45 protein-coding genes and 1 pseudogene are annotated in these 55,653 nt (G+C 41.4%); 23 read left to right on the top strand and 23 right to left on the bottom strand.

Annotation, left to right across the window (positions count from 1 at the left end):
* Positions 1 to 9 precede the first annotated feature (9 nt).
* The 9 genes from ACT3QP_RS05580 to ACT3QP_RS05540 form a co-directional block, all read right to left on the bottom strand.
* Positions 10 to 282, bottom strand: coding sequence for a replication initiation protein (locus ACT3QP_RS05580; RefSeq protein WP_444524769.1), 273 nt, complete (start codon positions 280 to 282; stop codon positions 10 to 12).
* Between the two features lie 267 nt (positions 283 to 549).
* Positions 550 to 930: a tetratricopeptide repeat protein gene (locus tag ACT3QP_RS05575; RefSeq protein WP_444524768.1), complete on the bottom strand. Its 381-nt coding sequence runs from the start codon at positions 928 to 930 to the stop codon at positions 550 to 552.
* A gap of 539 nt (positions 931 to 1,469) precedes the next feature.
* Positions 1,470 to 3,122: a BCCT family transporter gene (locus ACT3QP_RS05570; protein ID WP_444524767.1), complete on the bottom strand. Its 1,653-nt coding sequence runs from the start codon at positions 3,120 to 3,122 to the stop codon at positions 1,470 to 1,472.
* A 143-nt stretch (positions 3,123 to 3,265) separates the two neighbouring features.
* On the bottom strand, positions 3,266 to 4,507 hold the full coding sequence (locus ACT3QP_RS05565; RefSeq protein WP_444524766.1) for a PQQ-dependent sugar dehydrogenase: 1,242 nt from the start codon (positions 4,505 to 4,507) through the stop codon (positions 3,266 to 3,268).
* Between the two features lie 176 nt (positions 4,508 to 4,683).
* Complete coding sequence (gene clpB / locus ACT3QP_RS05560) at positions 4,684 to 7,281, bottom strand: ATP-dependent chaperone ClpB (protein WP_444524765.1); 2,598 nt, start codon at positions 7,279 to 7,281, stop codon at positions 4,684 to 4,686.
* A gap of 374 nt (positions 7,282 to 7,655) precedes the next feature.
* Positions 7,656 to 8,237 (bottom strand): L,D-transpeptidase family protein, encoded by a 582-nt coding sequence (locus tag ACT3QP_RS05555; protein ID WP_444524764.1) that lies wholly within the window; start codon positions 8,235 to 8,237, stop codon positions 7,656 to 7,658.
* A gap of 125 nt (positions 8,238 to 8,362) precedes the next feature.
* On the bottom strand, positions 8,363 to 9,154 hold the full coding sequence (locus ACT3QP_RS05550) for an SDR family NAD(P)-dependent oxidoreductase (RefSeq protein ID WP_444524763.1): 792 nt from the start codon (positions 9,152 to 9,154) through the stop codon (positions 8,363 to 8,365).
* Between the two features lie 108 nt (positions 9,155 to 9,262).
* A complete protein-coding gene (locus ACT3QP_RS05545; RefSeq protein WP_444524762.1) occupies positions 9,263 to 10,966 on the bottom strand; it encodes an AMP-binding protein in 1,704 nt (567 codons plus the stop codon).
* Positions 10,967 to 11,149: 183 nt separating this feature from the next.
* Positions 11,150 to 12,259 carry a DNA topoisomerase IB gene (locus ACT3QP_RS05540; RefSeq protein ID WP_444524761.1) on the bottom strand — a complete coding sequence of 370 codons (1,110 nt, stop codon included), beginning with the start codon at positions 12,257 to 12,259 and terminating at the stop codon, positions 11,150 to 11,152.
* Between the two features lie 181 nt (positions 12,260 to 12,440).
* Between ACT3QP_RS05540 and ACT3QP_RS05535 the strand changes: the two genes are divergently transcribed.
* Complete coding sequence (locus ACT3QP_RS05535) at positions 12,441 to 12,893, top strand: GNAT family N-acetyltransferase (protein ID WP_444524760.1); 453 nt, start codon at positions 12,441 to 12,443, stop codon at positions 12,891 to 12,893.
* A gap of 126 nt (positions 12,894 to 13,019) precedes the next feature.
* Here the strand turns inward: ACT3QP_RS05535 and ppnP are convergent, their stop codons facing one another.
* From ppnP to ACT3QP_RS05520, 3 genes are all read right to left on the bottom strand, one after another.
* Complete coding sequence (gene ppnP / locus ACT3QP_RS05530; RefSeq protein ID WP_444524759.1) at positions 13,020 to 13,304, bottom strand: pyrimidine/purine nucleoside phosphorylase; 285 nt, start codon at positions 13,302 to 13,304, stop codon at positions 13,020 to 13,022.
* Between the two features lie 36 nt (positions 13,305 to 13,340).
* A protein-coding gene (gene prfB, locus ACT3QP_RS05525) for a peptide chain release factor 2 (RefSeq protein WP_192520602.1) occupies positions 13,341 to 14,436 on the bottom strand; the annotation gives its coding sequence in 2 pieces (ribosomal slippage) (positions 13,341 to 14,363 and positions 14,365 to 14,436; 1,095 coding nt in all).
* 159 nt (positions 14,437 to 14,595) lie between these two features.
* Complete coding sequence (locus ACT3QP_RS05520) at positions 14,596 to 15,297, bottom strand: HAD family hydrolase (protein WP_444524758.1); 702 nt, start codon at positions 15,295 to 15,297, stop codon at positions 14,596 to 14,598.
* A gap of 234 nt (positions 15,298 to 15,531) precedes the next feature.
* Between ACT3QP_RS05520 and ACT3QP_RS05515 the strand changes: the two genes are divergently transcribed.
* Positions 15,532 to 15,996: a hypothetical protein gene (locus ACT3QP_RS05515; protein WP_444524757.1), complete on the top strand. Its 465-nt coding sequence runs from the start codon at positions 15,532 to 15,534 to the stop codon at positions 15,994 to 15,996.
* A gap of 248 nt (positions 15,997 to 16,244) precedes the next feature.
* Here the strand turns inward: ACT3QP_RS05515 and ACT3QP_RS05510 are convergent, their stop codons facing one another.
* Positions 16,245 to 16,784 carry a gamma carbonic anhydrase family protein gene (locus ACT3QP_RS05510; protein WP_444524756.1) on the bottom strand — a complete coding sequence of 180 codons (540 nt, stop codon included), beginning with the start codon at positions 16,782 to 16,784 and terminating at the stop codon, positions 16,245 to 16,247.
* Between the two features lie 724 nt (positions 16,785 to 17,508).
* Between ACT3QP_RS05510 and carA the strand changes: the two genes are divergently transcribed.
* The 6 genes from carA (at position 17,509) to ACT3QP_RS05480 (ending at position 26,207) form a co-directional block, all read left to right on the top strand.
* Positions 17,509 to 18,750 carry a glutamine-hydrolyzing carbamoyl-phosphate synthase small subunit gene (gene carA, locus ACT3QP_RS05505; RefSeq protein WP_444524755.1) on the top strand — a complete coding sequence of 414 codons (1,242 nt, stop codon included), beginning with the start codon at positions 17,509 to 17,511 and terminating at the stop codon, positions 18,748 to 18,750.
* A gap of 3 nt (positions 18,751 to 18,753) precedes the next feature.
* Positions 18,754 to 19,569, top strand: coding sequence for a hypothetical protein (locus ACT3QP_RS05500; RefSeq protein WP_444524754.1), 816 nt, complete (start codon positions 18,754 to 18,756; stop codon positions 19,567 to 19,569).
* Between the two features lie 483 nt (positions 19,570 to 20,052).
* Complete coding sequence (gene carB, locus ACT3QP_RS05495; RefSeq protein WP_444524753.1) at positions 20,053 to 23,322, top strand: carbamoyl-phosphate synthase large subunit; 3,270 nt, start codon at positions 20,053 to 20,055, stop codon at positions 23,320 to 23,322.
* Positions 23,323 to 23,660: 338 nt separating this feature from the next.
* Entirely contained in the window at positions 23,661 to 24,137 is a 477-nt protein-coding gene (gene greA, locus ACT3QP_RS05490; RefSeq protein WP_192520232.1) for a transcription elongation factor GreA, read from the top strand.
* A gap of 380 nt (positions 24,138 to 24,517) precedes the next feature.
* Positions 24,518 to 25,423: a hypothetical protein gene (locus ACT3QP_RS05485; RefSeq protein ID WP_444524752.1), complete on the top strand. Its 906-nt coding sequence runs from the start codon at positions 24,518 to 24,520 to the stop codon at positions 25,421 to 25,423.
* A 208-nt stretch (positions 25,424 to 25,631) separates the two neighbouring features.
* A complete protein-coding gene (locus ACT3QP_RS05480; protein WP_444524751.1) occupies positions 25,632 to 26,207 on the top strand; it encodes a hypothetical protein in 576 nt (191 codons plus the stop codon).
* On the opposite strand, the pseudogene ACT3QP_RS05475 reads toward ACT3QP_RS05480, so the two are convergent.
* From ACT3QP_RS05475 to ACT3QP_RS05460, 4 genes and pseudogenes are all read right to left on the bottom strand, one after another.
* Positions 26,202 to 26,384, bottom strand: a pseudogene (locus ACT3QP_RS05475) (transposase family protein); the annotation flags it as partial. The gene ACT3QP_RS05480 and the pseudogene ACT3QP_RS05475 sit on opposite strands and share 6 nt — an antisense overlap.
* 364 nt (positions 26,385 to 26,748) lie before the next feature.
* The gene (locus tag ACT3QP_RS05470; RefSeq protein WP_444524750.1) at positions 26,749 to 27,381 is read right to left on the bottom strand and encodes a hypothetical protein; all 633 of its coding nucleotides are present in this window, start codon (positions 27,379 to 27,381) and stop codon (positions 26,749 to 26,751) included.
* Positions 27,382 to 28,806: 1,425 nt separating this feature from the next.
* A complete protein-coding gene (locus ACT3QP_RS05465) occupies positions 28,807 to 29,274 on the bottom strand; it encodes a hypothetical protein (RefSeq protein ID WP_444524749.1) in 468 nt (155 codons plus the stop codon).
* 3 nt (positions 29,275 to 29,277) lie between these two features.
* Positions 29,278 to 29,685, bottom strand: coding sequence for a polymorphic toxin type 44 domain-containing protein (locus ACT3QP_RS05460; RefSeq protein WP_444524771.1), 408 nt, complete (start codon positions 29,683 to 29,685; stop codon positions 29,278 to 29,280).
* Between the two features lie 945 nt (positions 29,686 to 30,630).
* On the opposite strand from ACT3QP_RS05460, the gene ACT3QP_RS05455 reads away from it, so the two are divergent.
* The 3 genes from ACT3QP_RS05455 to ACT3QP_RS05445 all read left to right on the top strand — a co-directional run bounded on the left by ACT3QP_RS05455 (position 30,631) and on the right by ACT3QP_RS05445 (position 34,365).
* Positions 30,631 to 31,899, top strand: coding sequence for a putative DNA modification/repair radical SAM protein (locus ACT3QP_RS05455; protein WP_444524748.1), 1,269 nt, complete (start codon positions 30,631 to 30,633; stop codon positions 31,897 to 31,899).
* A gap of 129 nt (positions 31,900 to 32,028) precedes the next feature.
* Entirely contained in the window at positions 32,029 to 32,901 is an 873-nt protein-coding gene (locus ACT3QP_RS05450; RefSeq protein ID WP_444524747.1) for a TIGR03915 family putative DNA repair protein, read from the top strand.
* A gap of 156 nt (positions 32,902 to 33,057) precedes the next feature.
* Positions 33,058 to 34,365: a glycosyltransferase gene (locus ACT3QP_RS05445; RefSeq protein WP_444524746.1), complete on the top strand. Its 1,308-nt coding sequence runs from the start codon at positions 33,058 to 33,060 to the stop codon at positions 34,363 to 34,365.
* A gap of 161 nt (positions 34,366 to 34,526) precedes the next feature.
* Here ACT3QP_RS05445 and ACT3QP_RS05440 read toward each other — a convergent pair whose 3' ends face one another.
* Both ACT3QP_RS05440 and ACT3QP_RS05435 read right to left on the bottom strand, forming a co-directional pair.
* Complete coding sequence (locus ACT3QP_RS05440; protein WP_444524745.1) at positions 34,527 to 35,234, bottom strand: cupin domain-containing protein; 708 nt, start codon at positions 35,232 to 35,234, stop codon at positions 34,527 to 34,529.
* Entirely contained in the window at positions 35,212 to 35,949 is a 738-nt protein-coding gene (locus ACT3QP_RS05435) for a gamma-glutamyl-gamma-aminobutyrate hydrolase family protein (protein WP_444524744.1), read from the bottom strand. The genes ACT3QP_RS05440 and ACT3QP_RS05435 overlap by 23 nt, the downstream gene beginning before the upstream one ends.
* A gap of 343 nt (positions 35,950 to 36,292) precedes the next feature.
* Between ACT3QP_RS05435 and ACT3QP_RS05430 the strand changes: the two genes are divergently transcribed.
* The 6 genes from ACT3QP_RS05430 (at position 36,293) to ACT3QP_RS05405 (ending at position 44,330) form a co-directional block, all read left to right on the top strand.
* On the top strand, positions 36,293 to 37,636 hold the full coding sequence (locus tag ACT3QP_RS05430) for a glutamine synthetase family protein (protein ID WP_444524743.1): 1,344 nt from the start codon (positions 36,293 to 36,295) through the stop codon (positions 37,634 to 37,636).
* A 1-nt stretch (position 37,637) separates the two neighbouring features.
* Positions 37,638 to 38,969, top strand: a complete 1,332-nt coding sequence (locus ACT3QP_RS05425; RefSeq protein ID WP_444524742.1) for an NAD(P)/FAD-dependent oxidoreductase — start codon at positions 37,638 to 37,640, stop codon at positions 38,967 to 38,969.
* Positions 38,970 to 39,142: 173 nt separating this feature from the next.
* Positions 39,143 to 40,636 carry a Na+/H+ antiporter NhaC family protein gene (locus tag ACT3QP_RS05420; RefSeq protein WP_444524741.1) on the top strand — a complete coding sequence of 498 codons (1,494 nt, stop codon included), beginning with the start codon at positions 39,143 to 39,145 and terminating at the stop codon, positions 40,634 to 40,636.
* A 176-nt stretch (positions 40,637 to 40,812) separates the two neighbouring features.
* Positions 40,813 to 41,682, top strand: a complete 870-nt coding sequence (gene aguB / locus ACT3QP_RS05415; protein WP_444524740.1) for an N-carbamoylputrescine amidase — start codon at positions 40,813 to 40,815, stop codon at positions 41,680 to 41,682.
* A gap of 55 nt (positions 41,683 to 41,737) precedes the next feature.
* Positions 41,738 to 42,844, top strand: a complete 1,107-nt coding sequence (aguA, locus tag ACT3QP_RS05410) for an agmatine deiminase (protein ID WP_444524739.1) — start codon at positions 41,738 to 41,740, stop codon at positions 42,842 to 42,844.
* A 112-nt stretch (positions 42,845 to 42,956) separates the two neighbouring features.
* A complete protein-coding gene (locus ACT3QP_RS05405; RefSeq protein WP_444524738.1) occupies positions 42,957 to 44,330 on the top strand; it encodes an NAD-dependent succinate-semialdehyde dehydrogenase in 1,374 nt (457 codons plus the stop codon).
* 77 nt (positions 44,331 to 44,407) lie between these two features.
* Here ACT3QP_RS05405 and ACT3QP_RS05400 read toward each other — a convergent pair whose 3' ends face one another.
* From ACT3QP_RS05400 to ACT3QP_RS05390, 3 genes are all read right to left on the bottom strand, one after another.
* A complete protein-coding gene (locus ACT3QP_RS05400; RefSeq protein ID WP_444524737.1) occupies positions 44,408 to 45,850 on the bottom strand; it encodes an APC family permease in 1,443 nt (480 codons plus the stop codon).
* Positions 45,851 to 46,201: 351 nt separating this feature from the next.
* The gene (gabT, locus tag ACT3QP_RS05395) at positions 46,202 to 47,476 is read right to left on the bottom strand and encodes a 4-aminobutyrate--2-oxoglutarate transaminase (protein WP_444524736.1); all 1,275 of its coding nucleotides are present in this window, start codon (positions 47,474 to 47,476) and stop codon (positions 46,202 to 46,204) included.
* A gap of 269 nt (positions 47,477 to 47,745) precedes the next feature.
* Complete coding sequence (locus ACT3QP_RS05390; RefSeq protein ID WP_444524770.1) at positions 47,746 to 49,200, bottom strand: NAD-dependent succinate-semialdehyde dehydrogenase; 1,455 nt, start codon at positions 49,198 to 49,200, stop codon at positions 47,746 to 47,748.
* 255 nt (positions 49,201 to 49,455) lie between these two features.
* On the opposite strand from ACT3QP_RS05390, the gene ACT3QP_RS05385 reads away from it, so the two are divergent.
* Positions 49,456 to 50,220 (top strand): IclR family transcriptional regulator, encoded by a 765-nt coding sequence (locus ACT3QP_RS05385; RefSeq protein WP_444524735.1) that lies wholly within the window; start codon positions 49,456 to 49,458, stop codon positions 50,218 to 50,220.
* 29 nt (positions 50,221 to 50,249) lie between these two features.
* Here ACT3QP_RS05385 and ACT3QP_RS05380 read toward each other — a convergent pair whose 3' ends face one another.
* Positions 50,250 to 51,068: a hypothetical protein gene (locus ACT3QP_RS05380; RefSeq protein WP_444524734.1), complete on the bottom strand. Its 819-nt coding sequence runs from the start codon at positions 51,066 to 51,068 to the stop codon at positions 50,250 to 50,252.
* A gap of 142 nt (positions 51,069 to 51,210) precedes the next feature.
* Here ACT3QP_RS05380 and ACT3QP_RS05375 point away from each other — a divergent pair, with 142 nt between their 5' ends.
* The 5 genes from ACT3QP_RS05375 to ACT3QP_RS05355 all read left to right on the top strand — a co-directional run.
* On the top strand, positions 51,211 to 52,539 hold the full coding sequence (locus ACT3QP_RS05375; protein ID WP_444524733.1) for a WG repeat-containing protein: 1,329 nt from the start codon (positions 51,211 to 51,213) through the stop codon (positions 52,537 to 52,539).
* A 92-nt stretch (positions 52,540 to 52,631) separates the two neighbouring features.
* Complete coding sequence (locus ACT3QP_RS05370; RefSeq protein WP_444524732.1) at positions 52,632 to 53,264, top strand: hypothetical protein; 633 nt, start codon at positions 52,632 to 52,634, stop codon at positions 53,262 to 53,264.
* Between the two features lie 96 nt (positions 53,265 to 53,360).
* Positions 53,361 to 54,182 (top strand): WG repeat-containing protein, encoded by an 822-nt coding sequence (locus ACT3QP_RS05365; protein ID WP_444524731.1) that lies wholly within the window; start codon positions 53,361 to 53,363, stop codon positions 54,180 to 54,182.
* Between the two features lie 56 nt (positions 54,183 to 54,238).
* On the top strand, positions 54,239 to 55,246 hold the full coding sequence (locus ACT3QP_RS05360) for a WG repeat-containing protein (RefSeq protein ID WP_444524730.1): 1,008 nt from the start codon (positions 54,239 to 54,241) through the stop codon (positions 55,244 to 55,246).
* A gap of 132 nt (positions 55,247 to 55,378) precedes the next feature.
* The coding region (locus ACT3QP_RS05355) for an SH3 domain-containing protein (protein ID WP_444524729.1) at positions 55,379 to 55,653 on the top strand (275 nt) is incomplete at its 3' end.

The following is a 55,653-nucleotide window of genomic DNA, read 5'->3' as shown; positions in this document are numbered from 1 at the left end:
GGTCTGAGATCAACGAATTCTGCTAAATAACTCCGCTGCTTTTGTCCATACTTCGGTACGCCAATGCTCATGCATCGGGTTTTTGGTGATGCAGAAGTTGGTATAGCCGGTATCTGCTCTTGTCTCTCTGACAAGTCCTGCTTGTATCTTAGCGAGATAGTCTAAGGCTTTACGACTGCCATGCTCACTGGTGCAAACAGGCGTTTTTAGCTTATAGACAATGTGAGTGTGTCCGTTTGAAGGGTTTTGGCTTGGGACGAATGACAAGAATGCCCAAATCATCGGTGCAATAAGGCTTATGAGAGAGGTTTTCGTATATTTCAGGTAGTATTAACATCACGCACACTTGTGTTGGTGCGTTTGCTGATAGAAAATGACCGTTCGAATATGGTGGGTTTTATATCTGCTGACACAGATTAAAATTCATCTAACCCCTAGTGTTGGTAGCACTGGGGGTTAGTCGTTTCTAGCACTTGAGTTTACGCTTTCATCTTTGTTTCATCAATTAGCAAGTTCCTCGCAAAGCCGTGCTATTTGAGACTCAGCACTCTATCTTTGATTTAACATTCGATAACTATCACAACTAGCTTGTTCCCCATTATCACAAGCTATACCAAACCATTCTTTGGCAGTCGCTGTATTTTGACGAACACCTTTACCTTCGTAGTACATCATTCCAAGTCTAAATTGAGCAATTCTATGTTCTTGGTAGGCTGCTTTTTCAAACCACTGCGCAGCCTTGGAATAATCCTGACGTACACCTTCACCTGTTTCATACATCGAACCCAGAATAAAGTGAGCGAAGCCATTTCCTTGATTAGCCAATCGTTGAACTTGATTAAAGTCCAAAGCCATCGCTGAAACAGAAAACATAGCAGCGACTAAAAGGAGGGGTACTTTGCTAATAAATGGGATTTTGAACAGTGGCATAGCGGATCTCTATAGATAGATTTTCAGGACATACATTTGTGCGTTATTGCCATGATAGCAGAGATATTTTAGAGCAACCTACTAAGTGACTTTCCACCCCTATTTCCATTTACAATAATCCACCTTTATATCAGCAGGCATTTAATCTAAACGGCAGTTACACAGAATTCGGGATGGGCTCAGATATTTCATGTACCTCAGGGCTTTTTACGACTTATATCAACCCTCTAATTAGGGCGTGTTGAACATTCAAATGTTAGGACTGCTGATCGCTAAAATTGCACCAAACTAGGCGCAAACCGACGATAATATCGAGATCTTAGCTAGGCTTGCAACAACGTTTGGGGTGATTTTAGCATCAGCCCTTCGGGGCAGTACTCTTTTTTGCCAATATATGGCGAAATTGTTTCACCTAGAATGACTAGGCATCAAAAATTTCACTGCATATTGTCTAAAAAATAGTCACTGCCAGCACCACATTTGAATGTTCAACACGCCCTAATAATATCTTCTGCAAGAATTATCAATTATTTTGATGGTTAATCACCTTTTACAATCTTAGGTGGTCCTTTTAATAAGTGCTCGTCAGCAAACTCATCTGCCGAGTTATGATCTGCGGACTCTTCAGTAATAAAGTGCTGCTGCGCTCTATACAATATTAATCTATCTCGACTCAAACCACGCAGTAACGCATACATCATTGCAAATATAACCAAAGCAAATGGTAAACCTGCTACGATCGCAGCCGCTTGCAAGGCCTTTAAGCCACCCGCCGCAAGTAAAACAGCTGCAATGACACCTTCCGTACTCGCCCAAAATAAGCGTTGGATCTTTGGCGGATTGGTATCACCACCTGCTGTCAGCATATCAATCACAAAACTTGCTGAATCTGATGACGTCACAAACCAAAGTACAATCATCATGACAATCATAAAAGTAATGGGCTGCGCCAATGGATAGTACTCAACCAATTTAAAGATTGCACTACCAAAGTCCGTTTGTACTGCTTCGACCAACCCTGGACTCGCTAGCGCTGGATCGATAGCAGAAAGCAGCTCCATATGGATAGCAACGCCACCAAACGTTGAAAACCAAAAGAATAATATCATCATGGGAATGAGTAAAACCCCAAGAATAAACTCTCTAATCGTACGACCACGGCTAATACGAGCAATGAACACACCGACAAATGGTGCCCAACTTACCCACCATGCCCAATAGAATATCGTCCATGCTGACTGCCAGTTTTCTTGACCTTCATAAGACTCACCCCATAGACCTAGCGGCACAACCACTGAAAGATAATTACCGATGTTTTCTAGAAAGCTGTCAAAGATGAAAAGCGTTGGACCTAGTACAACCATAAAACCAAGCAAAATAGCCGTCAAACCAATATTCACATCGCTTAAACGCTTGATACCCTTGTCCAAGCCCATCATAACAGAGCAAGCTGCAAGCACCGTCACAAAAGCGATTAAAGCGATTTGTATCGTTAGACTATTAGGAACCCCAAATAATCGCTCCAGTCCTGAGTTGATCTGCATCACCCCAAGACCGAGTGAAGTCACCACACCAAACATCGTGCCAAATACCGCCAAGATATCAACGGCATGTCCCCATGGACCATAGATTTTTTTGCCTAATAAAGGGTAAAGCGTCGAGCGAATTGATAATGGTAATCCACGGCGAAAATGAAAATAAGCCAATGCTAATGCTACGATCGTATAAACCGCCCACGCATGTAGACCCCAATGCAAAAAAGTAATGTTCATCGCTTGCTTAGCGGCAGTGATAGTTTCAGCTTTGCCAAGAGGTGGTGCCATAAAGTGATATAGCGGCTCAGCCGTACCCCAATAGACCAGCCCGATACCAATACCAGCTGAAAACAGCATGCCAATCCATGAAAATAGACTGTATTGCGGCGCTTCAGTCTGAGCACCTAGACGAATATCACCATAACGACTCATGGCCAAATAAATACAAAGTACTAGAGCCACATTGACCAGAATAATGAAGAACCAACCAAACTTATCCGTAATAAAGTCTTGTAAAAAACTGAATAACGTTCCAGCCGTCTCGGTAAAGAATGCACCAAAAATAATGAATGCAATAATAAGTAGTGCAGAAACCATAAAAACAGGCTTACTTACCCGTGGAAAAGGGCCTAACCTGTCAACCTTAACATGATCCATTTGTCTATTAACCTTTACTTTTTAGAGCGGTAACCTTAACAAGTTAGCTAATAACTATCAAATTTATCCAATTACTTACACGTTCATCATTGACTGACACAAGTCTCAACGTGTCTGATTATTAGGGTCTAAGCCACGTCTTTTTACTGCGGTGACAATCGTAATAAGCCACTCTCTTTACCATCTTCTAACACCCAAACACTACCATCTACCGCCAGTACACTCCGAACACGCTCACCCATATCATATCGGTAACGTTCAAATGCCGTGTTGTCATCATTGATAGCAACGACAATCAGCGATTGGGAGGACAAACCGCTGATCAGCATACTGTTTTGCCATGCTGGAAAGTCATTATGCGTACCCGAAGAGTAGCTGCTCATCGATGAGGGTGATATAACCGGTGTCCATGTAATCTTAGGTGCCTCAAATTCAGGACGAGTACTATGATCAGGAATATCAGTACCTGAATAATTACGACCATTAGAGACAATCGGCCATCCATAGTTCTTACCTTTTTCAATCAAGTTAAATTCATCACCACCTCTTGGACCCATTTCATGCGCCCACAACTTACCATTGTCATCGAATACCATACCCAATATATTGCGATGACCTACTGTCCAAAACTGCTTAGCAATGGCGTTCTCATTATTCACAAATGGATTGTCTGTTGGGATAGAACCATCAGCATTTAGACGTATGACTTTACCTAAGTTGACACTCATATCTTGCGCTGGCGTTTTTTCTTGGCGCTCGCCTGAGCTGATGTATAGATACTGTCCATCAGGCGAGAACAAGAGACGATAACTGTAATGACCTTGTCCTTTTACTTTTGGAGACTGCTCCCAGATTGGCGTAATAGCTTGCAAACTTGGTGTGCTGGTATCTGCTCCTGTTAATCTTGCCTTAATAACTTTAGCACCAAATGTATTGCTATCAGCATCCGTCTCAACATAGCTCAAATATATATTATTAGTACGGGCAAAATCTGGTGCAATAATAATATCGCCTAAACCGCCCTGACCACCGTAAGCAACTTTTGGTACGCCAGTGACTGCTGTCTTGGCACCTGTTTCGGTATCGACCACAAATAACTCACCTGTCTTTTGTGTCACTAGTATTTTTTGTGGTTCGTTATCAACCTTAGGTAGGGCTGTCATCGCCCAAGGCTCATCAAAAGTTGCAACTGTTTCAGTGATAAATGTTGGTTTATCACTATTCGTGGACGAATGAGCATCTGAGGTTTTGGCATCTTTATACTCTGCCAACTCTTCATTGCTATTGACTGCTGTCTGATTGGAGCAAGCCGATGTGCTAAACAGCAACGCTGTCATGATTAACGGTAAGGTTAATGGCCTATTTTTCTGTTTTTTATTGCTCATCACCATGTCATCTCCCTTGTTTTATGTTTAACACTTAAACCAGTTATAACATAACCAAAGTATGAAAACGGTAACATAATTATAGCGCACAACAAAAAACCCCTTAATTGCCTATATAAAAAATAAGCAAGTAAGGGGTTGGGTTTTACTCAAAAAACAGTTTAGAGCACTTGGTATTAGCTCACTCTAAGCTTATCAAAAGTCAGTTTGTCATCTGCATCAACATCGACTTTAATGATATCTCCTGCAACAAAATCACCCGCTAATAGCTTCAATGATAATGGATTTTCGATCTCTTGTTGGATAGCACGTTTTAATGGACGTGCACCATACACAGGGTCATAACCGACTGCGACCAGCTTATTCATCGCATCTGCTGATAGCTCGATATCCATCTCACGCTCATGTAGACGTTGACGCAAGCGATCTAATTGAATCGCTGCAATACCTGCCATTTGCGACATACCTAGTGGATGGAATACCACGATTTCATCAATACGGTTAACGAACTCTGGACGGAAGTGCTGCCCGACAGAATCCATGACCTCGGCTTTGATATCATCATAGCTCTCGCCGACCATCTCTTGAATTTTATGCGAGCCCAAATTACTGGTCATAATGATCACAGTGTTTTTGAAATCCACCACCCGACCCTGTGAATCTGTCAAACGTCCATCGTCTAATACTTGCAATAAGATATTAAACACATCAGGATGTGCTTTTTCAACTTCGTCAAACAAAATCACACTATAAGGTTTACGGCGTACCGCTTCCGTCAGGGCACCACCTTCTTCATAACCCACGTATCCTGGAGGCGCACCTACCAAGCGACTGACACTGTGCTTCTCCATGTACTCACTCATGTCGATACGTATAATCGAATCTTCACTATCAAACAAGAAGTTCGCCAATGATTTGGTCAACTCAGTTTTACCAACACCAGTAGGTCCAAGGAATAAGAACGATCCAGATGGACGATTAGGATCAGACAAGCCAGCGCGGCTACGACGTACCGCATTTGCCACGGCTTGCACCGCCTCGTCTTGACCAATCACACGCTCATGGAGCTTTTCTTCCATCTCTAGCATTTTGTCACGTTCGCCTTGCATCATTTTACTGACAGGAATACCTGTCGCAGCAGCAACAACTTCAGCAATCTCATTGTCTGTTACTTTGTTACGCAGCAATTTTATGTTATTACCTTCACCCGTCTGCTCTTTTTGCTCTGCTAAATCAGACTCAGTGATACGACGCTCGAGCTGTGGAATAGTTTCATACTGTAGCTTACTCATGGTCTCGTAGTCGCCTTCACGGCTGGCTTTGTCATAAGCAATACGAGCTTTGTCCAACTCATCCTTTAACTGCTGACTGCCTTTGACTAACGCTTTTTCTGCTTGCCAAACCTCATTAAGATCCGCGTACTCTTTTTCTAACTCTTCAATTTGACTATCAAGCACTTTACGCTCAGCTTGCGCACCAGCATCCTCTTCATTTTTGAGCACTTCACGCTGCATTTTTAGCTGGATCAAACGACTATCAAGCTTACCCAATGCTTCAGGTTTGCTGTCCATCTCCATACGTAAACGACTGGCCGCTTCATCAATCAAGTCAATCGCTTTATCCGGTAACTTACGGTCAGTAATATAGCGATGGCTCATACGTGCCGCCGCAATGATGGCGCTGTCTTGAATATCAACACCGTGATGTAACTCATAGCGCTCTTTTAGCCCCCGCAATATCGCAATGGTGTCTTCTACCGTTGGCTCATCGACCAAGACTTTTTGGAAGCGACGCTCAAGTGCGGCATCTTTTTCGATATATTGGCGATATTCATCCAGTGTCGTCGCTCCAACACAATGCAACTCACCACGTGCTAACGCAGGCTTTAGCATGTTGCCTGCATCCATTGCACCTTCAGATTTACCTGCACCCACCATGGTATGCAGCTCATCTATGAATAAAATGACATTGCCTTCTTGCTTGGCCAAATCACTCAGCACACTTTTGAGACGCTCTTCAAACTCACCGCGGAATTTTGCACCCGCAATCAGAGCACCTAGATCTAACGATAGTACCTCTTTACGGCGTAAACCTTCTGGCACATCACCATTAACAATTTTTTGGGCCAATCCTTCAACGATAGCTGTTTTACCAACACCTGGCTCACCAATCAGTACTGGGTTATTTTTGGTACGACGAGACAACACTTGAATAGTACGGCGAATCTCTTCATCACGACCAATCACTGGATCAAGCTTGCCAAGCTCCGCCTGTTCAGTCAGATTAATGGTATATTTGTTTAGTGCATCACGCTGATCTTCAGCATTTTGATTATTAACGGTGTCATCACCACGTAACTCCTCAATCACTGCTTTCAATTTGCTTGCTGTTACGCCAGCACTTTCAAATATTTTTTTAGTTTCGCCCTGTTCAGACAGTGCCAATATCACCCATTCAGTGGCAATAAAGTCATCACCTTCTTTTTGAGCTTGACGATCGGCTAAATTTAAAATTTTAACCGAGTTTGGATTTAGATTAACATCTCCTGTCGGCTCCGAGATGGTTGCTTGGTTATCAAGTGCCTTTGCCACGCCATTCTTTAAGGCAGGAATAGACGCACCTGCTTGTTGACAGATAGACAAATTGGATTCATCTTGCAGCAATACAGCAAGCAAATGCACAGGATCGATTCCAGTATGATCACGACCTAATGCAAGGCTCTGTGCTTCTTGAATGGCGGATTGCAGTTTTTGGGTAAATTTTTCAAATCTCATATTCGTATCCTCTTATAATTGGTATAGTCAGTCACTTTTCTATCGTTCGCTTATGACTGTTATCTGTCATTTATATAAGGTATATATATAATTATTTCAAGCCAATTATCAAACAAAGCCCTACTATTAGCAATGATATTTACTAAGAGCTATTAATTAATAGGGTTAAAATGTAGTTTTAAGTTCAGATTAACAGTTTTTTAGAAGAAAATATGCAGAATGGTTTGAAAAAGAAAGGTGAATATAAGTATGACAAATAGGGCATTTTGAGCATTCAACGAATTTTATGCCCTATAATTTTTTTAAATTGATTGTATTCTTTAGGGCTGATTGTATTCTGTAGGACTAATCGTATATTGAAAGCGTTCATCGATCTACTCTACAATCTCAATGGCAGTACCAACCTTTACCGCAGCCATAATCTCGTCCATTTCGTTATCAGTAACAGCAATACAGCCGTCCGTCCAATCATACTTCTGATTGATAGAGGCTAAATGACCAAAGCCGTTCATCTGTCCATGAATCATAATATCTCCACCCGGACTGACGCCCAATTGCTGAGCGCGTGCTTTATCGGAAGCATTGGGATAGCTGATGTGAATAGAGCGATGAGCAATAGAGTTTTCGTTTTTGTAATCTAAGGTATAAGTACCAACTGGTGTACGCTGATCACCCTCTTGCTGCTTGTGACCCACTGGACTGTCACCCAATGCAATATGATACGTACGAATCACATCATCGCCACTCAATAATTGCAAACGGCGCTCAGACTTATCAACGAACACTTTATCAATCACCACGTCAGCGATAGGTTGATTGTTTACTTGTTCAAAGGATGTATCACTAGCAGAAGCGCGTGTCATATAATTAAAAGCGATGCTGCTGATAATGGTCACTACCCCAATGCCTATCAAAATAAATAATGAGCGATAAGTATGATTACGCGATAATGCCATGACAAAAACCCCTCTGATATCGATGATTGCAAATAAGCTATCATCGTAATATATCAAAGCTTGTCGCTTGCTAATGTGTAAAGTATATGAAAAATCACACTCACTATGTCATTGAATACAGATCACTACACCATACGAATTGCACCATCTAAGCGGATGACTTCGCCATTGAGATAAGCGTTATCGATAATATGGAGGGCAAGTTTGGCAAATTCATTTGGATTGCCCAAACGCTTAGGATAAGGAACACCTGCCTCTAACTGCCCGCGCGCTTTTTCAGGAATACTGTCCATCATCGGTGTGGCAAACACTCCAGGTGCGATCGTCATCACGCGAATACCATGACGAGCCAGCTCACGTGCTAACGGTAAGGTCAAACCGACCACACCTGCCTTAGATGATGAATAACTGGCTTGCCCGACTTGCCCATCAAAAGCAGCGATGGACGCTGTATTAATGATAATACCTTGATCCGCGTTCTTTTCTACATTGGTATTTGCACTGCTATCACTGACTACGCGCTTAGCAATACTGGCCGCGACCAAACGCGCAACGTTAAACGAGCCGACAAGGTTGATATTAACACCGCGACTGAATGACTCAAGATCAGCAGGGTTGTTATCACGATCGAGCAGTTTCTGTACGACAGCAATACCTGCACAGTTGATCGATCCCTGCAAACCACCGAACGCTTTTTCTGCCAACTCAACAGCTGCTTGCACTTCATCACCACTGGTGACATCACAACGTACAAAACGTGCCCTATCACCCAACTCAGTGACCAATGACTGTCCTGCTGACTCGTTTAGATCAGCGATGACGACATTGCCACCTTGATCGACGATAGCGCGAGCTACTGACTCTCCCAGACCTGACGCACCACCAGTAACTAAAAAGCTGTGTTTTTCAATTTGCATAATTATTCCTTTAATGAGTATTTTTATTGAGCATTTTCTTAAAAAGTTGACGCATTGATACTTAATCTTCAACCCAGTTGCTAAAAGCTATTGTGAACACTGTTGCCACTAAGCCAATGACAAACTACGTAACAAGAAGCGCTGAATTTTTCCACTAGGCGTTTTTGGTAACTCTGTTACAAACTCGACCTCGCGCGGATAAGCATGAGTAGATAGACGTTTGCGTACCAGTTCTTGTATTTCTTTGGTAGTATCATCATTACCAATGATGCCGTCTTTTAGCACCACATAAGACTTGATAGTATGACCACGCACTTTATCTGGTACACCTACCGCTGCCGACTCTGCGACTGCTGCGTGTTCGAGTACCGTGTTTTCGACATCGGTAGGTCCGACGCGATAACCTGCAGTAATGATGATGTCATCATCACGCCCTGAAAACCAATAACTGCCATCACTGTGGCGCTCGACCACATCACCTGTCAAATAGTAGTCACCTACAAAGGCTTGTTTTTCATTCCAACTATAACCGCGGAAATAAAACGCAGGTGACTGACTGACAACGACTGCTAACTGCCCTTGTTCACCATCAGGCAATACATTCATATCATCATCTAATACCACTAGTGTATGCCCTGGTAGCGCCATACCCATTGATCCATTAGGGCACTCATGTGCTAATGCATGATGTGCGCAGCAAGTCATACCAGTTTCTGTTTGTCCATATTGGTCTTTTACTTGACACTCTAGATAGGTTTCAACCCAGTTGACAACTTCTGTATTCAATGTCTCGCCTGCCGAATTGGCACAACGTAAAGACAGCTTGCTGGTGATATCGTCACGATCGTCCTCAAATACACCGCTAGATTTCATCATGCGAAAGGCTGTTGGTGAAGAGGCCGAATTGGTAATCTGATGGCGAACCATAAAGTCACGCGTATTAATCGCGTCAAACCCCGCTTCATTAAAATAAGTCGTGATGCCCAGTAGTAAAGGCCCTGTGATAGCATAGTACAAGCCATATGCCCAACCTGGATCTGCCATGTTCCAATATTGATCATCTTCGCGTAGGTCGATGGCGTAGCGCATATATAAATAAAAAGCAGACAATGCCGCTAACGGCACGCTGACACCTTTTGACTTACCTACCGTACCAGAGGTAAACATTTGCAAGAATGGTGCATCGGTATTAAGCGACACAGGTTCTAAAGTTTTTGACTGCGCTGACATTGATTCAGCATAATGCTCATCACCCCAAGTCTGAGAATCCACAGCGCTACCCACCAATACCATTTTGGTTTGCTCAGCCAAATCTTCAAACTTGTCACGGTTTTCTTGATTGGTAAAAACAACTTTGGTATTCGCTTTGTCCATTCGATATTTAAGCGAATCATAACCAAAGGCAGTAAATAACGGTTGATAAACTGCGCCAATACGCCACGTTGCTAATACAACGATGAGCAACTCAGGTGTGCGTGGTAACATGGTTGCAACTTGGTCACCAACCTGTACGCCATAAGACAGTAATAAATTAGCGACTTGCGCACTCGCTATATCTAGCTCAGCAAAGCTCATACGAGTCACCTTGCTGGTAGTATCTTCATGCACCAGCGCGATGTTATCGCCGCGACCATCACGTACGTGACGACCACAGCATGCCATATAAGCGTTTAATCGATCATCGATATGCTTGCCAAATATTTCTGACAGCAGCGATTCCATATCAAAATTGTTATAGTAATCGGTATAGTTTTTTGGTGCGCTGGTCGCGCCTACGTCAATAATCGTAGGAGTTTGAAAGGTAGTGTTCATAAGCTAATCCTTTAGCAATAACAGGTAAAATGGTGTTTATGATTGTAAAACGGTCCCATCCTGTAGACCATTTAATATCTTCGTATTTATCATGTCTTATTAGTAACGCATTTTTAATTTTATTTCAATACATAACGTATCATTTTTATAAATCAGTAATTTATGTCTTATAACTAGCTCCATCTAAATACTAAGAAAACCAAGCAGTGCTTTTTCTTCACAACTTTGATGCTCTTTAGTGCGCCCGCGACGGTATTTTTTGTAGCTATTAAAAAATTGCCCTGCCAAAAACCGCTCAATAATAATTGGATGAATATAAGAGGCGCGGCAAACTGTTGGCGTGTTGCCTAGCTCTTTTGCCACATTTTTTACCATATCGACAACCAACTGCTGGCGCTCGGCGCTTTTAGGCTCAGTGGCTAATGTGTCTTTTCCAGCCATCGTTTGTAGCTCATCATATAAGTAGCTTGCGGCAAGCACACTGGCCATCCATGTGCGAAAATCCTTGGCACTATAAATATTGCTATTGCCATCACACATATGAGTGCGTATATAATCATTGATATCGGCACTATCGACGACTTGCTTATGACCGTCTTCGTCCAAATATTTAAAAATCTGATAACCCGGTAACTCAGAACAAGCCTGTACAATGTCTATCAGGCGCTCATCTTGCAGCTCAATATGATGCTCTTTAGCACTTTTTCCGACAAAATCAAACGCCAGTCCATTGTCCGTTTCGCTCACGTGTTTACTTCTAAGAGTACTCAGACCATAGCTTTTATTTAGCTTGGCATAACGACTATTACCCACACGGATTAATGTGGTTTCTAACAACCTAATCACCGCTGCGAGAACATTAGCGCGTGACAATGACGCAGCCTCCAAATCCACCTCAACCTGAGCGCGTAGAGTGGGCAGCGCCTCGGCAAAGCCAATCATCGCATCGAATTTGGCCCGATCACGTACGCGATTCCATTCTGGATGATACAGATATTGCTTGCGCGACTTGTCATCACGCCCTGTCGATTGCAGATGCCCTTTTTCATCTTGACATATCCACACCTCTGACCACATCGGTGGTATAACCAACGCATCAAAACGCTTGCGCAGCGCCCTATCTTTCACCGTCTTGCCAGCGGCATCTTTGTAAGTAAAGCCGCGACCCCAGCGCCGACGCGTAAACCCAGGCTCATCATCGCTAACATAACGCAAATTCGCCAAACGAGCCAAATGTTCGTAGTCATGGCATGCATCTATGTCTGTATCTGTCTGATGATTTGCCTGAACCATAAAATTATCCGTCTTATAAACTAGTCGTTTTAGCATAATTAATGACGGCTATTTTTACTGTTTGCTTGGCGCAGAGAATGTGTAAGGCTCTGTAAAATTGAGCGGATGGCAGGGTTATCAATGATGAGTTATTAAGTCATCATTGATAACCCTATTCATTAATCGATCTGAGTAAAGCATTATGAAAAACCCTTCTATAATAATCACTCCGTTGTCCAATGCTGATTACGCTAACTGGTTAGATTTGTGGCAACGTTATTTGACATTCTATGAGACCAGTTTGCCCATGAGCACAACTGATACTACATGGCGCAACTTACTAGATAGCAACGTGGCTATTTATGGTTTTGCCGCATGGCAGGATACTACGTTGATAGGTATCACCCATGTGGTGCTGCATCCCAATACATGGGATACCACGGAATGTTGTTATTTAGAAGACCTATACGTTAATGAGTCTGTTCGTGGACAAGGTGTCGGGCGCGCATTAATTGAACAAGTATATGACTTTGCCCGCCAGCAAAACTGCAACCGTGTGTATTGGACAACGCAAGAAGGCAATACAACCGCGCGCAACCTGTATGACACCATTGCCACTCAAACTAATATGGTGCAGTATCGTAAAAACTTATGACTTATCTCTTCTCTCTTATGATTAAACATGAATGAGCAAGTAATAAATGAACCAAATAAAAACGCCAAGCATTGGATGCTTGGCGTTTTCTTATTCAGACCATTTTAGATTAAAAAATCTTAAATATTATTTACCATAGACACATAAGTAAGCGGTTTCTACTGCTACTTTTACTTGGAATTTTTGATTGGCTTCAACCGTAAACTGCTCGCTAGCGTTAAAAGTCTGCCACTCGTTAGCTTCTGGTAATTTAACGGTCAACGCGCCACTTACCACGCTCATGGTTTCGAACTCACTGGTACCAAACTCATACTCACCAATTTCCATAACACCGACAGTCGCAGGCTTAGTTGCTGTCTGAAAGGCAATAGAAGTCACTTTATCATCAAAATAATTATTAACGCTTAGCATAATTTTCCTTAATTAAATATTGGTTACTATTTTATTTTACAATCCTGCTTTTAGACTGGCTTCGATAAACTGATCGAGGTCACCATCTAGCACAGAACCAGTGTTAAAGGTCTCGACACCGGTACGCAAGTCTTTGATACGCGAATCATCGAGCACGTACGAGCGAATCTGACTGCCCCAGCCCACATCAGACTTATTATCTTCAACGGCTTGCTGTTTTTCCATGCGCTTTTGCATCTCAAGCTCATACAATTTAGCACGTAGCATTTTCATAGCGGTGGCTTTGTTACCATGTTGGCTACGCTCGTTCTGACAAGTCACGACGACACCGCTTGGCTCATGGGTGATACGTACCGCAGAATCTGTGGTGTTCACATGCTGACCACCCGCACCAGATGAGCGATAAGTATCGATACGCAAATCAGCCGGATTAATATCAATATCGACATTGTCGTCAATTTCAGGTGACACAAACACCGCAGCAAATGAGGTATGACGACCATTATTACTATCAAATGGTGACTTACGGACTAAACGATGCACACCGATCTCGGTACGCAACCAACCAAAAGCATAATCGCCTTTGATCTCAATCGTGGCTGACTTGATACCAGCGACGCTACCTGATGATACTTCAATGACATCAACCTTGAAGTCATGCGCTTCTGCCCAGCGGGTATACATACGCAGCAGCATCTCTGCCCAGTCTTGCGCCTCAGTACCACCGCTACCTGATTGAATATCCAAGTAGCAGTTGTTTGGATCCATCTCACCACTGAACATCCGGCGAAACTCTAAATCTGCCACTCGCTCTTCAGCGCTATCAAGTTCGCCCTGCACATCAGCAAGCAACGACTCGTCTTCTGCTTCTACTGCCAGCTCTAACATAGCAGACGCATCTTCTAGCGTGGTTTCAAGAGAGACTACCACATCGATGACACCATCTAAATGACTTTTTTCTTTGTTAATTTTGGTCGCGCGCTCTGGATCGTTCCATAGCTCGGGGTTTTCTAATTCTAAATTGACTTCTTCTAAGCGTTCTTGCTTACCGTCGAAGTCAAAGATACCTCCGCAAGTCCTGCCCACGCTCAGATAAGTCTTTGATTTTTTCTTGATACGGATTGATTTCCATAAGTGTTCCTGTACTTTTTTGATAAAAATAAATATCTAAATGATATGCCACTATTTTAAATGAGATTGACACTGAATAGTTGGCTAATTATTGCCTATACTCATTGCTGACTATAATGGCTGCGACCCATAGTTATTACTGACTATGCATAGATGCTGCCTAAATCGACCAATCCTCTACTGCCCAACGATGGGCTAACGCATGAGCATGCAGCGCCTCATCAGGTGAGACGCAGATAGCGATATCCGCCCACTCAAGTAGCGGAATGTCATTTTTAGAATCCGAATACGCATACGTTTTTTCAAAGGTCACGCCAGCCAATTGCTGCTTACTCACCCACTTGTCTAGATGATATATCTTACCTTCTTTAAAGTTGGGCTTGTCCGCTAATTTACCCGTATAACGCTCGTTTTCTATCTCGAGCGGCGTCGATAACACGTTGGCGGAGTCGATACCAAAACGTTTGGCAATAGCAGAGACCACAAAGTCGTTAGTAGCAGAAATAATCACTACAGCATGCCCCTTTTCAACATGCTGGCACAACACCTCCATCGCTTTTGGCCGAATATGCGGCTCAATTTCACGCTTAATATAATCCTCACGCAGCTCATGCAACCGTGCCAACGGCAAGGTAGTCAAAAACTGGGCGACAAACTCATTGTACTCTGTCGCGTCAAGTGTACCTTCGATATAATCCTGATAAAACTTCTGATTGGCCGTGCGATACTGTGCCTCATCGACCAGACCATTATTGACGATATACTCACCCCATAGATAGTCGCTATCGACATCGAGTAACGTGTGATCTAAATCAAATAACGCCAGTTCTTTTTGAGTGTTTTGGACAGTAGACGGTTGCATAGTAAAGCCTTATTATTTTTTGAAAAATTTGATAGTGAGTAGAATTGATTATAATTAAAGGTTATATCGACTGTGTTTTAGCTAAAGCCTTTAATATAGTCGGTTTTTTGGATATAACATTTATTCGGTAAATTTTGAGAAGTCTACTGTTTGCCAGACAAAATTGTGCTAAATTATTTATTCAGCTTACTTTATAAGACATACCACGACCTTAATAAGCAACCCGAGAACCTTATGAAAGCGTATCATAACAAAACCGACTTATTTAGTAGATCACAAATTAACAAGGTGCATCGCCCTGCTCGCTCGATTAAAGAAATCAGACAGCGTCAGTTGGGAGATGCTTATCAATCGCCTTGGGATCGCCTAGTTCATGCCCTCTTAAACGGCTTGATGTATGGCTTTGGTGGATTGCTTATCGACGTGGTCATTGTTGTCGTTCGTTCAATAGCTGATATCGGTAATGGTGAGATTTTTTGGTTATTCACCCCTTTTATGTTGGTACTTGGGGTAATCATTGGGTTAGTCGTTGGTAAAAACGCAGGGGCCGAGAGCGTTAATGCACTACATATCGATGAAACTGCTGACCATAACCCTTATCTCGATGACACCTCTATCAATCATGATATTTTTCGCGGTTTAATCGTTGGTATCGCTATCTTTGCCATTATCTGGCTCGCTATGATGTTTATCATGTGACGTTACTCTCATGGCAATAGATAAAGGATAAAAAATACAGAGGATGACATCCTATACGCTCATCCTCGGATCTTTATTTATCACTCAGTGCTATAGGCGATCCGCTATAAAATAAATACAGCGATACGGGTTACATTTTTCGCAGCCTCTGTCTGCGTAGGCACAGCAAGCAAGAAAAATGTATCTCTGTATCGCGTGGTTATATTTGTATCTCTTTTATTTAGGACTGACTATACATCTACTGGTTGCTATTCATCAGGCATTGCGATTTCTTTTAATCCCGTTTTGAATTTTTGACAACGCTCTGCATAATGCACCGCCGAAAGTTTCAACATCGCTGCTTGCTCATCGGTTAAGGTCTTTACTACTTTTGCCGGTGCGCCCATGACCAATGAATTATCTGGAATAACTTTGCCCTCTGTGACCAACGCTTTGGCACCAATGATACAGTTTTTGCCAATCTTGGCATTATTCAATATCACTGCACCAATACCAATCAAACTGTTATCACCAACCTCACAGCCGTGCAGCATCGCTAAATGTCCGATAGTGACATAATTACCGATTTTTACTTCGATACCTGCGTCAGTATGAATCACACTGTTTTCTTGTACATTACTGTAGTCACCAATATGAATGCGTTCATTGTCACCGCGCAGCACTGCACCAAACCAAATATTGGCTTGATGCCCTAAATACACATCACCAATGACTTGCGCAGAATCTGCCACCCAACCTTTAAAGGGTACAGCAAACTCAGGCACCTTGTCTAAATATTGATAAATCATAACTGCTCCTTGTTATCGTTTTTTATGCCAACCAAATAGTGTCAAGTGGTTGTGTCTCTGTTATTTAAGACTGACTACAATCAAAAAATTCTAAAGTGAGTACAAGTGACATATCCAAGGAGGCTAACACCATAGACATTTAGCCATTCTCTGACTTTTGCTCATTATAGATAGGTAACGAGATAGCCCTCATTCTATATCAGTCAATAATGCCCTCTATTGTGGCAAAGCTGTCTATCAAAATCTAGCATTATCGGTAGTGGCACTCAATCAAAAAAGCATTTTTATACGCAAACTGTTTTATGCAGATATAGGCATCAACTTGTAGAAAGCTCATCTTGATAAAGGTTGTTTCTTAGTACAAAAATTTCTTGCCATCAGACATGACTTAACATGCGTTTATGAGCGCTTTGTAGTTTAATACAGACTACATTATATATTTATCGAAAATTAGCAAACTACGCGCTACAACTTAGCAAATCGACTGGCTATTCTAGCGTATATTGTATATAATGCGCAAAATCTGTGCCTAAGCGAGCGGACATGATGCAAGTTACCTATTCACTATCTAGTGGGTTTTGTAGTTTCCATCAATAATGTCTTCTCGCTTTTTTATGGAAAAATTTTAGATTTTCTTGTTTCTTTATGCAAATATTAAGACATAGAAATTTAAAGTTTAACCATAAAAAACCATAGCACTAACCAATAACAGCGGAGGCAACCCTTGAATTCATCGGCAGAAGTACAAGCAATTTTGGCATTAGCAGACGGTACGATTTTTCGCGGTGTGAGTATCGGTAGTCTCGGTCATCGTGTCGGTGAGGTGGTATTTAATACAGCCATGACAGGGTATCAAGAAATATTAACCGACCCAAGCTACGCACGTCAGCTCGTGACCCTCACCTATCCGCACATTGGTAATACAGGGACCAATAGCGAGGACACAGAATCTGGTAATGGTCATCAAGTCTGGGCAGACGGTCTTATTATCCGTGATGCGACAATGGTTACCTCAAACTTCCGTAACTCAGAATCACTGAGCGACTACCTACAAAAGAATGATACCGTCGCAATCGCTGAGATTGACACTCGTCAATTAACTCGTTTATTACGTGATAAAGGTGCTCAAAACGGTTGTATCATGACAGCATCAAATGGCGATACCATCAGTGCAGAAGATGAGCAACAAGCCATTAAGCTGGCGCAAGAGTTTGCTGGTATCGAAGGTATGGACTTGGCAAAAGAATGCTGTACTAAAGAAAAATTCGAATGGACAGCAGGTACGTGGGACTTATCAGACACCCTACTTAACCGTGATATAGCTGGCAGCCATGATAGCGGCACGGGCGGATTCTTTAAGCAGCTTGGCACTCATATCGATGCCAAATACAATGTCGTTGCTTATGACTTCGGGACCAAAACCAATATCTTACGCATGCTCGTTGACCGCGGTTGTCACGTAACAGTCGTACCAGCCCAAACGCCTATTGCAGACGTGCTAGCGTTAAACCCAGATGGCATCTTCTTATCAAACGGTCCTGGTGATCCTGCTGCTTGTGACTATGCTATCGATGCGGTGCGTCACATCATTGAAGAAACCAATGTTCCTACTTTTGGTATCTGTTTGGGTCATCAGCTGGTCGGTCTGGCTAGCGGTGCAAATACCATCAAAATGAAAACGGGCCATCATGGTGCCAACCATCCAGTACAAGATGTGGCAGCTGGCACGGTTATGATTACCAGTCAAAACCATGGTTTCGCGGTTGATGAAGACACGCTACCTGATAACGTTAAATCTACCCATCGCTCATTGTTCGATGGTACTAACCAAGGTATCGAGCTGACCAACAAGCCAGTATTTAGCTTCCAAGGTCATCCAGAAGCTAGCCCTGGTCCACACGACTGCGCGCCATTGTTTGATAAGTTTGCTGAGATGATTGCAGCGGCTAAAACGGCAAAGGCTTAAATAATGAAGAGTAATAACAGTAAATTACGATTTCGCTTTTTGAACTATACTGTTATTACTTTTGCTTTATCAATGGCTACTAGTCACGCTGCAGTAGCAGATTCATGTACAGCTATTGATACAGACTTAGCAGCGCATTATAAGTCTATGGAAAATTATTCTAATTATTATGGAGATAATAATTGGAATTTATTCAAAAAAGCGACAGCTGACTTTCATGATGCAGTTGCAAGCTATATGAGTTTACCTAATAGTATGTCTTGTGAGCTGAACCTTGCTAGTGCTACTGGGGTAAATATTAAGACCTCAGCAGATGGCAAGTTTCGCACCGTATCATGGGATGAACTCAATGGCGGCACCATGCATCATTTTAATGGCTTCATTCAATACCAAGGTAAACAGTCAGTACATGTTTTAACCAATGCAATAGATCAGCAAGTTTGGGAGTTACAAACTGTTAAATTGCCTAAAAATGATAAAGGGCAACGCACTATATATATGTTGATTGAGCACGGTATTTATTCAAATATTGCTCACACTGAAGCTCTGACACTATACGAAATAGAAGACGATAAGCTGTTATATCCTAATCTTATTCAGACTTCCTCACAAACTACAAATACGCTTGGGTTTGGTTATAGTGCTAATTCTCCAGATGGACCTATGAAAATGCCGTTCTTTCATTACGATCCTAAGGACAAAGTCATCAGCTTTCCAGTTGTGATCGAGTCAGAAGAATACATATACGGTGAGATGACCACACGTTTGATCAAATATCAATTTAAAGACGGGTTGTTTAAGAAGTTGTTCAGCCACTAGAAAATATCTAGATTTTTTAAATATACAGTTACGGCTTAACAATGTTTAAAAGTGTTGTTCAAAGTGAAAATTTGCTAAATACGTGGTTTATAGTTACGTAGGCCTCGTTCCTGTTGAAATTACTAGGAGTAAATTCACCATGATAAATTACTCTTTCATCGATGAGCTGGTTTCTGCAATAAAGAACAATGATATAAATAATCTCGATTCAGATTTTTATGGGTGATTACAACAACAAAACCTACCCTCTGCTTACAATGATTTTATGAATAGTGAAAAAATTTTTCTTGCTCAAGCGTTAGTGGTTATGACTATGGACAATAATAAAAAATTTTCAGTAATTATGTTTTCTTTCCTTTATAACGACAATCTGCTATGTGCAGGAAATTATTTAAAATAAACACTATAAGATAGTGTGATTACTTTTTACCTACGACTTCAACGCAAAAATCCCAAACCGCCAAAATAGGACTTAACAACATTATGCCAAAACGTACCGATATAAAAAGCATTCTTATCATTGGCGCAGGCCCTATCGTCATCGGTCAAGCCTGTGAGTTTGACTACTCAGGCGCACAAGCCTGTAAAGCATTAAAAGAAGAAGGTTACCGCGTCATCTTGGTCAACTCAAATCCTGCTACCATCATGACCGACCCTGTCATGGCTGATGCCACCTATATTGAGCCGATTACGTGGCAGACGGTTGAGCAAATCATTGCCAAAGAGCGTCCCGATGCAATCTTGCCAACGATGGGCGGACAGACTGCGCTGAACTGTGCGCTAGATTTGGATAAGCATGGCATATTAACCAAGTACGAGTGCGAGCTGATTGGGGCAACCAAAGACTCAATCGAGATGGCTGAAGATCGCGAGCTGTTTGACCAAGCCATGAAGCGTATCGGCCTAGAGTGCCCACGCGCTGAAACGGCTGAAACCATGGAAGAAGCGTTTGCCACCCAAGAAAAAATGGGATATCCATGTATCATTCGTCCATCATTTACGATGGGTGGTTCAGGTGGTGGTATCGCCTATAACCGCGATGAGTTTATCGAAATCTGTGAACGTGGTTTTGACTTATCACCAAACCATCAATTGCTTATCGATGAGTCATTGATTGGTTGGAAAGAGTACGAGATGGAAGTCGTTCGTGACAAAAACGACAACTGCATCATCATCTGTGCCATCGAAAACTTTGACCCAATGGGCGTACACACAGGTGACTCTATCACAGTAGCACCAGCACAAACGCTAACGGACAAAGAATACCAAATCATGCGTAATGCCTCATTGGCAGTATTGCGTGAGATTGGTGTAGAAACGGGCGGCTCAAACGTACAGTTCGGTATCAACCCAGACACCGGCCGTATGGTTGTGATTGAGATGAACCCACGTGTATCGCGTTCATCTGCCCTCGCCTCAAAAGCCACTGGCTTCCCAATTGCCAAAATTGCAGCAAAACTGGCCATCGGTTACACGCTAGATGAATTACAAAACGACATCACTGGCGGTAGAACCCCAGCCAGCTTTGAGCCGGCACTTGATTATGTTGTGACCAAGATACCAAGATTTAACTTCGAAAAATTCCCACAAGCTGATAACATCCTATCGACGCAGATGAAAGCCGTCGGTGAAGTCATGGCTATTGGTCGTAATTTCCAAGAGTCTATGCAAAAAGCATTGCGCGGTATGGAAACAGGCAATGATGGTTTTGATGAGCAAATCGACTTTGCCGCTATTAAAGACGGTAAGCTCAGTGCTGATAAGGCCCGTAGTGAGATTATCAATCGTTTAACGATTCCTACTCCTGAGCGCATCTACTACATCGCTGATGCATTCCGCGTCGGTATGAGCGTCGACGAAGTATTTAACTTTACCAAAATCGATCCATGGTTCTTGGTACAAATCGAAGACATCGTAAAAACCGAAGCAAACGTTAAAGCATTAGGTTTTGGTGAATTAACGGAAAAGAATTTGCGCAGTTTCAAGCGTAAAGGCTTATCAGACCTGCGTTTGGCTAAATTGCTTGGTGTATCACAAAAGCAGTTACGCAAAAAACGTTGGGATTTAAATATCTATCCAGTCTATAAACGTGTAGATACCTGTGCGGCAGAGTTTGCTACCAGTACCGCTTATATGTATTCAACGTACGATAGCGAATGTGAAGCCAATCCAACCAATAACAAGAAAATCATGGTTATCGGTGGCGGTCCTAACCGTATCGGTCAAGGTATCGAATTTGACTATTGCTGTGTACACGCAGCGCTTGCAATGCGTGCAGATGGCTACGAAACCATCATGGTCAACTGTAACCCAGAAACGGTTTCAACTGACTATGATACCTCAGACCGTCTGTATTTTGAGCCAATCACGTTAGAGGACGTACTAGAAATCGTCCGTATCGAAAACCCTGATGGTGTTATTGTACAGTTCGGTGGTCAAACACCATTAAAACTAGCTCGCGCATTAGAATCTGCTGGTGTAAAAATCATCGGTACTAGCCCTGATGCTATCGACCGTGCTGAAGACCGTGAGCGCTTCCAGCACATGATTCAACAGCTTGATCTGACTCAACCATCAAACGCGCTAGCAACAAGCTTAGAAGACGGCTTAGTGAAAGCAAAAGATGTGGGCTACCCATTGGTTGTACGCCCATCTTATGTACTCGGCGGCCGCGCGATGGAAATCGTCTATAACGAAGACGAGCTAAGACATTATCTGCGCACTGCTGTACAAGCATCGAACGAAGCGCCAGTGCTGCTAGATCGCTTCTTAGATGATGCCATCGAAGTCGATGTTGACTGTGTCTGTGATGGTACTGATGTCGTCATCGGCGGTATCATGCAGCATATCGAACAAGCGGGTGTTCACTCTGGTGACTCCGCATGTTCACTACCACCTTACTCATTATCTAAAGAACTATGTGATGTGATGCGTGCACAAACCATTGCTATGGCAAAAGAGCTCGGTGTGATCGGCCTAATGAACGTACAGTTTGCCGTAAAAGGTGAAACGGTATATATCCTAGAAGTAAACCCACGTGCCGCACGTACCGTACCATTTGTTTCTAAGTGCATTGGTACATCGTTAGCGCAGGTTGCAGCTCGCTGTATGGCTGGCACCTCGCTTAAGGACCAAAAGTTTACCACTGAAATTGTGCCTGCCTTCTATGCAGTTAAAGAAGCGGTCTTCCCGTTTGCTAAATTTCCTGGTGTCGATCCAATCTTGAGTCCCGAGATGAAATCAACGGGTGAAGTCATGGGTGTTGGTAAAACCTTTGGCGAGGCATTCTACAAAGCCATCATCGGTAGCAACGAACGCTTGCCAGGCCTACCAACTGAAGGTGAAAACAAGACAGCCTTTATCTCAGTACGTGATAGCGACAAAGAGCAAATTGTACCTATCGCTCGCCAGCTTGCTGACTTTGGTTTTGACATTGTATCTACGACTGGTACGCAAAAAATACTGAGCGATGCGGGTATCGAATGTAAGCAAATCAATAAGGTTACTGAAGGTCGTCCACACATCGTTGATGCATTGAAAAATGGTAGTATTGACCTTATCATCAATACCACTGAAGGCAAGCAGGCACAGGAAGATTCATTCTCTATCCGCCGTAGCGCGCTACAAGGCAAAGTATTCTATGTCACAACATTGGGTGCTGCAGATGCTATTTGCAAGTCTTATGCAATTAACTTACCGTTTGAAGTTTACAAGCTACAAGATTTACACGAACAAGCAAAGACTATTGCTTAGTTCTATTGACTTGATTGAATAAATTCAGTAGATTAAGCATAACAGTCAAGCTAATATAACTGCTCATGCAAAGTTCCGCATGAGCAGTTATATAACCGTAATAGACAACACCTTTAAAAAGATAAACCCCAAAAGCATAGTGGCTAAACTGCGACTATGCTTTTTATTACGTAAAGTTAAAGATGTAGCATTTGAGCGCTAAGACGCTCATACATGACTGTCCGTTTGCTTATTACGCAGTTTGAACCTCACACTTTTTATATCTCATACCCATTGCAATAAAGCTAGCACCATCTCGGCATGAGGTGGTGCGGTGTTATTGGTTTAAGGAAAAAAATATGCAACGTTATCCCATGACTCCGCAAGGACATGCGGCTTTAGAAGCCGAATTAAAACAGTTAAAAAGTGTTGACCGTCCACGCATCACAGCGTCTATCGCTGAAGCTCGTGAACATGGCGACCTTAAAGAAAATGCTGAATATCATGCCGCGCGCGAACAACAAGGTTTCTGCGAAGCGCGTATCCGTGATATCGAAGCCAAGCTAGGCGGTGCACAAGTTATCGATCCTACCACCCTACCAAAAGAAGGCCGTGTGGTATTTGGCGTCAGTGTCATTATCGAAAATATGGATACCGAAGAAGAAAAACAGTACAAAATTGTTGGTGATGACGAGGCCGATTTCAAAGTTGGAAAAATTTCTGTCAACTCGCCAATCGCTCGTGGTCTTATCGGTAAGTCTGAAGGTGATGAAGCCCGTATTGAAACGCCAAAAGGCGTGGTTGAATACGAAGTAATGAAAGTTATATATGATTAATGAGACAGGTTTTTATAGCTATAATTTATTGCTGTTTAGATAAAAAACCTTTGTTTTTAGTCACGCTATAAAAAAAGACAAAACAGCTGTATACAATTTTATCTTTCTACTTAATTCGTTTTAGCGCATAATTGCGTAAATCTAAAGCATATCATCATGCAGATTTATCGCGCTGTTGACGAAAATAATGATTGCTGAATAATAAGCATTGGCTATTATCAGTACTGGCACCCTCGTTATTTGACATGCTTGATAGTGTCATTTAATGGGGGTTTTTTATGTAATACCTGTCACAAATCTTAGTATATATTAAGACATATCCTAAATATTTAAAAATAAGTACTACTGCTCCATTTTCTATTGGATGAAAGGAATATTTTATGATTTTAAACATCGGTACATCAATCACTACAAAAAAACTGGCTGTTCAAAAAACATCAAAACCCGCTGCAATATCTGCAATAATAGCAACCACCATATTCACCATATCGTCAGCATATGCTGTACCTGAAACTGCTGGTAATACGACTGCTATTGGCGACACTACTATGGTTAAACCGACTTCTGATAGTGTAATTCAAGCAACAACAGCGCCAAAACATGTTGTCAGTCAAAATATCAATGACACGATTATTACCCAAGGCAGCACAACAGTTACTCGCGTGCCTGTCACTAACCAGTCGAACAAAACTGTCACCAATGTTCAAGTTATCACCACACCACTGAATAACGTAAAACAAGTACTGCCCGTCGCACCTGCTACTCAATTACCAGTGATGAATGAATCAACAACCACTCAAATATTAACTACTCCATCAACACTCAATCAATCTGTAATCTCGCCAACGTTTACTGATCAGACTGTGAAATCAAATTCTTTAGAAACATTTCAACTGACCCCAACTTTTAGTAAGCCTGATATGGTCAGTGCACAAACAAAAATCATGAAAATTTTGAAGAATGAAGAAGGACAGGAGTTGGCGCTACCAACCAATCATGTCACCTCAGGCGATATCATTGAGTACCATACCACTTATACCAATAGCACCGATCAGCCAGTAAATAACATTAATGTGCTGGTGTCATTACCAGATAGCATTCAGTTGGTATCATTGAATAGTCTATTACCCACTCTAGCAACCACAGACGGTGAAAACTATCAGACCATTCAACCAATGAGTAATACAGTAGCCACGCAAGAAAACTATTCTGGTCTCAAATGGGACTTGGTCCATCTAGATGCCAGTGCAACACAGACCGTAGTGATACGCGCTAAGGTACAATAAAACTGATATTGTCGCGTATTATTATTTAATAGCTATCAGTATACGTAAAAGGTTTTGTGGACGATTTCTCTGGTTAACGAGACCTTTTTTGAAAGACAACTCACTTATTATGATATAAATAAATGCGTGTTTATTCAAAATTCACCTCGTACTGGTATTGGTTAAACCATTTTATTACGCATGTTTATACCACTAAGGAAGATGAATAATGAGCATCCTATCCATTAGAATACTTCTATTCATCCTTATTCTTATCGGCATATTTATTGTATTTAAAGCGATAAAATTATTTAAGAATGCATTCAATGGCGTTAAATTATTGACTCTCCCGTACAATGATAATCTAGGCCACTTCACTGTTTCAAAATCAGGCATTTATGCAATCTGGCACAAAGGCCCTCTTTTCAAAAAAACACCGCTGGCTAAGTTTCGACCTAATATATCAAGTACATCTACTGGCAAAGAGATTAAGCTATACCACTCAATCCTATCTCCGCGCTCAAGCAATCTCCAAACTGGAGGAGTTGAGCTTTTCACTTTTAGGGCGGAAGTTGGTCATTACGAGTTGAAGCTGGTACCAGGGTCAAGCACCTCAAGATTTCAAGCAATGATAGGAGGCGCCATGCCTATGGCAGATATTGATTTAAGCCGCTATTTTGTCGAAGTTAAAGAAAGCCAATCACAGATGCTAACGATACTAGCCATTCCTCTCTTACTACTTGGTATTGTAAGTATCATTGGCGGTTTGGTCATTGGGTTATTAGACCTCTTGCAAAAGTCATAGACCAAGCTCGAGATTGACCAGTCCTACGAACAATTTCATTCTTAAATCATAACGTTGATGTCGATTACGGTAGCGTTCAGCCACGATTTTGAATAGCTTAATCAGACCTATTTTATGCTCAACCAGAATACGAATTTTTGATAGATATTGATTGGCCTGCTTACAAAGCGCTAGTAGCTCACCTCCCTTTGGTCTCCTAAATTAGTTGACCACTACAACTACACCACCGTTTGGGGACAGCAAGCGCAAATATATTATGGTAGCTATGCGCCTGAATCAGCGTTTGATTACAAAGGTTTAGGACGTACTTATACCGTTGGTTATACTCATCACTTTTAAGTGATAATCTATCCTATCGTCAGTGAACTACTAAACCGCTACGGCGTCACCCTGCTTAGAGGTACTACTCATACAATCTGCAGTCGGCTGCCTTGTACCCATTTTAGAGTTATTTGACTCTAAATAATGCAGATAATGTAGACCCAAAAAAGTCCCTATTCAAATAAATAGGGACTTTTTTATTTCATAAAAACCATTACGTTTAAACATCACTAGATTTTGGCAGTCCATACGCTACGCTCTTAACCACTTCGTTATTTTGCTCAACACTCAATCGATAGCCTTTAATCATTCCTTCATAAGGCAAAGCACCCGCATATTTCTGATAATGCTCAATGATAGCTTCTTCCACTATTGACGCACGCTCTGCCTCATTTAATTTGACAAAATTATCAGGCAGAAGTATATGAGCCAATCGTAAAACATTGCCATGAGATATCCAGTTTGCGCCACTGAATTCAAAATCAATGTCTGCTTGTAAGCGGCAGGTAGGTGGTAGATAAGGATAATGCACTAAGTCGTGTTTAATCTGAGCGATATCTTCTGCAAATGGCTGATACGGGATGTCTATCACTTCAAATAGCTTGGATAAAAATTCATCAGCGGTAAAGTACTTATCTATATAGCTGCCATCAAGCCCGAGAAATCTGCTTGACAATACATGGCGCAGGCGCTCACAGGCAGGAATAGTATGCTTTAGTGGATACCCCATTTTTTTGATAACATCTTGCGAACACAGCTGAAGCGTGTCTATTTGATTGATTACATACTGCGCTAACAGATGATGTGGATAATAACGACGGGTATATTTTGATTGGTTGGTAACGTAACTCATGAGATTGAACACCTTCGACTCCTATCACTCCGACAAAAAAGTATAAATTAGGCACAAATGAGGATGTCGGAGTACAGGCTCACGCGCTTTACCAGAGTTGTTTTACATCGTGCTGGAAGTTGCAAGGTTTGTCACGCCGCCATCAGACTGTCGCTATGGATGGCAATGACAAAACTGTTAAACCCACGATAATTCGTTAAACGATAATAGCACATCAGATGATAAAAAATAAATACTGATATGTACACTTGCTTGTGAATGATCAAACACACTCTAACGACATACTAATACTTTCACTAAACGACGATATACTCATTTGAATACCTTCTGCTACTTTTACCATCGGTGTATTGTGAACCTCTTGATTAAGGTACTTAACATCTTTTATTTTTTCGAAGAGCTTATGATCTATACTTTTGCTATATGAACGCTCTATAAGAAGGCAGGCTTTTTCATGCATTATCTGCTCTAAATACTGTTATTAACAGAGAGTAGATGCCCTAAGTAGGTAGCCATGCAGAAATCAATATTGATGCAGTACCTATGTCTGGTTCAAAAGCTTGTTTTGATTACTCAAGCACGTTTAATTATTGAGTTTCTCTTCTATAATCATTACAGCCCTAATCTGAGTCCTGAGCGAGGAGCAAGCAAAGCTATACTTTGCGCGAACGCAAGGTGGTATCTGTGCTCAAATGCGAGAAAAGATAAGTACAGGCTAAGTTTCTACGACAAAGGTGGCTAGAGAATAATTTAGACAAACTGTATTATGATATGGGTTATATCTACCTTATTATTGATTGACTATAAGTTCAAATTAATCATGCGTTACATAATGAGTAACGATAACGTTTTATCTATAGTTATATGTAGTAATGTAAATACGATCACTAGTAGTAAAAATCTATTTTTAATAAAAAATACATTATCAGATTTAATTAATTTATATACAACTATTATATAAACCAATAGAACCAACCAAAGAGGTGGAAATATAATAAAAAATTTCATGGAAGTAAAAATATTATTGTAAAACGTTTTTGTCATCTCAATAGTAAAACCAAATGAAAAATCAGTTTGTCCATTAAACTTATTTTCAGCTATATAAGTTTTTCTGATATGAATTATCAAAGATATTATTGAACCAATAACAAATGATATTATTATTTCTAATACATTAAATTTATTATTTATTTCTTTGACCATAAATTTTTACCTTGTAGGTGGGCCAGATACTGTTTTGGTTGATGAGTCGTCCCATGGGGTCATAGGTGTAGATGCTGTCAAGGACGCCTTATTGGTGGTTGACCTCGACATGCAGTTTATTGCGCTCACTGTGGCGTATCTCTATATGCTGATCGGTGCTTGGGTCATGTAGGCTTTTCTAAAAAAGCATAATTACCATCTCAAATATTGTATATGTTAGAGTCAAGCACCTTCAATGAAGAAAAAACCACTAAATAATAAAGTAGTTATAAATAATTGAATAATTAAAATAAAGAGTAAAAACCTCTTTCCACTAATAATTTCATCTACTGTCTCTATGTGTTTTATATCCGTCTTCCTATACTCTTTATTTAATAAACTCTTTCTTAGCTTTACACCAATATACACTCCTAAATTATAGAACAATAGAAAAGATACACGAAGATAGTCATTCATTTTAAAATTTTCGATGTTATTACTAGTAAACTTGTTAAAAAAATATTTATCCTTTCCTATTTCGTATTGCAAGGCTAAACTTAACAACGGAGCTATTGCAAATAGCAAATATATAACTAGTATTGCATAAATCTCGCTATTTGTTTTTCTATCATCAAGAAAAATCCAGTAAGTAAGTAAAAATGTAAAGAATAAAAACGATAGTAAATGAAGAATAATTTTTGTTTTTTTCATAATTTAGTTCCTAGTATTCTCATAGACAATATTACCAGCCATCTCGCCTAATTCCCCTCCAAGTAATCCACCTGTCAAACCTCCCTCTATTTTCAATGTTTCTGTAATAACGGTTTTCCTTGTGTGATCGATATCACCGCTTATTTCTAATCTTACAACATTGCTTACAAACTGAGCTATATTTGAACCTGTGAGCAGCTCATTTGCTGTAAACCCTGCATACTTGCCTACATAGCCATAATGAATGTTTGACCAAACATCACAAAAATAATTGTAATCTTTATATTTATGAAAAAACGACTTGGGAATTCTACCCGATTCAATGTTTCTCTGAACAGCTAGATATTTAAGATTCGGATAATCTTTAATTTTAGGATTATGATCCCATGGTTTATTAGGATCTGCTTGTATGTAATTAAATTATATTAACCTTAATTAACTGAAGACTTATTTAGATATATCTTATATGCGAAATATAATATAGTAATTACTATTATAGAAATATAAAATTTTAATATAGTAAAAAGATGAATTATTATAGATATATGATCAATATAACTTTTATCACATTCTACACCTGCGCAATTATCATATACCACATAGAAAACCAAAAAAGCAGTATAAGAAGAAAAAGTATTTATCAAAAATATCTTTATAGGTATAATAATCTTTACTTTCACAATAGCAATAGTCATCAACATTCCAACAACACCAAGTAATATTGTGAAAAATAATGGATTTTTATGAAAAATATGCCTTGTTAAATAGCTATAGCTTAGATAGCATACTATGAAATAATTTACTAAAAACAAGCCTAAATTATATGTATATTTAGAATCCATTTTAAATTCTCATGATTTTATATGATTAATGATAAGCTTTTAATCATATGAATTAAAATATTTAAATGACCCAATGCCACTTATATAGTTAATTCACTGCATAAAAATTACAGCTATCCTAAATTAGTTGATCACCACAAGTATTAAGCTCATTTGAATTACCCAATATACATTTGCACTTGGTTCTTTTTAATTTTCTGTCTATATTTTGGATAAATAATAGCATTTTTCTTACGTGAATTAACTATAGTCAGTCCCAAATAAAAGAGATACAACCACGCGAAAAGTATTCGATCTGGCGTTTTTTTATGTCAATTATGGTTACGTCTGATGCCAGCATACTTTTTGAAATACCACTAAAAATTTTTATATAAATTCAAGTTATATCCAAAGGTCCAGGTTTTAATGACGACAACCGTTGTCGTTTGTTTTTTCTACTTTCGCTATAATTACAATGACTTAACGCTAATTTTGTTAAAATAGTGGTTCATTAATGCATTGGTAAATCGCGCTTATGGCAACCATTAATTATGAACGACTACAGGGCAAACTCAACATCTTAGCAGACGCTGCTAAGTACGATGTCTCTTGCTCCTCTTCCGCTGGTACGCGCAAAAATCAAGGCGGCGGTCTAGGTGATGCTTCAGCGACAGGTATCTGTCATAGCTATACCGAAGATGGTCGCTGTGTGAGTTTGCTAAAGATACTGCTGACCAATCATTGTATTTATGATTGTGCTTATTGTACCTCACGCAAGAGCAACGACACACCACGCGCTGCCTTTAGTGTCGAGGAAGTCGTTGATTTAACCATGCAGTTTTATCGCCGTAATTATATCGAGGGGCTATTTCTCAGCTCAGGCATCTTCAAAAACGGCGACTATACGATGGAGCGCTTGGTCGAGGTCGCTAAATTACTGCGTACTCGTGAGCGCTTCAACGGTTACATCCATCTAAAAACCATCCCAGGTGCGTCAAAAGAGCTGCTGCTAGAGGCGGGACTTTATGCGGATCGCTTGAGCGTCAATATCGAAATTCCAACCAAATCTGGCCTAGCGTTGCTCGCGCCAGAAAAATCACATGAGCAGTTAAAAGCGCCCATGGAGACGGTAAAAGAAGAGATCGTCACCATCCGTGAGAGCCGTAAAACTCATAAGAAAGTGCCCAAATTTACGCCAGCAGGTCAGACCAGCCAAATGATTGTGGGTGCCAGTAATGAGACCGACTTGCAAGTGATTCAGCTATCGAGTCATTTCTATAAGCAATATGATCTCAAGCGTGTTTATTACTCAGGTTATGTGCCGATGCTATCCGATAATCGTCTGCCAGCGATTGGCACACCTGTACCGATGGTACGAGAAAACCGCCTTTATCAGGCAGATTGGTTAATGCGGTTTTATGGATTTGCTGCGCACGAAATTGTCGAGCCAGACTCGCCATTTTTAGATTTGGACTGTGATCCAAAACTGGCTTGGGCGATTCGTCATCGCGAGCACTTCCCTGTCAATATTCAAACCGCAACGTACGAAATGATTGTGCGTATACCCGGTATCGGTACCAAAACCGCTAAAAAGATAGTCAAAGCGCGCAAGTTTAATCAGCTGACGTTATATCATCTTAAAAAAATGGGCGCGGCCGTCAATCGGGCCAAATATTTCATCGCAACCACGGGTAAGAACGAACACCTAGCTCATTTAACTCGCGATAACTTCCGACAATATGTATTGGCACAAACACAAACTAAATACAAAGATCAACGTAGTGGACAGTTGGCATTATTTTAAGTATAAAAATAGATTTTATTGGTAAAATTTATTCTTAAAATACACCAGCACCCAGCATCGCATGATTATGTTTGTATCTCTTTTATTTAGGACTGACTATACACGTCAACTGTTTTCTGAGGACAGATAATGTCAACACTTATTCAAAACCAAACCTACTCTGTCGGTCAATTAACACCCAGTATCATCATTTATGAGCCAAGTTTTGAGGGTTGGCTAAGTGCGATCTTTTATGCTTATGAACACAAACTACAGCACGATTCAACATTACAGCTCATAGCGCAAGATTGTTATGTACCGTCATTAATTGCTCAAGCAACCAGCGTGGGAGCTGATGAAGACAAAGCCGAGCGTGTCCTCGTAAAGCTAAATAAGCTATTGGGACAGTCAGGGATGCGCAATATGCTGTGGGGATTTTTATCCGAAAAAAACCATATCGGCACGACTCTATTTCAAGTCGCTAAATATGCCATTGACTACCCTAACCGCTCTGTCATGCAAGATTTGGGTAATTTAGACGTACTGGAGCTAGTACAAATGGTAAAATCTGTCGGTCGCGAGAAGCACCGCATGGAAGCATTTGTGCGTTTTGAGCATACCACTGACGATATATATTTTGCGCGTGTCGAGCCTGATTTTAATGTATTACCATTGATTGGCGAACACTTTCGTCAGCGCTATCAAGATCAACATTGGGCGATTTATGACATCAGTCGCGGGTTTGGCATTTATTATGACAAAAGTAAAAGCACAGCGTCACGCCCTGCCACACTGCAAACCATTACTGATCTTGATGATGCAGTACTGCGTAATCCTGCCAGCATTCATAGTCCTGATGAGCAGCGCTATCAGAAATTTTGGCAAGGCTACTTTACCAACGTCAATATTAAAGAGCGGAAAAACCCTCGTTTGCACAAACAGTCATTACCGCAGCGTTATTGGAAATACTTGTGCGAAAAACAAGTGCTGCCCAACGCTGAGCATCTACAAAAACGTCGCTAACTGTATTGAGCATGCAATACGTGATAGACGATTTAGATTTATCTCTCTTTAAAAAATGAGCAGTTAAAACGTATCTTTTTATCTTGGTGGTTGAGTTTTTAGCGCTTTTAACTGACAATAGCCACTTGATATTACTAACTTGTGATCGATGCTATTATGAAAGTTATGCGCTTACTGTCGTCTTTAAAGCATGATGAATCCGAGCGCGGTATTTTTCATCTTGGGCGAGCATTGGTCAAAAATGGTCATACCTCGATCATCATCTCAAGCGCTGATGAAGACAACGATCTGGTTAAACGACTCAAGCGCGATGGCAACCATTATCATCAGCTACAAATGAATAAAAAGTCATGGCTGTCATTATTACAAGTCGCTTCACTGCGCCATCTGATTGAAAAGTACGAACCTGACATCATTCATGCACACTCACGCACGCCTGCATGGATACTTCACTTAGCACTGCGCCGTGTACGTGTAAAACGCTTACCAAAGCTGGTATCGACCATGTATGGCTTTTACCCTATTAATAAGTACTCACAAGCATTACTCAATGTGGACACCCTTATTACGGTATCTGATAGTGTGACTAACTATCTAAAAAACAGACTACGCCGTGAAGACTGCGCGCCAAAAGTCATTAAGCGTATCTACCGTGGCATCGATACTCGCCGCTATCCCTATCGGCACAATCCTTCTGTTTATTGGCTACGCCACACCTTTGCAGAGTATCCTGAACTTGAGCATAAAAAGTGGCTGGTATTCCCAACCATCATTGGGAATCAGTATGGTCAAGAGTGGCTGATTGATATATTGGGTAATTTGCAAGAGCAATTTCCTAACATCCACGTCATTATTATGGACGATGACTACAAAGATGGTGACGTGGCACATGAAGACTTTCGCCAACGCACCAATACGCTAGGTTTGGCTGAACGTATTACCTATGTAGGTTGCAAGCGCAACGATATGAGGGAGTGGCTTTCAGCGGCTAATATCGTGATGGCACTGGCTAATGAGCCTGAATCTATTGGCATCAATGCACTACAAGCCATTCATTTAGGTACACCAGTTATTGGTTGGGATCAAGCCGCCTTTAGCGAAATTTTACAACCACTCTATCCGCAAGGACTGGTCAAAAAATACAACGCCAACGCACTCTGTAAAGCGGTTAGAAACCAACTAGAAAGCGTCACTCGTCCTGAGATGACAAACAAATTTACCATGCGTGAGATGATTATCAAAACCCTCGCCGTCTATCAAGATTTATATGACACGGCACTTGCCGAAGAGCAATCTGAAATAGATGCCGCTGCAGTAAAAAAGATTAAAAAACATTTAAAACCAGCTGCTTCTATTACAATAGACAAAGCCGAAACAGAAAATAATGATACGCTAGCCAGTACAGAGCTTTCACAAAAAAAGCTTTCTAAGACATCCGACCTCTCAAAAGAGGCAGATACTTAGAAAGCCTATTATAAAAATCTTGCGGTGTTGATTATTCACAAATCAACATTACTGACGCTAATATTGTTCTACATAAAACAATGGTATGCGCATGCACCTCTAGAACGGTATTTGTAAAACAGTATAGGACAGGTGTGGCATGCCTTATACCTGTATTTCAATCAATAAGTCGCTGGGGTGTGTGCGCTAATAATCCGAGTAATGGAATTGCTAGGATTGATAAAGGTATGTGGATGACAGGTTTTAATCACATAGCTGTCACCTTCGTTTAACAGATACGTGGTGTCATCAATACGGATAATAATTTTACCTTCAATAACCGTACCAATCTCCTCACCTTCATGAGAAATTCTATCTTCGGTCGAGCTATTTGGCTGATAAACCTCTATCAAAAACCCTAAATTCTTGATCGGACTACCATTGAACACTTGCTTGATGGAGACTCGGCTATTTGGCTCACTAATCTCCACAAGCTCTTTTGGCGTCACGACGACCCTATCTTTACGCTCCTTCCACTCATCACTAAAAAAAGTATTCAAGTCAGAGTCAAGTACTTGCAGGATAGCTTTGAGTGTGTTGACTGCTGGGCTAACTTTATTACGTTCAATAGCACTGATGGAAGTGTTGGTTAATCCGGCCAGCCTTGCTAACTTGCGTTGTGAGAAGCCTTTTGATAAACGCAATTGATTGATTTTTTTACCAATATTATCTTCAGGCTTTTCTAGTTCTTCAACATCCTCAAGCATTTCCTGCTCTTCAGTAGAACACTCTACTTCATCGTTGATATCAATATTGATGTCGTTATTGACATTGGTACTGCTATTGGCATTAGCATTGATGTCATTATCAGGATTTTTTTTGACTGGCATAGTGAATAAATTCCGTAAATAAAAATTTGGAAAAACCATCTTTGGCATAATTTAGCTCAGGATGCCATTGTACACCAATCATAAACGGATGTTTTATCAAGCTAATTGCCTCTACTAATCCATCACGTGCTACTGCCTCAACGAATAAACCCTCACCTACTTTATTAATAGCTTGCTTGTGTAACGAGTTGACATGCCATTCCGTATTAAATGCGGCAAGTCTGCCGTTAGACTGAATAATAACGTCATGCACTGGTTGATATTGCACTTCGAGCGGTTGTGTATTGTCTTCTAAGTGCTGCTCATAAAACCCTTCTACTTCACGCCAATCTGGATAAAGCGTCCCATTAAAATGCACATTCATCTCTTGTAATCCGCGACACACTGCTAATAAAGGTGTTCCAGACTTGGCCGAATAATCCAATAGCTTAAAGCTTAGCTCGTCACGATTTAAATCTTGTTTTTCTTCGATATGCGACGCGCCATAACGCTTTGGAGCAACATTGCTATAGCTACCCGTTAATAAAATACCATCCACTAGCGACATCAACGCCCCAAAGTTCGCATCATCAGCAGCAGTATAGGGAAGTAGTATCGGATTGCCACCGTAATGCTGTATGGCATCGATATATTTTTGATACACCGCTTGTGCTGGCTGACTGTCCACTATTTTGTGGCAAGAGATGATGGCGATAACTGGTTTAAAAGTAGACATGTTCTTTCCCTAGATGTGATCTCCGAACCTAGACGTTCAGATACTGCAAGTCATTATTCAACTAAAATTTATCACAATAACTTAGCATATGTAAAATATAAATTTCATTTTTTCATAAATTAGTTTATTTGAGTTATATAAATTACTTTTAAATGCTTATAAATAATTATTGACAACTATAAATTTCATCCATATATTAAAAGACATCTTTGTGACAACACACAAAAATTATACATTTAGCAAATTAGCAGATGGCATCCCAAAGCACGTTAAGTATCTAATATTGTTATTAAAATCAGAAATACCAACCAAAATCGTTTAAAAACTGACAGGGATAGAAGAGATGACAACGACCAGTGAAACTTTAACTGCTGCACACAATACTGAATATGTCTATGTTGCAGCCGGTGATATAAACGGATTACTTCGTGGTAAACGGATTCCATTCAATCAAATGGAAAAAGCACAAAATGGTGATATCCGTTTGCCTTTATCCATTTTGGGTGTTGATATCTGGGGTGCTGATGTTATCGAATCCTCTCAGTGTAATGGTGATATCGATGCCATTGCTCGTCCTACTGGTCGTGCTGCTGCTCCGCTTCTAAATACCAGTGCACCCTCATCTCTGCTGCCGGTTTGGCTTTATACCGAAGACAATGAACCTTACTATGGTGATGCCAGACATGTTCTAGACTTCATCAGCAAAAAATTTAAGGCGCTTGGCTTAACACCAGTCATGGCCACTGAGCTTGAGTTTTATTTGGTGGACTACACAGAAGGCGAGACGCCAAAGCCGCCTATTCGCCCAAAAAGCGGACTGAGATTAAACAAAACCTCTATTTTAAGTATCAATGATTTATTACAGTTCGATGAGTTTTTAGACGAAGTCTATGATCAATGCAAAAAGCTTGATATTCCTGTCGATGCCGCATTGGCTGAGAATGGCTGTGGTCAGTTTGAGATCAACTTACTACATGTCGATGATCCGTTAAAAGCTGCCGATGATGCGATATTATTCAAACAAGTGGTCAAAGCGGTCGCTGCTCGTCGCAAGCTCACGGCTACTTTTATGGCAAAACCATTTGGTTTGCAATCAGGTAACGGCTTTCACGTACACTGCAGCTTATTAGATAAAAATGGCAACAATGTCTTCGATGATGGCTCAGAGGAAGGCTCGGATATGCTACGGCATGCGGTCGCAGGCCTATTGAAGACCATGTCAGATTGCACTTTATTATTTGCACCACATGTCAACTCTTATCGCCGCTTCACACCTGGTACATTGGCACCAAACAATGTGTCTTGGGGTTATGAAAACCGCACGGCGGCTGTTCGTATTCCTGGTGGCGACTCTAGAGCACGCCGTATCGAACACCGTGTGTCAGGCGCTGATGCCAACCCTTATTTGGTCTGTAGTGCGGTACTGGCAGGCATGCTATATGGTATCGAAAACAAGCTGGAAGCACCGGATCCAATCAATAGCATTACTTATAACGAAGCAGAGCTCAAAACCTTACCATTAGATTGGCTCTCGGCCATTCGTCAGTTTGAAAACAGCGACGTCATTGATGCATTATTCCCAAGCGAAATGATTGAACTACTGATTGCTGTGAAAAAACAAGAAGCCAAACGTTTCGCTCAGCAAGTCACCAATCTTGAATACCTCACCTATTTACAGGATGTCTAATATGTCAAATAGCAAGCCGTCTAACAATACGCGCAATATTCCGCACTATTCAGAGAAAGGACAATATCCTGATAGTTATTATGCTGCTAGCCGCAATCCTAAACCAGATAGACCAAAGTTAGAAAATGACATTCAGGTTGAGATTTGCGTGGTCGGTGGCGGCTATAGCGGTCTATCTACAGCGCTGCATCTCATGGAAACAGATCACGAGGTGGTCGTACTTGAAGGCGCACAGATTGGTTGGGGTGCATCAGGCCGCAATGGTGGTCAGATTGTCAATGGTCTGAATGCAAGCTTACAAAAAATCAAAAGCTCTTATGGTCAACAAAACGCCGATTTTGTCGGTCAGCTTGTGACACGTGGTGGCAAAATTATTCGCCGACTGATCAAAGACTATGACATCAGCTGCGATTTGAAAGAAAAAAATATCTTTGCCGCCTTAAATAACGGGCAGTTAAAAGACCTACAAAAAACGCATGCACTATGGGAAAGTCATGGCATGCATGACCGTGAAATGCTAGACAAATACGGCATGCAAGAGCACATCAAATCAGAGGCTTATGTAGGCGGAGTCATTGATCACTCCGGTGGACATTTTCATCCACTAAATCTTGCGCTTGGTGAAGCGGCTGCCATTGAATCACGTGGCGGTACTATTTATGAAAACACCTTGGTCGTTGATATTGAATATGCTGATGATCATGTCAAAGTCATCACTGAGTTTGGTACGGTCACTTGTAAGCAAGCTATTCTATGTGGTAATGCCTACCTAAATAAAGTCATTCCAGAACTGACCGACCGTGTCATGCCAGTATCGACTCAAATTATCGCCACCGAACCATTAGGTGACTTAGCAGATAAGCTCCTTCCAACGGACGTCTGTGTCGAAGATGTCCGCTATATTTTGGATTACTATCGCCTCTCAGCAGACAAACGCATGTTGTTTGGTGGTGGTACGGTCTACGGTGGTCAAGACCCCTCTGATATCACTGCCAAAATCAGACCTAACATGAATAAGATTTTCCCAGAGCTGCGTGATGTCAAAATTGACTATGCATGGAGCGGTAACTTTGCGTTGTCTTTTTCACGTGTGCCGCAGATGGGTAAGCTACATGATCGCGTGTTTTTTGCACACGGTTATAGTGGTCATGGCGTGACAGGCTCACATCTGTTTGGACAGATATTGGCTGATGCAATCAACGGCAATACCAAAGAGTTTGACACGTTTGCAAAAATTCCATGGATTCCTTTCCCTGGTGGTCGCGCACTACGAGTACCTTACTCTATGATGGGATCATGGTGGTACGCGCTAAAAGACACGACGGGCTTATAAGTAACGTAATGGCTTCAATTTTCTGCTTAATGATAAGCAAGACGTTGAAGCCATTAATGCAACAGATTGTTATTACTAACTCGACAGGAAGCCCACTCGTACTTCCTATCGATCATTACCCTAAAACAGGATCTTCTCTATATAAGCCATAATGTCACACTAGGAGCGTCACCATGAACATGAAACTCAATGATGCCGTTGAAGGACAGTATCATAACAAACGAGTTTTTCTCACTGTCGTAGTGGGAATAGCCATCTATCTTGCCTTTGTCTGGTTGTCATCCACCCGCGATGCATCAGAATCTTGGGGAGTCCTCTCCCTACTGCCGACCATGCTGGTACTCATCATTGCTATCGTCTCCAGACGTCCCTTTGAGTCAATGATTGCAGGCTGTGTTGCTGGCCTTGTCATGCTCAACCCATTCGATTTAGTCTCCCCTTTTGCAGATAATATCTCAGCCGTACTCGGTAACGAAACCATCATTTGGATTGTTCTCGTTTGTGGTCTCATGGGTGGTCTTATCCAATTGCTCGAAGTGAGTGGTTGTTTAGATGGTTTTAGTGAATGGCTCAAAAGAATTATTAAATCACGTAGACAGTCGTTACTCGCAACCTTTGCATTGGGCGTTGTGGTCTTTATTGATGACTATCTAAACTGTTTGGCCGTTTCGACCTCAGTGAAAAAACTCACCGATACTTATGGCGTGTCACGCGAAAAGCTCGCTTATATTGTCGATTCTACCGCTGCTCCTATGTGTGTAATCGTTCCTATCTCTACCTGGGCCGTCTACTTTTCAGGCCTATTAGAAGAGAATGGCGTCGCAGCAGATGGCGCTGGTATGTCACTTTACATCAGCTCTATTCCGTTCATGGCGTATGCTTGGTTTGCCCTTATTATCGTGTTCTTAGTGGCTTACGGTATCTTAGGCGACTGGGGCCCAATGAAACGTGCAGAGAAACGCGCGAAAGAAGGCAATCCTGTTCCAGAAGACTTTATCGATGAACAATTGGTTTCAAATGTCAAAGCCAAACGTACGTTATCATTCAAAGCCAATATCTTTAACTTTGCGTTTCCAATGGTCTTACTTATCGTATCAACCATTTACTTTGAAATTGATTTATTGAGAGGGGCATTGCTGACCTGTTTTGTGACCGTTTTGCTCTATTGGGCACAAGGACTTTTGAGTTTTGAGACCCAAGTAGAATCAATTTTTACAGGCTTTAAGGTCATGTTGTATCCATTATCGACCGTTATTGGCGGGTTCTTTTTGAAAGCCATTAACGACGAGCTTGGCATGACCATGTATGTGATTGATGCTATCTCACCGCACATGACCATTATTATCTTCCCTGCTGTTATTTTCGCTGTTATGGCCTTCTTAACCTTTGCGACGTCATCAAGCTGGGGTCTATACGTCCTTGCTATGCCGATTGTTTTCCCAGTAGCAGCTGCGCTAGGTGTTAGCACGCCTCTGGTCATCGGTGCTTTGTTATCAGCGTCTTCATTTGGTAGTCATGCTTGCTTCTTTAGTGATTCATCATTACTAGCGGCACAGGGTGCTGGTTGTTCACCCATGCAGCATGCATTCACGCAGTTCCCTTATGCGATGCTTGGTGCTGTGCTGTCGGTTGCTACCTTCTTAGGACTTGGTTTTATGATGGCCTAAAGGACTTGTATTTAAAAAGACCCTGTACTCAAACGTCCTATAATTTATGATACGACGACTAGCAATAATACGGCTTAAATATAAGATTATTTAAGCCGTTACTATGATTAAACCCTACTTTTATGACGCTTTATTTTATTCATACAAAAGACAAATTATAATCAAGGAGCTACACCATGCGATCAGTTACTGTCGCCAGCACTCAAATCGCCTGCACTTGGGACAAACAAGAAAACATCGATAAAGCCACCGCATTGGTCACTGAAGCTGCTAAAGCTGGTGCCAATATCATCTTGCTACAAGAGTTATTCGAAACCCCTTATTTCTGCCAAGTACATGATTTTGAATACTTCAATTTGGCTACCGAAGTCGAGCACAATACGGCCATCAATCATTTTAAAGAACTGGCAAAGTCGCTTGAAGTGGTACTGCCTATCAGCTTTTATGAAAAGTCAGGCAACACCTTGTTTAATAGCGTGACCATTATTGATGCTGATGGCGAAATACTGGGCACCTACCGTAAAACCCATATCCCGGATGGCATTCCTTACGCAGAGAAATTCTACTTTACGCCTGGTGATACTGGCTTTAAAGTTTGGAACACTAAGTATGGCAAAATCGGCGTTGGTATTTGCTGGGACCAATGGTTCCCTGAATGCGCACGTAGCATGGCACTAATGGGCGCAGAAATACTGCTATACCCTACCGCCATTGGTGACGAGCCAACCCTCAATATCAACTCGACTGGCCACTGGCAGCGCTGTATGCAAGGGCACTCTGCGGCTAACCTCATGCCAGTTATCGCCTCCAACCGTATTGGTGAAGAAACCATCAGCCAAAATGGCACGGACAGCACCATGCAGTTTTATGGCAGCTCGTTTATCACTGATGGGCGCGGCGAGATTATACAAGAAGCCTCAACCGATAAAAGCGAATTTATTATGGCCACGTTTGATCTGGATGCACTGGCAGAACAACGTCGTCAATGGGGTGTATTCCGTGATCGTCGCCCATCAATGTATGGCACATTACTAACGCACGGTTAAACCCACTTCCTCTTCCTATACTTCTATAACCGCTTGAATGCGATAAGGTGACTTTATGTCCACGTTACTGACAGGTTCAACACCAAAGCAAGATGGCTTTTACATGCCAGCAGAGTTTGCACCTATACAAAAAGTCTGGATGGTATGGCCGTATCGAGAAGACAATTGGCGACAGAAAGCCGTCCCCGCACAAGCAGCCTATGCAGACGTTGCTACTGCCATCAGACAGTTCAGTGAGGTTGGCGTTTTGGTCAATGCTGATGATTTTGATGCTTGCCGTGCGCAACTGCCTGATAATATTGATGTGATAACCATGCCAAGCAATGATGCGTGGGCGCGTGATACCGTTCCGACATTTTTAATCAATGATGCGGGCGTTCTGCGCGCTTGTGACTGGACGTTCAATGCATGGGGCGGTGATTATGATGGTTTGTATACGCCTTGGGATGACGATGACAAGCTCGCTGAGAGACTGTGCGACCATTTAAATATTGAGCGCTATCGTACCGACGGTTTCGTACTAGAAGGCGGCGCCTTTCATGTCGATGGCGAAGGTACCGTATTAACCACACGCATGTGCTTGCTCAGTCCTGGACGTAATCCACACTTGAATGCAGCACAAATCGAAGACATGCTGAAATCGCATCTAAATGTCGAAAAAGTCCTGTGGATTGATGACGGTATTGACCCAGATGAAACCACTGGGCACATTGATGATATTGCGTGTTTTTCAAGACCTGGCGAAGTGGTGTGTCTATTTACAGATGATACTGAGCATCCATTCTATGAAGCTACTCAAAAGGCATATAAGCAGTTGTCAGAGATGACCGATGCCAAAGGTCGGAAGTTAAAAGTGCATAAACTGTGCTGTACCAAACATCCTGTCACCTTGCCTGACAATGCTGATATTACTCAGTCTGAAGATGCAAAGTCTCGTAATACGGACGATATTTGTATCGCTTCTTATGCTAACTTTCTCATTTGTAACAACGGTGTCATCGTACCGCAATATGATGATATTAATGACCGTTTAGCAATTGAGCAGCTTGAAAAGATCTTTCCTCAGCATCAGGTAGTGGGAGTACGAACGAAAGAGATAGTATTTGGTGGCGGTAATATTCACTGTATTACTCAGCAGCAGCCAGCCACTAACCCACAGTAACGAATATATGTATTTTATACATGGCTTGTAAATACAAGCTGTTAAATATAAACCTCTAAATATAAGCTTTTACACATAACCAAAAATAAAACGAAAACAAAAGGACTTTATTATGAGCGATTATCAAGTAAACAACCCAGCCACAGGCGAACTCGAAGCCACCTACCCTACGGCAACCGAACAAGATATCCAACAAGTGATTGAACAAGCGGACACAGCTTATCAAAGCTGGCGTCATGTTCCACTAAATGAACGCAGTGCACTACTTCATAAAGTCGCTGATATCTATCTTGACCGTCAAGAAGCGCTAGCACGTATCGTCGCCAATGAGATGGGCAAACCAGTCGCTCAAGCAAAAGGTGAGATTGGTCTGGTCGCTGACATCTACCGCTACTACGCAGACAACGCTGAGCAACTATTAGCCCCTAATACCATCGACGTTGACTCAGGGTCAGCATCTGTAGAAAAACGCCCTGTAGGCGCACTATTAGGCATCATGCCTTGGAACTATCCACACTATCAAGTAGCACGTTTCGTCGCGCCAAACGCTATGGCAGGCAACACCATTATTCTAAAGCACGCCCCCCAATGCCCTCAGACAGCTGAAATTATCGTCGATATCATGAAAGACGCAGGCCTGCCGGATGGGGTGTATAACAATATCTTTGCGACCAACGAGCAATCAGCGACCATTATCAATGATACTCGCGTACAAGGTGTTTCATTGACGGGTTCTGAGCGTGCAGGCCAAGCAGTCGCAAAAGAAGCTGGCGGCGCACTAAAAAAGGTCGTGTTAGAATTAGGTGGTTCAGATGCCTTTATCGTGACTGCTGATGCAGATATCGAAAAAGCTGTACAACGAGCAATCTCAGGTCGTTTTGGTAATGTCGGTCAAGCCTGCAATGCAGCTAAGCGCCTAATTATCGTCGATGACGTTTATGATCAATTCGTGCAAGCATTCACTGATAACGTACGTGCCATGACATTGGCAGACCCATTAGATGAGCAAACGTTTATGGGACCAATGTCTTCAAAAGCAGCAGCCGACGGTCTACAAAAACAGCTGGATAGCGCCATTCAAGCAGGTGCCACCGTGCTCGTAGAAGGCGGCATGGTAACAGATAAGCCAGGTGCTTGGTTTGCGCCAGCCGTACTAACAGATGTGACTGAATCAATGGCTGTGTACCGCGAAGAGCTATTCGGCCCTGTTGCCGTCATCTATAAAGCTCGTGATGTCGACCATGCCATCCAAATCGCTAACGATGTACCATTTGGTCTTGGTGCTTCCATCCAAACGCAAAGTCCAGAACTGGCCGCAGAAATCGCTGAGAAACTAGAAGTGGGCATGGTCACTATCAATGCCCCATCTGGAAGTGAAGCCAATACACCATTCGGTGGTGTTAAACGCTCAGGCTTCGGTCGCGAGCTAGGTACGCTAGGTATTACTGAATTTCTAAACTATAAGCTGATTCGTAATAAGTCTTAAGACATGTAAACTCTTAGTTAAACTAAAAAAGCCTAACGTTAAACGTTAGGCTTTTTTAATGTGTATTTTAAATAGACTTAGTTTTTTGGTGGGTTGTCTTTCAACCATAGCTGATTCACGATTTTTAATTCGCGCAGCTCTTCTGCCATAATGGCTTCACTCTTTCCAGGGTACTTAATGGTTGCATAGCCATATAGCGCCACACCTAATATCGTCCAGCCTAAGAAAATCCACCACTCAATGGCAGTCAATGCGGATGGCATACCTGGCATGTATAGTACTAACAGACCAAAACTAAGTGCAATCGTGACCATGCCTACTAATTTACCGGCAGGTATTTTGAACGGGCGTACCATATCAGGCTCACGGTAGCGCAGCACTAAGAACGAGATAGCAACGCACGTATAAGCAATCACGATACCAAAACCACCTGCATCAACAATCCAAACCAGCATTTTTCGACCAAATAATGGTGCGAGTGTCGCTAAACCACCAATCAACAAAATAGCATTAACAGGCGTGTTGTATTTAGGGTGTAATTTACCCAAGAACGCAGGCAGCATATGTGCTTTTGACATAGCAAATATTAAACGACTACCACCGATCAAGAACGCATTCCAACTTGATAAAATACCCAAGACACCGCCAATAACTAAAAGAATACCAGCCCACTTACCCTGCCACGCATTGGTCATTGCATCAGCAGTTGATAAGGTAGAGCTTTCTGCTTGTATCAGTGGCAATGTGGTTCCGACACTCCACGCCACTGCGATATACCAAAGCACAGCAATGGTAATTGAAACAATCAAAAACTTACCAATATTAGGGCGCGTTAAATCAATCTCTTCAGCCGCCTGTGGAATCACATCAAAGCCGACGAACATAAAGGGCACCATCACAATCACTGCCATTACGCCAGCAGCACCACCAATAAACGCTGGCGCTTGTATCGCAGCAGAGGTCGAAGGGTTATATAACATCGCACCAATGAATAGTAATATACCGACAAATAAGATCCCTACAACCGCTGTTTTTTGGAACCATGCACTCACTTCCATACCGCGAATATTAAGCCAAGTCACAATGACTGAGCCCAGCATCCCGACACCGACCCAAGTGGCATAGACATCCCAACCTGCAATGGTCCAGAGATACCCTTGGTTATAATTGGGAATAAAGTATTCTACCACCGTCGGTAGAGCCACTGCCTCAAATGCCACGACTGAGAAATAGCCGAATAAAATACTCCATGAGCAAATAAAAGAAACCGTGATCCCCAGTGCACGATGCGTATAAGTATGCTCACCACCAGTGATAGGCATCGATGAAGCCAGTTCAGCATAGGTAATACCAATCAGTATCACTGCCAAGCCGCCCAATAAAAACGCTAACATCGCGCCCCATGTACCAGCTGACAAAATCCAGCCACCTGCCAATACTACCCATCCCCAACCTACCATGGCCCCAAATGCTAAGGCAATAATATCAAACATACCTAGCGATTTTTTTAGTCCAGACATAACTTACTCCTTGTCTAAATGTGTGCCGTATTAACCTGCTATGATTCAGCTGGCTTGTTTTTTCGGGCATAGCCCATCGTTATTTTTCCGTACTTACCAATTTATAGGACGTACCTATAAATTGATTTAAATCGCTTTATTGAATTACTGTGCTAGCACCACTCCTTAATAATGATATAAATAACCGTAAAAACAGTAGGTGAAAAATAGGATATAAAAAACAATAGGCAAAAAAATAACAGCGTCTTGTCGTGCAAGGCGCTGTTACTGATTAAAAACTCAGAGTGGACACTCTAAGGGCAGCCTTGCCATTGCTTTTAAATCACTGCCTTTAAGACATTGCTGTTCAAATTAAGCAGTTAATATGCCGCCAATGATATCAAGGCCTTCTTGTAGAATTTCATCTTCGACCGTCAATGGCACCATCACACGAATGGCATTGCCATACATACCACAAGACGCTAATAACAAGCCTTGCTCAAAAGATTTTTGTTTAAGGTTGGCTGTGGCAGCAGCATCTGGCTTGCCTTCGCTATCAACTAAATCAAATGCTAGCATGGCGCCTTTATAGCGAATGTTGCCAATGCTGCTTAGATTTAGGCCTTTCAAAAATTCGGCAATGGTATCGCCAATCACGACACTACGCTCAAGCAAGTTTTCTTCTTCAATCACTTCTATGACAGCCAATGCTGCCGCCAACGCAATCGGGCTACCAGCATACGTACCACCCAAACCACCTACTTGCGGTGCATCCATAATATCGGCACGACCAATAACTGCTGATACAGGATAGCCACCAGCCAAGCTCTTAGCCGTAGTCATCAAGTCTGGCTCAACACCTAACTGCTCGCCTGCAAACAAAGTACCCGTTCTGGCAAAGCCACACTGGACTTCATCAAAAATCAATACAATGCCATGCTCATCACAAATCTCACGTAATGCTTTAGCAAATGATGGCGTGACTTGATGGAAACCACCCTCACCCTGTATTGGCTCAACAATAATTGCCGCTACTTCACTTGGGTCAATGTCAGCCTGAAAAATCATGTCAATGCTATGTAGCGCTTGGGATTCTGTGACATTTAACTCTTCCGCAGGGAACAATGCGTGGAATACTGGACCAGGCATTGGGCCAAAGTTCTTTTTGTACGGTAATACTTTACCTGTCAAACTCATGCACATGAGCGTACGACCATGCCAGCCACCAACAAAAGAAATCACACCAGGGCGACCGGTTTTGGCACGAGCGATTTTGATGGTATTCTCTACCGCTTCAGCACCAGTGGTCAAAAACAATGCTTTGGTTGGGCCGCTGATAGGTGCTTTTTCACACAGTTTTTCTGCAAGATCAACATAGCTTTCATAGCTAATGATTTGCGCCGCAGTATGCGTAAATTTGTCGACCTGCTCATGCACTCGTTGGGTAATTTTTGGATGGCTATGACCAGTATTCAATACTGAGATACCGCCAATAAAATCAATGTAACGATTGCCTTCAACGTCCCAAATCTCTGAGTTTTTTGCTCTTTCGGCAAAGACAGGAAACGCGATGCCAAGGCCTGTCGGTAAAACAGCTTTACGGCGGGCAAGTAATGCTTCGTTAGTGGTTCGGGTGTTCGTGGTCATCAGAATGTCCTTTTTTAATGTGGCGTTGGTTATATAAAATTCATTACTATCGATGTCATTGTGATTGGCACTAGTATCATTAGCGCCATCACAATGGCTACTATTAAAACGGGTATTACCTTTCAACTATCGCTATATAGTTGATTCCATTTAAAAGTAGTACAAGGCAACCGAGTGTAGATGTATATCCAATACTTCAAACGAGACGCTGTAATATTTTTATGGTGGAGTGACTATTATGGTGGAATGACTATAGTGAAATAGCTACATTAGCTAACGTCAGAACACCAATACTTGGTCACTACGTAATCTTCTATACCGTATTTTGAACCTTCGCGACCAAAGCCCGACTGCTTCACACCACCAAATGGTGCGACCTCAGTAGAAATCAAGCCAGTGTTATGGCCGATGATGCCGTACTCTAAGCCTTCGGTCACACGCCATGAACGAGCATAATCACTACTGTAAAAGTAAGCCGCCAAACCATAAATAGTATCATTGGCTTTACGAATGACTTCTGCTTCATCTTTAAAGGTAAAGATAGTGGCGATAGGGCCAAAAATTTCCTCAGAAGCGATATCCATATCACTACTGATATCCGTAATAACGGTCGGATTGTATGCCAGCTCTGAGGCACCATTCGTGCTACCACCAGTAATAAGCGTCGCACCTTTATCTAACGCATCTTTGAGTAGTGCTTGCACTTTATCTAGGGCTTTCTTGTTGATTAAAGGACCGATATCGACACCTTCATCCATACCGTTACCAACGTTTAGCGCCGCGACTTTTTTGACGAACACGTCTAAGAACTCTTGTTTGATACTTTCTTGTACGTAAACACGATTGGCACAAACACAAGTTTGACCAGCATTACGGTATTTAGAGGCAATAAGACCTGTCGCTGCTTTTTCGAGATCGGCATCATCAAAAACGATAAATGGCGCATTACCACCTAGCTCTAACGACAGCTTCTTAATAGTCGGTGCACACTGAGCCATCAAGGTACGACCCACTTCTGTAGAGCCAGTAAACGACAGTTTATGAATACGAGCGTCACCCGTTAAGATTTCACCAATTACTGAAGATTTTCCAGTCACTACTTGGATAACACCTGCTGGAATACCTGCCTCTTCTGCTAATACACCCAGTGCCAAGGCAGAAAACGGTGTTTCAGTCGCCGGTTTGATAATAATGGTACAGCCAGCTGCCAAGGCAGGGGCTGCTTTGCGAGTAATCATCGCTGATGGAAAGTTCCAAGGCGTAATAGCGGCACAAACGCCGACTGGCTGCTTGAGCACGACGTGACGTAACTCCGTGCTGTTGGCAGAAATAACATCGCCATAAACGCGCTTACCTTCTTCTGCAAACCAGCGAATGAAACTGTTGGCATAGCCAATTTCGCCGCGTGACTCTGTCAAAGGCTTACCTTGCTCAGCCGTCATGATGATAGCGAGATCTTCTTTGTTGGCATCAATGAGGTCTGCCCATTTTTGCAGCAGCTGCGCACGCTCTTTTGCGGTTTTAGCTGCCCAAGTAATTTGTACATCATGAGAGTAAGCGACAGCGTCATTAACATCTTCGGTGGTCAGACTTGGTACTGTACCAATGAGATCATCATTAAAAGGATTGTTTACATCGAGAGTCGCTGCGTCGCTAGCACCATGCCAACCGTTTTTGATTAAGCATTGCTGTTTGAGTAAACTTGGATTAGATAGCTTTAGTATGTTTTTTGGCACGGTAACACTCCTTGTTCGTAAGAGTCATGCTTATTTATTATGATAAACAAAGCTACGATTCTTATAATTACGAATAATAGTTGATAAATAACGCTATGTTCAATATACTGAACGACAATTCTATATATGGGACATCATTATAGGAATGATACAAGATATTTTGCAACCCTTATTATTCTTTTAATGGATATTTTTGCTATTATCCTGACAATGCTTCACCCACTCCACTTTATTGGTCACCTTATGAGCACAACTGCCGTTCCAGCATTGGACAAAACCTTTCAAATTTTAGATTTAATTACAGATAGCCCTCAACCACTGACTGCTGCTCATATTGCCAAGCAACTTGAACTGCCTCGCAGCTCTACCCACAATATTTTGCAAAGCCTCCTAAACAAACATGTCATCTATAAAGATATTGATAGCCGCTTTCATTTGGGCTCGTATTTAATGTATTGGGCAGGTAAGTACGAACAGCAGCAAGGGGTTATACAGTTATTCAAAGACCTTATCGTGCAATATCCTGTGCTACTCCAACATACGGTGACCTTGTCAAAATTAGATTTGGGTGAGGTGGTATTTTTGGCGTGTCATGAGTCGCCCGCACCGCTTGGCTTTACTTTCCGTGCTGGCGTACGCGTGCCAGCCGTTTTTTCAGCAACCGGCAAAGCCATGCTATCAACCATGTCGATGAGTGCTATAAAGTCATTGTATGAGGACATTTTCCCTGAGCCATTGAACCAAAATTGTGTGTCTGATTTTGAATCATTTGACACTGAAATGACCAAGATTCATAGTAGCCGCATCTCATTGGATGATGGGCAGTTGCGTGATGGAATGTATTGCTTAGGGACTTATATTCGTAACGCATCAGGCATTGCCATCGCTGGTATGGCTGTGAGTTTTTTGCAGGGAGAGTATGAAAGTAAACGCGAGGAAGTGAGTGCGGTCTTAATTGAATTGGCAGAGCAAATTGAACAGCGTTTGGGGTTTGTAGCGACATACTGATATTACATACGCTGTCGAAAGCTAGCGTATTAGAAAGCGTTAAACCGATAATCTGCCCAACCATATTTGAAATATTTAGGGTTGGGTGAAAAAGCGCCTGCGCCAATGTTCAAATCAGGAGCAACCTCTTGTGGCAGCTTATAGTCTGCCCAAGTGGCGACTTTCGACTGGGCACTACCATATTCACGCCATGTACCGTAATACAAGTTATTAAAGTAGCTATCAGTATAATAATTGATAAAGTCATAATGCATGACACCATCATCAGTAAGGTACCATTTAGCATATAACTTACCTGTGAATATGCCACTGTATTTTTGCTTGCGGTCTTCGTTTAATTGATAATCGAAAACGGCAAAGCCCTGCTCTTTTAACCCCTTATCTCGATACTCTTCATCGACACCGTAGTCAAAACGGTTATAAAGATAAACGCTTTCTAAATTCATAACTCCTTCAAACTCAGTGATGTTTTGCTTCACTTGAGAGCGACCTGATACGTGATATTTGGTGTTATCTTTAGGGTCTACTTGTACCTGATTAATCTTCATGATTAAACGCTGGTAGTTATCACCGATAATGCCGATATTGTCACGATTGATGGAACCTATGATGGCATTAGTAAAGTCGTAATTGGCGATTTTTGTCTGGTTGACTTTTGAGATATTTCTACCTTGCCCTCCGGCTCTATAGTTCTTAAAAATACTAAAAACAGCGTCATTCATGGCCTTGCTATTTTCCGAATTGTGAACAGACTCAACGCTGTTTGTCTCAAAACTCTGAGCATAGCTGTTGCTATACATAAATATGGGGCTAAATAGTATCAAAGTACGTAACATTGTCTTAATCATCTCTATAAAGTCCTCGTATTTATTTTCTAGTATAATATATTTAGACAAAAGTTTGCTTTAATTTTTAAAACCATTACAATTATTGTCGCTTATTTTTCAAACGCTTGCTTTATATCACCTAGTTAATATTGGATGTCCTACTATGAGAATGATCTTCCGCAAGCTCACTCTAGTTATAGCAGCGTCTAGCGTGTCTATGCTGTCGCAAAATGTATTGGCAAAAGACTGTATTAAACCACTAAGTAATAGTTATGATGATATAAGTTGTTTACATGACGGTCTAGCACGCGTCAAACAAGATTTTATGTACGGCTATATTAATGCTGAAGGTTTAGAAGTTATCAAACCGCAGTATTTACGTGCTGGGGATTTTTACGAAGGTTATGCTCGAATTAGCACTGATCAAGGCTCAGGGTTTATTGATAAGACTGGTAAGATCATTGTAGCGCCAACCTATGAAGAAGTTGGTGATTTTTCAGAAGGGTTAGCAGTAGTTGTACGAAAATTCAGCATATTTGACTATCGACGTGGCTACGTCAATACTTTAGGTCAAGAGATAGTACCTACAGAGTATCAAAGCGCGCGGTATTTCAAGTATGGTCTAGGAGTCGTCAAACAAAATGGTAAGTGGGGAGCTCTTGATCAGTTAGGTAAGGTAATTATCCCGATAGAATACGATGATATCGAAAGTTTTTCTGAAGGTATGGCTCGTATTAGAAAGGATTTTAAGTATGGTTTTATCGATGAGACGGGAAAAATAGCTATTCCTATTCATTATAGTTCTGCTAGAGACTTTTCAGATGAATTTGCAGCTGTTGAAAAAGATGGAAAATGGGGGTTTATCGATAAGAATGAAACAGAGGTAGTTCCTTTTAAATATGATTGGGCTTACTCATTTTCAGAAGGACTCGCCCCAGTCTCTTTGGGTGATAATGTAGGCTATATCAATAAACTGGGTACAACCGTTATTCCATCAAATTATGATCGTGCTGATTCTTTTGATCATGGTTTTGCTAGAGTATGGCAGAGCGACAAGGTAGGCCTAATTGACTTAAATGGTAAGACAATAGTGCCTACTCTATATGACGAGCTTTGGTATAAAACAGAAAACACATCTCTAAGCTTGCCGACTAAAGAGCCTGTAATAGTTAAAAAAGATGATAAATACGGATTTGTTGATATAGATGGCACGCTGATAGTGACACCACAGTATAATCTAGTATCGCATTTTTGGTATAAGATAGCTTCAGTGAGACGAAACGATAAAGCTGGATTCATAAACAAAAAAGGCAAAGTTATAATTCCTATAATCTATGATAGTGTCACTCAAATATCTGAGAACTTAATACGCGTAAAGCTAAACGGTGAATACGACTTTATTGACCGAACTGGTAAGACAGTTCATCTTCCCCCTTTTCATGAGGCTAGATCGTTTCCTGAATCCTCTATTTCATTGAAATCAAATGATTAGGGTCTGTTGAAAAAGCTAAGAAGACAGCTATGAAAATAAGATTGAGCATATTAACATTTCTAACACTAATAATAACTGCTTGTAGTTCAGACATGCCTGAACAACACACTTTATTCTCCAAACAAACTCAGCACATACAAAACAACGATGTGCAAAAAAGCATCGTAAAAGAAGTTGCCACATTAAATAATATTAACCAAAATGAGGTTAAGCAAAATAATGACGTCATTATAGGAGGGACTTATCATAGCTTGAACGATGATGACAATTATCCTAACCTTATTTGCATCAACTATGACAAAGCTATTAAAGAGGTTACGCTGGTAGGGTTTGATATAGATGATGTTGACTATAAATCGAAGTTTTTGACTTTGCCCGTATTACAAGATCGTCAGTTACTGGAAAAATGTAACGCTGAAGCAAGTCTGACTGAGTCGCGCTATATTGCTTACTTGCCTGACGTTTCAAATTTTTCTACCAGTGGTCAAGCCTTCGACGCTACTGATGCTAACGAGATTATTAAGGACGGTCAAATCATTGGCCTAGATTTTGATAGGAATGGACAGCAAGACTACCTAACTACTTGCTCATCAATGGAAGGAGAGCATCTTAACGCTTGGCAGGATAAAACTAGAAGTAAAAAACTTGCTTACGCCTATAGATACATCGATGCCGATTTGATCACCACTTGTGAGGAGATTGATTATGATAATAGTTATCTTTGAAGCTCTAGTTTAGCAATGCACTGTTCCTGAAATAGCCATCCCTATAGTTTTCCCGTACTTACTACATAGCGCCTCATCAATATTGGATGCCCTACTATGAGAATGACCTTACGCAAGCTTATTTTAGTCATAACAGTATCTATCATGGCAATGCTGTCGCAAAACGTATGGGCGGATGCTTTTTGTCCAAAACCTCAAGGTGTTGATTATGAGAGCGTTGAATGCTTGGTTGAAGGTTTAGCTCGCGTAGAAAAAAATGAGCAATGGGGCTTCGTAGATAAAGAAGGTAATGAGGTTGTTTCACCGCAATACGATGATATCAGCGACTTTTCAGAAGGATTGGCACAAGTTTCAAAGAATGGTAGATCTGGTTATATTGATAAGACTGGCAAGATAGTGATACCACGGCTGTATGATAGTGCTAGTGACTTTTCAGATGGCCTAGCAAGCGTGCAAAAGAACAGGAAAGAAGGATTCATTGATAAAACAGGGAAAGTTGTCGTTGCTATAAAGTTTCATGAAACTTTACCTTTTTCTGAAAACTTAGCTCCTGTGAAATATGAGTACAAATGGGGGTTCGTAGATAAGACTGGTGATTTAGTAATCGATTTGCAGTATGACGAAGCATGGTATTTCAAGAATGGTCTGGCTAACGTACGAAACAAAGACAAATGGGGGTTTATAGATACGTCTAATAACACTGTTGTTCCATTTGAATATGATGATGCTGATGGTTTTTATGAAGGTTTAGCTGCGGTTGCCAAAAATGAAAAATGGGGGTTTATAAATACAAAAGGGAAAATAATTATCCCCATACAGTACGATAGAGTTAGTTATTTCAATGAAGCAAAGGCGTGGGTTATTAAAGATGAGCAAAGCTTCTACATTGATAAGCAAGGTAGAGTAATTAACGATTAAATGCTATTGGCGTTTTAGATTAATGCTTAATACTTTATATAACAAGGTAGTTTTTTATGATTGACTTTACAATTAGTACTAAAATTGGTATGGCTCTATATACAGGTTTACTATCTCTTGGGGCTGCTAACGACCGTAATATTCCGTTAGGAGCAGATTATGACTGGGAGGGCAATATTTGTGAGGTATTATTAGTAGATACTTATGACTATGTCGACTGCTTTAGTGAAGGGCTGGCACGCGTTGAGCTCGATAACAAAGCAGGCTATGCCAATAAGAATAACGAAATTGTCATTCCCTTACAGTTTAGTGAAGTAGGGCACTTTAATGATAGTTTAGCTTGGGTAGAAAAAAACGGTAAAGCTGGATTTATTAACCCATTAGGACAAATTGTTATACCGCTAGAGTACGATAGAGTATGGAATTTCGCAGAAGGTTTTGCCCTAGTAAAACTTGACGACAAGTATGGTTTTATTGATAAAGCTGGCAAAATTGTTATTCCTATAGAATGGGACAGTGCTAGCGAATTCAATGATGGTCTAGCTCAAGTAGAAAAAAATAAAAAATTTGGCTTTATGGATAAAACGGGCAAAGTTGTCGTACCTCTACATTTCGACTATATGGGTATAGCTTCACAAGGTTTAATAAGAGTTCAAAAAGATAACAAGCTAGGTTATGTTGATACTGCGGGCAACGTTGTTATTCCTTTAAAGTATTATTATGCTCAAACTTTTTTTGATGGTCTAGCAGAAGTTGGAGAGAACAATAAATTCGGATATATCGATAAAACTGGAAGAGTTGTCATTCCTCTAATCTATGATGAAATCTGGTTTTTTGAAAACGGACTAGCTTCAGTTAGCATAAATAATAAATGGGGTGTCATCGATAAAAAAGGTCGTACAATCGTACCAATAATATACGATGCAAAAATAGACTTTTATGAAGGCACCGCCAAAGTATTAAAAGTTGATGAATGGGGTTCTAAAGACAAATGGGGATTGGTTGATCGTACTGGTAAAATAATTGTTCCTCTACAATACGATGACGCCTATAGTTTTGATTAAGGTATGACACATGTCAGTCAAGACAGTGAGACTTTCTATGTCAATACTCAAGGTGAGCGGGTAAAAAGTGATTAAAAGTGATGGATATTAGCGTCGCATTTCACAAATATCTTATTAACAAAAGAGTAAACCATGCACTTATCTGCTATTTCATTTTTAACGTTACTCGTTTTATCTATTAGCCAAGTGGTTTATGCCAATGCTGATTACGGCTATGCACGGGTCGATGATAAAGACGGCTATGTAAATCTCAGAGAGGCAGAAAACCTACAGTCAGCTATCATTGAACAGCTACCAAACGATACAGTATTGAGTGCCAACTGCATTGACTATGCTAACAGTAGAAACTTTTGTATTGTAATCACCGATGATGACCAAACAGGATTTATCTACAAGGATAGACTGTC

Origin of the sequence: Psychrobacter sp. AOP7-B1-24 (genome assembly GCF_052376215.1) — a bacterium.
Taxonomy (GTDB): Bacteria; Pseudomonadota; Gammaproteobacteria; order Pseudomonadales; family Moraxellaceae; genus Psychrobacter.
This window is presented reverse-complemented; position numbering and strand designations above follow the sequence as displayed.

Coding starts and splice junctions, on each gene's coding strand:
- ACT3QP_RS05580 (WP_444524769.1), bottom strand. CDS start 282: ATGATTTGGGCATTCTTGTCATTCGTCCCAAGCCAAAACCCTTCAAAC.
- ACT3QP_RS05575 (WP_444524768.1), bottom strand. CDS start 930: ATGCCACTGTTCAAAATCCCATTTATTAGCAAAGTACCCCTCCTTTTA.
- ACT3QP_RS05570 (WP_444524767.1), bottom strand. CDS start 3,122: ATGGATCATGTTAAGGTTGACAGGTTAGGCCCTTTTCCACGGGTAAGT.
- ACT3QP_RS05565 (WP_444524766.1), bottom strand. CDS start 4,507: ATGAGCAATAAAAAACAGAAAAATAGGCCATTAACCTTACCGTTAATC.
- clpB (WP_444524765.1), bottom strand. CDS start 7,281: ATGAGATTTGAAAAATTTACCCAAAAACTGCAATCCGCCATTCAAGAA.
- ACT3QP_RS05555 (WP_444524764.1), bottom strand. CDS start 8,237: ATGGCATTATCGCGTAATCATACTTATCGCTCATTATTTATTTTGATA.
- ACT3QP_RS05550 (WP_444524763.1), bottom strand. CDS start 9,154: ATGCAAATTGAAAAACACAGCTTTTTAGTTACTGGTGGTGCGTCAGGT.
- ACT3QP_RS05545 (WP_444524762.1), bottom strand. CDS start 10,966: ATGAACACTACCTTTCAAACTCCTACGATTATTGACGTAGGCGCGACC.
- ACT3QP_RS05540 (WP_444524761.1), bottom strand. CDS start 12,259: ATGGTTCAGGCAAATCATCAGACAGATACAGACATAGATGCATGCCAT.
- ACT3QP_RS05535 (WP_444524760.1), top strand. CDS start 12,441: ATGAAAAACCCTTCTATAATAATCACTCCGTTGTCCAATGCTGATTAC.
- ppnP (WP_444524759.1), bottom strand. CDS start 13,304: ATGCTAAGCGTTAATAATTATTTTGATGATAAAGTGACTTCTATTGCC.
- ACT3QP_RS05520 (WP_444524758.1), bottom strand. CDS start 15,297: ATGCAACCGTCTACTGTCCAAAACACTCAAAAAGAACTGGCGTTATTT.
- ACT3QP_RS05515 (WP_444524757.1), top strand. CDS start 15,532: ATGAAAGCGTATCATAACAAAACCGACTTATTTAGTAGATCACAAATT.
- ACT3QP_RS05510 (WP_444524756.1), bottom strand. CDS start 16,784: ATGATTTATCAATATTTAGACAAGGTGCCTGAGTTTGCTGTACCCTTT.
- ACT3QP_RS05500 (WP_444524754.1), top strand. CDS start 18,754: ATGAAGAGTAATAACAGTAAATTACGATTTCGCTTTTTGAACTATACT.
- carB (WP_444524753.1), top strand. CDS start 20,053: ATGCCAAAACGTACCGATATAAAAAGCATTCTTATCATTGGCGCAGGC.
- greA (WP_192520232.1), top strand. CDS start 23,661: ATGCAACGTTATCCCATGACTCCGCAAGGACATGCGGCTTTAGAAGCC.
- ACT3QP_RS05485 (WP_444524752.1), top strand. CDS start 24,518: ATGATTTTAAACATCGGTACATCAATCACTACAAAAAAACTGGCTGTT.
- ACT3QP_RS05480 (WP_444524751.1), top strand. CDS start 25,632: ATGAGCATCCTATCCATTAGAATACTTCTATTCATCCTTATTCTTATC.
- ACT3QP_RS05470 (WP_444524750.1), bottom strand. CDS start 27,381: ATGAGTTACGTTACCAACCAATCAAAATATACCCGTCGTTATTATCCA.
- ACT3QP_RS05465 (WP_444524749.1), bottom strand. CDS start 29,274: ATGAAAAAAACAAAAATTATTCTTCATTTACTATCGTTTTTATTCTTT.
- ACT3QP_RS05455 (WP_444524748.1), top strand. CDS start 30,631: ATGGCAACCATTAATTATGAACGACTACAGGGCAAACTCAACATCTTA.
- ACT3QP_RS05450 (WP_444524747.1), top strand. CDS start 32,029: ATGTCAACACTTATTCAAAACCAAACCTACTCTGTCGGTCAATTAACA.
- ACT3QP_RS05445 (WP_444524746.1), top strand. CDS start 33,058: ATGAAAGTTATGCGCTTACTGTCGTCTTTAAAGCATGATGAATCCGAG.
- ACT3QP_RS05440 (WP_444524745.1), bottom strand. CDS start 35,234: ATGCCAGTCAAAAAAAATCCTGATAATGACATCAATGCTAATGCCAAT.
- ACT3QP_RS05435 (WP_444524744.1), bottom strand. CDS start 35,949: ATGTCTACTTTTAAACCAGTTATCGCCATCATCTCTTGCCACAAAATA.
- ACT3QP_RS05430 (WP_444524743.1), top strand. CDS start 36,293: ATGACAACGACCAGTGAAACTTTAACTGCTGCACACAATACTGAATAT.
- ACT3QP_RS05425 (WP_444524742.1), top strand. CDS start 37,638: ATGTCAAATAGCAAGCCGTCTAACAATACGCGCAATATTCCGCACTAT.
- ACT3QP_RS05420 (WP_444524741.1), top strand. CDS start 39,143: ATGAACATGAAACTCAATGATGCCGTTGAAGGACAGTATCATAACAAA.
- aguB (WP_444524740.1), top strand. CDS start 40,813: ATGCGATCAGTTACTGTCGCCAGCACTCAAATCGCCTGCACTTGGGAC.
- aguA (WP_444524739.1), top strand. CDS start 41,738: ATGTCCACGTTACTGACAGGTTCAACACCAAAGCAAGATGGCTTTTAC.
- ACT3QP_RS05405 (WP_444524738.1), top strand. CDS start 42,957: ATGAGCGATTATCAAGTAAACAACCCAGCCACAGGCGAACTCGAAGCC.
- ACT3QP_RS05400 (WP_444524737.1), bottom strand. CDS start 45,850: ATGTCTGGACTAAAAAAATCGCTAGGTATGTTTGATATTATTGCCTTA.
- gabT (WP_444524736.1), bottom strand. CDS start 47,476: ATGACCACGAACACCCGAACCACTAACGAAGCATTACTTGCCCGCCGT.
- ACT3QP_RS05385 (WP_444524735.1), top strand. CDS start 49,456: ATGAGCACAACTGCCGTTCCAGCATTGGACAAAACCTTTCAAATTTTA.
- ACT3QP_RS05380 (WP_444524734.1), bottom strand. CDS start 51,068: ATGATTAAGACAATGTTACGTACTTTGATACTATTTAGCCCCATATTT.
- ACT3QP_RS05375 (WP_444524733.1), top strand. CDS start 51,211: ATGAGAATGATCTTCCGCAAGCTCACTCTAGTTATAGCAGCGTCTAGC.
- ACT3QP_RS05370 (WP_444524732.1), top strand. CDS start 52,632: ATGCCTGAACAACACACTTTATTCTCCAAACAAACTCAGCACATACAA.
- ACT3QP_RS05365 (WP_444524731.1), top strand. CDS start 53,361: ATGAGAATGACCTTACGCAAGCTTATTTTAGTCATAACAGTATCTATC.
- ACT3QP_RS05360 (WP_444524730.1), top strand. CDS start 54,239: ATGATTGACTTTACAATTAGTACTAAAATTGGTATGGCTCTATATACA.